44 protein-coding genes and 4 pseudogenes (2 of these 48 cut by a window edge) are annotated in these 57,671 nt (G+C 44.3%); 25 read left to right on the forward strand and 23 right to left on the reverse strand.

Annotation, left to right across the window (positions count from 1 at the left end):
- Nucleotides 1-1,792, reverse strand: the 5' portion of a protein-coding gene (rnr, locus tag EYS00_RS15575; protein WP_130638252.1) for a ribonuclease R. 536 nt of this gene lie to the left of the window's left edge; 1,792 of the gene's 2,328 nt are visible here — the first part of the coding sequence; the start codon lies at nt 1,790-1,792; its stop codon lies beyond the left edge, outside the window.
- Between the two features lie 185 nt (nt 1,793-1,977).
- On the opposite strand from rnr, the gene EYS00_RS15580 reads away from it, so the two are divergent.
- Nucleotides 1,978-3,654: an alkaline phosphatase gene (locus EYS00_RS15580; RefSeq protein ID WP_130638254.1), complete on the forward strand. Its 1,677-nt coding sequence runs from the start codon at nt 1,978-1,980 to the stop codon at nt 3,652-3,654.
- A 119-nt stretch (nt 3,655-3,773) separates the two neighbouring features.
- On the opposite strand, the gene EYS00_RS15585 is transcribed toward EYS00_RS15580, so the two are convergent.
- Nucleotides 3,774-6,101, reverse strand: coding sequence for a TonB-dependent receptor (locus EYS00_RS15585; protein WP_130638256.1), 2,328 nt, complete (start codon nt 6,099-6,101; stop codon nt 3,774-3,776).
- A 222-nt stretch (nt 6,102-6,323) separates the two neighbouring features.
- On the opposite strand from EYS00_RS15585, the gene EYS00_RS15590 reads away from it, so the two are divergent.
- Together EYS00_RS15590 and EYS00_RS15595 are read left to right on the forward strand one after the other, a co-directional pair.
- Nucleotides 6,324-6,602 (forward strand): PepSY domain-containing protein, encoded by a 279-nt coding sequence (locus tag EYS00_RS15590; RefSeq protein ID WP_130638258.1) that lies wholly within the window; start codon nt 6,324-6,326, stop codon nt 6,600-6,602.
- A 21-nt stretch (nt 6,603-6,623) separates the two neighbouring features.
- Entirely contained in the window at nt 6,624-7,157 is a 534-nt protein-coding gene (locus EYS00_RS15595; RefSeq protein ID WP_130638260.1) for a cytochrome b/b6 domain-containing protein, read from the forward strand.
- Nucleotides 7,158-7,173: 16 nt separating this feature from the next.
- Here the strand turns inward: EYS00_RS15595 and EYS00_RS15600 are convergent, their stop codons facing one another.
- Complete coding sequence (locus EYS00_RS15600) at nt 7,174-7,818, reverse strand: tetratricopeptide repeat protein (RefSeq protein ID WP_130638262.1); 645 nt, start codon at nt 7,816-7,818, stop codon at nt 7,174-7,176.
- Nucleotides 7,819-7,910: 92 nt separating this feature from the next.
- Nucleotides 7,911-8,162, reverse strand: a complete 252-nt coding sequence (locus EYS00_RS15605; protein ID WP_130638264.1) for a TIGR02647 family protein — start codon at nt 8,160-8,162, stop codon at nt 7,911-7,913.
- A 162-nt stretch (nt 8,163-8,324) separates the two neighbouring features.
- On the opposite strand from EYS00_RS15605, the gene ubiD reads away from it, so the two are divergent.
- From ubiD to EYS00_RS15625, 3 genes and pseudogenes are all read left to right on the forward strand, one after another.
- Nucleotides 8,325-9,812: a 4-hydroxy-3-polyprenylbenzoate decarboxylase gene (ubiD, locus tag EYS00_RS15610; protein ID WP_130638266.1), complete on the forward strand. Its 1,488-nt coding sequence runs from the start codon at nt 8,325-8,327 to the stop codon at nt 9,810-9,812.
- A gap of 21 nt (nt 9,813-9,833) precedes the next feature.
- Complete coding sequence (gene fre, locus EYS00_RS15615) at nt 9,834-10,529, forward strand: NAD(P)H-flavin reductase (protein WP_130638268.1); 696 nt, start codon at nt 9,834-9,836, stop codon at nt 10,527-10,529.
- A gap of 328 nt (nt 10,530-10,857) precedes the next feature.
- Nucleotides 10,858-12,196 (forward strand): annotated as a pseudogene (locus tag EYS00_RS15625) (M28 family metallopeptidase).
- A 71-nt stretch (nt 12,197-12,267) separates the two neighbouring features.
- Here EYS00_RS15625 and EYS00_RS15630 read toward each other — a convergent pair.
- The gene (locus tag EYS00_RS15630; RefSeq protein WP_130638270.1) at nt 12,268-12,603 is read right to left on the reverse strand and encodes a DUF3718 domain-containing protein; all 336 of its coding nucleotides are present in this window, start codon (nt 12,601-12,603) and stop codon (nt 12,268-12,270) included.
- Between the two features lie 299 nt (nt 12,604-12,902).
- Here EYS00_RS15630 and EYS00_RS15635 point away from each other — a divergent pair, with 299 nt between their 5' ends.
- Nucleotides 12,903-13,814 (forward strand): pepsin/retropepsin-like aspartic protease family protein, encoded by a 912-nt coding sequence (locus EYS00_RS15635; protein ID WP_130638272.1) that lies wholly within the window; start codon nt 12,903-12,905, stop codon nt 13,812-13,814.
- 4 nt (nt 13,815-13,818) lie between these two features.
- Nucleotides 13,819-14,027, forward strand: a pseudogene (locus EYS00_RS21035) (peptidase M28); the annotation flags it as partial.
- A gap of 74 nt (nt 14,028-14,101) precedes the next feature.
- On the opposite strand, the gene EYS00_RS15640 reads toward EYS00_RS21035, so the two are convergent.
- Complete coding sequence (locus EYS00_RS15640; RefSeq protein ID WP_130638274.1) at nt 14,102-14,437, reverse strand: DUF3718 domain-containing protein; 336 nt, start codon at nt 14,435-14,437, stop codon at nt 14,102-14,104.
- Nucleotides 14,438-14,712: 275 nt separating this feature from the next.
- Here EYS00_RS15640 and EYS00_RS15645 point away from each other — a divergent pair, with 275 nt between their 5' ends.
- From EYS00_RS15645 to EYS00_RS20585, 4 genes are all read left to right on the forward strand, one after another.
- Nucleotides 14,713-15,270 carry a GbsR/MarR family transcriptional regulator gene (locus EYS00_RS15645; RefSeq protein ID WP_130638276.1) on the forward strand — a complete coding sequence of 186 codons (558 nt, stop codon included), beginning with the start codon at nt 14,713-14,715 and terminating at the stop codon, nt 15,268-15,270.
- 9 nt (nt 15,271-15,279) lie between these two features.
- Nucleotides 15,280-16,632 carry a cytochrome ubiquinol oxidase subunit I gene (locus tag EYS00_RS15650; protein WP_130638278.1) on the forward strand — a complete coding sequence of 451 codons (1,353 nt, stop codon included), beginning with the start codon at nt 15,280-15,282 and terminating at the stop codon, nt 16,630-16,632.
- 2 nt (nt 16,633-16,634) lie between these two features.
- Nucleotides 16,635-17,645, forward strand: a complete 1,011-nt coding sequence (locus EYS00_RS15655; protein WP_130638280.1) for a cytochrome d ubiquinol oxidase subunit II — start codon at nt 16,635-16,637, stop codon at nt 17,643-17,645.
- A gap of 117 nt (nt 17,646-17,762) precedes the next feature.
- A complete protein-coding gene (locus EYS00_RS20585; protein ID WP_165399402.1) occupies nt 17,763-17,939 on the forward strand; it encodes a hypothetical protein in 177 nt (58 codons plus the stop codon).
- Between the two features lie 62 nt (nt 17,940-18,001).
- Here the strand turns inward: EYS00_RS20585 and EYS00_RS15660 are convergent, their stop codons facing one another.
- The 8 genes and pseudogenes from EYS00_RS15660 to prlC form a co-directional block, all read right to left on the reverse strand.
- On the reverse strand, nt 18,002-19,597 hold the full coding sequence (locus tag EYS00_RS15660) for a methyl-accepting chemotaxis protein (RefSeq protein WP_130638282.1): 1,596 nt from the start codon (nt 19,595-19,597) through the stop codon (nt 18,002-18,004).
- Nucleotides 19,598-19,751: 154 nt separating this feature from the next.
- Nucleotides 19,752-20,225, reverse strand: a complete 474-nt coding sequence (locus EYS00_RS15665) for a hypothetical protein (RefSeq protein WP_130638284.1) — start codon at nt 20,223-20,225, stop codon at nt 19,752-19,754.
- A gap of 301 nt (nt 20,226-20,526) precedes the next feature.
- Nucleotides 20,527-20,736 carry a cold-shock protein gene (locus EYS00_RS15670; protein ID WP_130638286.1) on the reverse strand — a complete coding sequence of 70 codons (210 nt, stop codon included), beginning with the start codon at nt 20,734-20,736 and terminating at the stop codon, nt 20,527-20,529.
- Between the two features lie 288 nt (nt 20,737-21,024).
- Entirely contained in the window at nt 21,025-22,653 is a 1,629-nt protein-coding gene (gene ubiB, locus EYS00_RS15675) for a ubiquinone biosynthesis regulatory protein kinase UbiB (protein WP_130638288.1), read from the reverse strand.
- Nucleotides 22,654-22,655: 2 nt separating this feature from the next.
- Nucleotides 22,656-23,297: an SCP2 domain-containing protein gene (locus EYS00_RS15680; protein ID WP_130638290.1), complete on the reverse strand. Its 642-nt coding sequence runs from the start codon at nt 23,295-23,297 to the stop codon at nt 22,656-22,658.
- A complete protein-coding gene (gene ubiE, locus EYS00_RS15685; protein WP_130638292.1) occupies nt 23,297-24,070 on the reverse strand; it encodes a bifunctional demethylmenaquinone methyltransferase/2-methoxy-6-polyprenyl-1,4-benzoquinol methylase UbiE in 774 nt (257 codons plus the stop codon). Before ubiE ends, EYS00_RS15680 begins: the two co-directional genes overlap by 1 nt.
- Nucleotides 24,071-24,145: 75 nt before the next feature.
- Nucleotides 24,146-24,829 carry a DNA-3-methyladenine glycosylase I gene (locus tag EYS00_RS15690; protein ID WP_130638294.1) on the reverse strand — a complete coding sequence of 228 codons (684 nt, stop codon included), beginning with the start codon at nt 24,827-24,829 and terminating at the stop codon, nt 24,146-24,148.
- Nucleotides 24,829-26,866, reverse strand: a pseudogene (prlC, locus tag EYS00_RS15695) (oligopeptidase A). Before prlC ends, EYS00_RS15690 begins: the two are co-directional and overlap by 1 nt.
- A gap of 273 nt (nt 26,867-27,139) precedes the next feature.
- Between prlC and gorA the strand changes: the two are divergent.
- Together gorA and EYS00_RS15705 are read left to right on the forward strand one after the other, a co-directional pair.
- Nucleotides 27,140-28,486 carry a glutathione-disulfide reductase gene (gene gorA, locus EYS00_RS15700; RefSeq protein WP_130638296.1) on the forward strand — a complete coding sequence of 449 codons (1,347 nt, stop codon included), beginning with the start codon at nt 27,140-27,142 and terminating at the stop codon, nt 28,484-28,486.
- Between the two features lie 143 nt (nt 28,487-28,629).
- A complete protein-coding gene (locus EYS00_RS15705) occupies nt 28,630-29,061 on the forward strand; it encodes a hypothetical protein (protein ID WP_130638298.1) in 432 nt (143 codons plus the stop codon).
- On the opposite strand, the gene EYS00_RS15710 is transcribed toward EYS00_RS15705, so the two are convergent.
- Nucleotides 29,058-31,082: an EAL domain-containing protein gene (locus EYS00_RS15710; protein ID WP_130638300.1), complete on the reverse strand. Its 2,025-nt coding sequence runs from the start codon at nt 31,080-31,082 to the stop codon at nt 29,058-29,060. The two genes, EYS00_RS15705 and EYS00_RS15710, sit on opposite strands and share 4 nt — an antisense overlap.
- Before the next feature lie 231 nt (nt 31,083-31,313).
- Here EYS00_RS15710 and EYS00_RS15715 point away from each other — a divergent pair, with 231 nt between their 5' ends.
- Nucleotides 31,314-32,558: an EAL and HDOD domain-containing protein gene (locus tag EYS00_RS15715; RefSeq protein WP_130638302.1), complete on the forward strand. Its 1,245-nt coding sequence runs from the start codon at nt 31,314-31,316 to the stop codon at nt 32,556-32,558.
- 17 nt (nt 32,559-32,575) lie between these two features.
- Here the strand turns inward: EYS00_RS15715 and EYS00_RS15720 are convergent, their stop codons facing one another.
- Both EYS00_RS15720 and EYS00_RS15725 read right to left on the reverse strand, forming a co-directional pair.
- Nucleotides 32,576-34,378: a PAS domain-containing sensor histidine kinase gene (locus EYS00_RS15720; protein ID WP_130638304.1), complete on the reverse strand. Its 1,803-nt coding sequence runs from the start codon at nt 34,376-34,378 to the stop codon at nt 32,576-32,578.
- A 45-nt stretch (nt 34,379-34,423) separates the two neighbouring features.
- On the reverse strand, nt 34,424-37,480 hold the full coding sequence (locus EYS00_RS15725) for a chemotaxis protein CheB (protein WP_130638306.1): 3,057 nt from the start codon (nt 37,478-37,480) through the stop codon (nt 34,424-34,426).
- Between the two features lie 330 nt (nt 37,481-37,810).
- On the opposite strand from EYS00_RS15725, the gene EYS00_RS15730 reads away from it, so the two are divergent.
- A complete protein-coding gene (locus EYS00_RS15730; protein ID WP_165399403.1) occupies nt 37,811-40,321 on the forward strand; it encodes a bifunctional diguanylate cyclase/phosphodiesterase in 2,511 nt (836 codons plus the stop codon).
- A gap of 25 nt (nt 40,322-40,346) precedes the next feature.
- On the opposite strand, the gene EYS00_RS15735 is transcribed toward EYS00_RS15730, so the two are convergent.
- Nucleotides 40,347-41,492, reverse strand: a complete 1,146-nt coding sequence (locus EYS00_RS15735; RefSeq protein WP_165399404.1) for a response regulator — start codon at nt 41,490-41,492, stop codon at nt 40,347-40,349.
- 269 nt (nt 41,493-41,761) lie between these two features.
- On the opposite strand from EYS00_RS15735, the pseudogene EYS00_RS15740 reads away from it, so the two are divergent.
- The 4 genes and pseudogenes from EYS00_RS15740 to EYS00_RS20590 all read left to right on the forward strand — a co-directional run bounded on the left by EYS00_RS15740 (nt 41,762) and on the right by EYS00_RS20590 (nt 47,902).
- Nucleotides 41,762-45,106, forward strand: a pseudogene (locus tag EYS00_RS15740) (amidohydrolase family protein).
- 270 nt (nt 45,107-45,376) lie between these two features.
- A complete protein-coding gene (locus EYS00_RS15745) occupies nt 45,377-46,444 on the forward strand; it encodes a hypothetical protein (RefSeq protein ID WP_130638312.1) in 1,068 nt (355 codons plus the stop codon).
- A gap of 164 nt (nt 46,445-46,608) precedes the next feature.
- Nucleotides 46,609-47,715, forward strand: coding sequence for a hypothetical protein (locus EYS00_RS15750; RefSeq protein ID WP_130638314.1), 1,107 nt, complete (start codon nt 46,609-46,611; stop codon nt 47,713-47,715).
- Nucleotides 47,716-47,737: 22 nt separating this feature from the next.
- Nucleotides 47,738-47,902, forward strand: coding sequence for a hypothetical protein (locus EYS00_RS20590; protein ID WP_165399405.1), 165 nt, complete (start codon nt 47,738-47,740; stop codon nt 47,900-47,902).
- A gap of 7 nt (nt 47,903-47,909) precedes the next feature.
- Here EYS00_RS20590 and EYS00_RS15755 read toward each other — a convergent pair whose 3' ends face one another.
- A complete protein-coding gene (locus EYS00_RS15755; protein WP_130638316.1) occupies nt 47,910-49,454 on the reverse strand; it encodes a hydroxymethylglutaryl-CoA reductase in 1,545 nt (514 codons plus the stop codon).
- Nucleotides 49,455-49,830: 376 nt separating this feature from the next.
- Between EYS00_RS15755 and EYS00_RS15760 the strand changes: the two genes are divergently transcribed.
- From EYS00_RS15760 to EYS00_RS15780, 5 genes are all read left to right on the forward strand, one after another.
- Entirely contained in the window at nt 49,831-51,084 is a 1,254-nt protein-coding gene (locus EYS00_RS15760) for an HlyD family secretion protein (RefSeq protein ID WP_130638318.1), read from the forward strand.
- 1 nt (nt 51,085) lies between these two features.
- Nucleotides 51,086-53,284 carry a peptidase domain-containing ABC transporter gene (locus EYS00_RS15765; RefSeq protein ID WP_130638320.1) on the forward strand — a complete coding sequence of 733 codons (2,199 nt, stop codon included), beginning with the start codon at nt 51,086-51,088 and terminating at the stop codon, nt 53,282-53,284.
- Entirely contained in the window at nt 53,266-53,571 is a 306-nt protein-coding gene (locus EYS00_RS15770) for a helix-turn-helix transcriptional regulator (protein ID WP_130638322.1), read from the forward strand. Before EYS00_RS15765 ends, EYS00_RS15770 begins: the two co-directional genes overlap by 19 nt.
- Before the next feature lie 34 nt (nt 53,572-53,605).
- Nucleotides 53,606-53,785: a hypothetical protein gene (locus tag EYS00_RS15775; protein WP_130638324.1), complete on the forward strand. Its 180-nt coding sequence runs from the start codon at nt 53,606-53,608 to the stop codon at nt 53,783-53,785.
- Between the two features lie 62 nt (nt 53,786-53,847).
- Nucleotides 53,848-54,774, forward strand: a complete 927-nt coding sequence (locus EYS00_RS15780; protein ID WP_130638326.1) for a RimK family alpha-L-glutamate ligase — start codon at nt 53,848-53,850, stop codon at nt 54,772-54,774.
- A 39-nt stretch (nt 54,775-54,813) separates the two neighbouring features.
- Here the strand turns inward: EYS00_RS15780 and hslU are convergent, their stop codons facing one another.
- The 4 genes from hslU to priA all read right to left on the reverse strand — a co-directional run.
- Entirely contained in the window at nt 54,814-56,142 is a 1,329-nt protein-coding gene (gene hslU, locus EYS00_RS15785; protein ID WP_130638328.1) for an HslU--HslV peptidase ATPase subunit, read from the reverse strand.
- 34 nt (nt 56,143-56,176) lie between these two features.
- On the reverse strand, nt 56,177-56,701 hold the full coding sequence (gene hslV, locus EYS00_RS15790) for an ATP-dependent protease subunit HslV (protein ID WP_130638330.1): 525 nt from the start codon (nt 56,699-56,701) through the stop codon (nt 56,177-56,179).
- Nucleotides 56,702-56,845: 144 nt separating this feature from the next.
- The gene (locus EYS00_RS15795) at nt 56,846-57,430 is read right to left on the reverse strand and encodes an SPOR domain-containing protein (RefSeq protein ID WP_242618791.1); all 585 of its coding nucleotides are present in this window, start codon (nt 57,428-57,430) and stop codon (nt 56,846-56,848) included.
- Nucleotides 57,431-57,538: 108 nt separating this feature from the next.
- Nucleotides 57,539-57,671: the 3' portion of a primosomal protein N' gene (gene priA / locus EYS00_RS15800; RefSeq protein WP_130638332.1), read on the reverse strand. Its footprint extends 2,057 nt past the window's final position; the window shows 133 of its 2,190 coding nt (coding positions 2,058-2,190); its start codon lies beyond the right edge, outside the window; it ends in the stop codon at nt 57,539-57,541.

The following is a 57,671-nucleotide window of genomic DNA, read 5'->3' on the forward strand; positions in this document are numbered from 1 at the left end:
ATCCAGATACCGACTTTTTACCTTGAGTTTTGGCAATGATGCCCTTTAACGCCCGATGCACCACCAAGTCAGGGTAACGACGGATGGGAGAAGTAAAGTGAGCATAGGCACTAAGTGCTAGCCCGAAATGGCCTACGTTATCCCCGTCATAAATTGCCTGCTTCATGGAGCGTAGTAACATGGTTTGAATCAATTCTTCATCGGGACGACCGCGAGTTTTAATCACAACATCAGTAAAATCAGCAGGTGTCGCGTCTTCAACAATACGGTGAGGTACGCCAATTTCACTGAGGTAACTTGTGAATGCAGTGAGCCTGTCTGCATCAGGCTTGTCATGCACACGATAGAGCGCAGGTGCCTCATGGGCCTCTAGTGTAAGTGCCGCACTTACATTAGCCAAAATCATACACTCTTCAATAAGCTTGTGAGCGTCGTTGCGCACTAACGGTACAATGTTCTCTATCTTACGCTGAGCGTTAAATACAAACTTACTTTCTTGCGTTTCAAACTCTATGGCACCACGCTGCTGACGCGCTTTCTTCAACGTCCGATACAAATCATGAAGGTGTCGAAGGTGAGGCACGTGAGCCTCATACCTTTGGTGCATGTCTTTATCGCCTTGCAAGATTTGCCACACTTTTGTGTAAGTCAGTCTTGCATGAGAATTCATCACCGCTTCATAAAACTGATATTGGTCTAACTTACCCTGAGCATCTATGGTCATTTCACAAACCATGCACAAACGATCAACCTCGGGATTTAACGAACATAAACCATTCGATAACACCTCGGGAAGCATGGGAATAACTTGTTCTGGGAAGTACACGGAATTACCGCGTTGCTGGGCTTCATCGTCGAGAGCAGTACCAGTTCTGACGTAGTGGCTCACATCAGCAATAGCCACCCAAAGCTGCCAACCACCTTCATCGAGGGGCTCACAAAATACCGCATCGTCAAAGTCACGTGCATCTTCACCATCAATGGTCACCAAAGGTAATTGTCGAAGGTCGATACGTCCTTCTTTGGCTTCATCGGGCACACTTTCCGTCAGACTTTCAATCTGCTTTGTTACCCCTTTTGGCCACTGATGCGGAATATCAAAAGTGCGCAGCGCCATCTCGATTTCCATGCCGGGAGCCATATGCTCACCTAGCACTTCAACAATCTTGCCCACTGGGTTCATCTTTCTTCGGGCACGTTGAGTGATTTCAATAACAACCACCTGCCCCATTCTGGCACCGTTAGTATGCTCAGGAGGAATGACTATTTCATGTTGCAAACGCGCGTCATCAGGGATAACTACGCCAAACCCTTGTTCTGTATAGTAACGTCCGACAATAGGCTCGCTTCTGGCTTGAAGCACTTGGGTAACATAACCTTCTTTGCGTCCACGACGATCGGTACCGCTTTCTCTAGCCTCTACATAATCATCGTGCATGAACAACGCCATTTGCCCAGCGCTGATAAACAAATCACCGCTTTTATCGTCAGGGCGTAAGAAACCATAGCCATCGCGATGCCCAATCAAGCGACCACGAATAAGCTCGTCTTGATTTTGTAAAATGTACTTTTTCTGTTTGGTAAACTGTACTTGGCCTTCGCGCTCCATAGCTCGCAAACGACGCTGAATACCAATACGGCTCTCTTCGTCATCGGCATTCACCACATGACAAACATCTAAGAACGACAACGGCGTTCCCGCTTCTTTTAGCACTTGCATTAAGTATTCTCGACTGGCCACCGGCTTGTCGTATTTTTCTTTTTCTCGCTGATAATGCGGGTCGTCGCTCATAGCGCTGTACAGTTTCCTTTTAAATGTCGACGGGAATGAGGTTGGTCGTCGACAACTGAGAGATAAATATTTTGCACAGTATAACAGCAATCATTAAAAAACATTGATTTATAAATTGTGCCATGTTGTTGTCATACACAGGCGGTATACCAATAACTCCGAATTACATTAAGAAGAACAGGCACATGGACAGACGGCGATTTTTATCTTTATCAACTTCGATGGCAGCAAGCGCAGCACTCACTACAGGTATTGCGGGCTGTGTAAATACAAGCTCTTCCGCTACAAAAGCGACTTTCACCCATGGCATCGCTAGTGGTGATCCACTCAGCGATGCAGTTATTTTGTGGACACGCGCACTTCCAGATGACAATTCAACACAAGCTTCAGTAATGTGGGAAGTGTCATTAACAAGTGACTTTGAAGTACTTATTGCCAGCGGAGAAGCGGTTGCGAAACAAAACCAAGACTTTACTATAAAAGTCGATGTCACCGGCTTAACACCGGCAACCCAATATTATTACCGCTTCAAAAGTGCGAATAACGTCTCACAAGTTGGGCAAACCCTTACTCTGCCTGAAGGCGATGTCGATAGCGTTACTTTTGGCGTATTCTCTTGCTCTAATTATCCGGCGGGTTACTTCACACCGTATAAGCTTGCTTCGGAAGATACGGCCATCGATTATGTATTGCACTTAGGCGACTACATCTATGAGTACAGCAATACTGGTTATGCTACCGAACGCGCTGAAGAATTAGGGCGTACCTTCCCTGAAAACAACAAAGACGAAATCATTTCTCTTGACGATTACCGTCGACGTTACGCCTTGTACCGCACCGACAAAGGTTTGTTAGCTCTACATCAAAACAAACCTTTCATCGTTGTGTGGGATGATCATGAAATCACTAACGACACTTACATGCACGGCGCTGAAAACCACTCAGCTGATGAAGGTGATTTCTATGAGCGTCGTGCAGCTGCAGTGCAAGCCTATTATGAGTGGCTCCCCATTAGACCACCCAAGGGAGATACCGACCTCACCATTTATCGCCAATTTACCTTTGGTAACTTGGTGAACTTATACATGTTAGACACCCGAGTAATAGGCCGAGATAAGCAGCTTTCGTATGGTGATTACCGCAATGCTGAGTCAGGGGAGTTTGACCAACAGCGTTTTATGAAAGACATTAGCGCGACTGACCGTTCGCTACTGGGTAACGATCAGCGTACTTGGTTAGATCAAGCGCTACAAAATGGTGAAGCCAAGTGGCAAGTACTAGGTCAACAATTGTTGATGGGACGCATGTTCTTCCCAGCCTCCGTATTTAATGGCGTACCTAGAGACAAAATTGCTGCACACACCCACCAGCTTGCCAATATCAAACGCAAACAAATGGCAGGGGAATCTCTTTCAGACACCGAGTCACAAATGCTCGCCGTGTACATGCCCTACAACCTCGACGCATGGGATGGTTACCCTGTAGAACGAGAACGTCTACTGATGCAGTTAAAAACCCTCGGCAAGCCAGTCATCGCCTTAGCGGGTGATACCCACAATGCCTGGCACAACACATTAACCACGCAGACAGGTGAAGCGGTAGCCACTGAGTTGGCAACATCTAGCGTGTCATCTCCGGGTATGGAGAGCTATTTAAGCTTAGACGAACAAAGCGCGAGCTTGATGTCTGAAGATCTTCCCATACTCATCAATGATCTCAAATACTGTAACTTACACCAGCGTGGATTCTTAACGGTAAGCTTCACTCAAGATGAAGCAAAAGCAGTGTGGTCTTTCGTTGATTCCATTGACTCTCTCGACACACCTATAACGGCAACCCATGAGATTACTATTGCTGGATAGTTCCGGTCGTTAAGGAGTATGCATTTAGGCAAGGATGCCGAAGCCGAGCCCCCAGCGAGGGGGTCACGGCGTGCGGTAAAAAGTGTCTTGCTTTCCCTTAGTAATATCAAAACGCCGAGTTAAAAGTTCGCGTACATTCTCACACCGGCAATGCGCGGCATACCTCGAACAAAGGTAGGAATACCAATGCCACCGCCAGTGTTACCCGCGTCAATCAGGTATTCTTTATCAAAGGCATTTTCTACATAAACTTCCCAAGCAAATCGACTTCCGTCCTGTGAAGCTTTAAGAGAAATATCCGTCAGTGAATAAGCGTCTTGCGAAGAACCTGGATAGTTACTGCTTTCAAAGAAGACTTCAGACTGGTAACTCGTTAGCCAGTTTACATCGAGCGCCCAGTTACCCACATTGAACACCTTATTGATGTTTAGCGCACCGCTTACCTCTGGTGCCAAACGGAATTTATTACCACCATATTGGAACGGTGAACCATCGGCAGTATTATCGGCAAACTCAGCATCTAATAGACCTAAGCTACCCGTAATAGTGAGTGATTCGTCGTAGTTGTAGGTAGCCATCGCCTCAATACCCGACATAGTTGAGTCACCTACCGTGACAGTAATAGACTGAAGGGTATCTTGATCGGTGTATGACTGCTGATAATCAGTGTAATCGTAGGTAAAGATAGCGCCAGTGAATACAAAGTTAGCACTCTGATACTTTACACCGAAGTCATAACTATCAACAATTTCTGCCTCGGTGATAGATACACCACCAGCATTGGCGTCGACTACAGGCGAACGACGACCTTTTGCGTAGTTAGCGTAGAAGTTCCAATTGTTGTTCATGTCATAGCTAATCGCCACACGGGGTAAAGTGTCGTCAAACTCCCCTTCACCTTCAAAACTAAATACCCCTTCAGGCAGAGTAAACGTGTTACGGGTGTAGCGCTTCTCGTCGATATAACGTACGCCAGCAGTAACGTTGATATCGTCAGTCACAAAATAAGACGCCTCGGCCACATAAGACACAATGTCCAGTTCAGCTTCGAAGGTGTATGGCCCCATAATGATAGTTGATGGGAAGTTTGGATTAGAAATGGGCGTACCATCATCGTTGAATAACGATCCCACCAAAATATTACGTACAGCCTCTATTTCTTCAAGTCTGGCATCAGTAGCAATATTTTGATTTAGCGGGATCCCTGTAGTTGTTTCAAGCATATCTCGTACAGCATCAAAAGTGCCGCGAACGAATGGGTCAACCATGACATAGTAAGGCAAAATAGAGTCATCTTGCGCAACAGATGCACCAATAAATCCTGCCCAACGATCACCGTTATCAAACACTAAACGCACAGAACCGCCTTGAAGCGTGGCGTCATTGTCAAAGTAGGCGTCTTGTATACGCAGTGCCGAGCCGTCGGCATCAAATCCTTCGCTAACCTCTACGTCTTTGTAGTAGGCGTCAGCGCGAAGTGTAAGCGTATTGTTCAAATCGTAGTTTGCAGTGATATCAAAAGTTTCTAGCGTGCGCTCAATACCTAATTCATCACCCATACTAAATTCGGCAGCAGTGTAAGGGCTAGTGTCACCACCGTTAGGGGCAATCGAGCCAGACTTAAATGCAATTCCCGGTTGGTCGTTGTATTCGTACCCTGCTCGAGCGATGATCTCTAGCGCATCATAGTTTGCCTTCCAAGTTGCTCTGAATGCCTGTACTGAAATACCTTGCAAGTCTTCACCAGAACAAGGAACACTTGCTCCCGTGTGGCCAATCACATCAGCAGTGCCATAGTAAGCTTTGTCAGAACACGCTTGGTTTTCAACAATACCATCCATTTCACGGTAAATGCCGGCGATACGGAAACTATTGTTGTCATTAATCGGCGTATTAAACATGAATTCCGCTTCTTGACCCGCCTCAGTGTCGTAACCTAATTGAATTTTTGCTTCGAACTCATCAGTCGGTAGTGCTGAGTAAATACTTACAGCACCGTTTGCAGCCGCAACACCAAATAAGGTTGGCTGAGGGCCCTTCAATACCTCTACTCGAGCAATATCGTACAGTGCTACACTCGATACGGTTTTCTTACTGATATCAAAACCGTCTTGATATACAGAAATACGCGGTGTTGCCGCCACCGAAGATACGTCATCGGTGACACCACGAATATTGAACGACGGTAAACTCACCGCTTGCTCTTGAATTTGAACATTGGGAAGTACGCGAGAAAGTTCATCTAATTCCATGATGTTTGTGCGTTCTAAAAACTCACTTGAGATAACATCCATGGTCACAGGAACATCCATAATTGACTGCTCACGCATTTGCGCGGTTACAGTAATTTCCTCAATGTAAGCATCTTCGTCAGGTGTGTCGTTAGCGAGAGCGTAACCATTCATAGCAACAAGAATAGCGCTCGCGAGTAATGTGCGAGAAAACATAATTAATCCCTTGTGTTTATAATAATGAGTCGAACGAAAACTGGTCTGAGGTGCACGAAGGTAAAGTGAATATGCGTCAAATTAATGAAGTGTGAGTGACATTAAAAAGTCAGTTTTGTGACCTCAAAATTAAACAAAACCAACTTATTATCAATTACGTATGTAGAAGGTTTTGCAATCGTGTTACGCTCTTTTAAACCCTTAACCACAAAGGACTAAACCATGAAACTACTTCCATTAGCAGTACTTGTTTTGGCAGGCGCAACCCTTAGCGGCTGTAGCAAACATTCAGTGACTCAATGCACCACGGCACCAGAGGCAGAATGGCAAGATCAAAGTGCTTTCCAAGCTCAACTGCTGGCTCAGGGCTACAAAATTAACGAGTTTAAAGTGACTGAAGGTAGCTGTTATGAAATTTATGGATTTGATAAAGACGACAACAAGGTAGAAATCTATTTCAACCCTGTTGACGGTGACATTGTTAAAATTGAAGCGCACTAAACACTGACGCAATTCATCATCATGCAAAGCTCAGTATCTAACAAACCAGTTATTTGGGACTTAGTCGTCAGGCTCTGTCATTGGCTGTTGGTGCTGTGCTTTGTAATTAACTACTTTATTGTCGAGCCCGGTAGATTGGTGCATGAAATCGCGGGTTACACCGCCGTAGGCGCATTAGTGATAAGGTTACTCTGGGGCCTAAGGCAACCAGGCTCTAGTTTAGCCAGCTATCGGCATATACATTTACGCCCAACAGACTTCAAAACACACTGGGCTCATCTCAAGGCAAGGCAACTACCTCACAATGCTGGCCATAATCCCTTGGGCTGGTTGATGATATTCCTAGTGTGGGCACTCATGCTTGGGCTTGGTATCACAGGCTTTATCATGGAAGAAATAGACGCCTTTTTTGGCGATCCTACCATCGAGTGGGTCCACAGCATTATGGCTGATACGCTTTATATTGCGGCGTTAGTCCATGTAGCTGGGATACTTGTTACCCAATGGTGGGGGCGAATTCCACTGATTAAAGCGATGATTCGCGGAACTCGCTGAGACGGTTTTGCCCAAGCTAACTATCGATGGGTCTTTTGGCCGCTCTTACCGCTTTGGGGTGCATAAGCGCTTCTAGTTGTGTCAAATAACTCGCAATTTTTGCGTGCTGCGCACTATCGTCAGTAACTGAATTGTGTAACCAGTGATATGCATCTTCGTAGTCATAGGGACTACCGTGACCGTCCAAGAACAACTCAACAAGTTGAATTTGAGCGTTTAGATTCTGTAAGGCTGCGGCTTCACGCAAATAAACTACCGCTCTTTCTTTATCCATCTGAACTAGCGTACCACTAGCGTAGTAGCGACCAAGCTGCTCCAGCGCTGCGGGTAACCCTTGATTGGCCGCATCTTCCATATAACCAATACCGCGAGATGCACTGGCATCCACGCATACACCCCAGGCTAACATGTCACCCCACAAAAATTGGTACGCTGGGATTTTCAACACATCTGCGCGGGCCTCTATGTCTTGTACAAGCTGGCAGCGATCTTCAACTACTCTGTCAAGGTGTGCATTTCGGTTGATCAATTCAATGAGTGCATCTTGACTGTAGAGCTGCACCGCTCGTACTTGCTCAATGGTCTCGCCCTCTAAAGCGAAACTGGTAGAGCTTAACGCGCAACTTACTGCGGCTAACCCGCCAACGATAGTCTTATGCATCCTCATACTTATTACTCTCATTACTTAACCATGCTATTCACATACAAGGGTTATCGGCCAACAAACAAGAAGCTTAACACTAACTGTGTGAGCTAGTGTGTGCCCATTCCACTTTTTAGCGCAATATGAATATGTCGCGCATGATTGGCTAAATCAATGCCTAAATCAGTAAGGTATCCACCGTCAGGCTGAGTAATCATACCCTTGGCAAAAAGGCGTTCGGCTGCATTAACAACTGATTGGTGTGCATCGTGATGAATTTTCAGCCCTTGCATTAGGCTCTCTTGGGGAAAGGTTAAAAGTAAATCTAGTTCGTCAATCATGAACTGGTTGAATTTATTCATTTGTTTACCTCAGGCAATGGGTATTCTTCTTACCCTGTTTCTTCTTATATGACTACCAATTACCACAAGTGTCCACATCTTTTGTTCAGTGAACTGATCGGACTTTGGTCGTAAATAGTATATCCTTGCCATAACTCTAGTAAGTGGAACACGCCCCTTCAAATGAAGTATAAAGATTTACGCGATTTTATTAATAAACTCGAACAAAGAGGCGAATTAAAGCGCATTTCCCAAAGTATAGACACAGATCTGGAAATGACTGAGATTGCCGACAGAACACTGCGCGCTGGCGGGCCCGCCTTATTGTTCGAAAATCCTAAAAATCACGACATGCCGGTACTAGCCAACCTGTTTGGCACTCCTCAAAGGGTCGCTATGGGTATGGGCCAAGACTCAGTTGAAGCACTTCGTGAAGTCGGCAAACTGCTCGCTTATCTAAAAGAACCTGAGCCACCAAAAGGCTTAAAGGACTTGTGGGAAAAGCTTCCCGTATTTAAGCAGGTACTGAATATGCCTGCCAAGGTACTTAAACGTGCACCCTGCCAAGAGAATGTCATTTCAGGCGATGACGTAGATCTATCAAAAATCCCAGTGCAGCGCTGTTGGCCGGGAGATGCAGCACCGTTGATTACTTGGGGGCTTACGGTAACCAAGGGACCACATAAAAAGCGTCAGAACCTTGGAATATATCGACAGCAAGTTATCGGCAAAAACAAAATTATAATGCGTTGGTTGTCACATCGCGGTGGTGCACTCGATTTTCGCGAATGGTGTCAAACCCATCCTGGCGAGCCTTACCCAGTATCAGTCGCACTGGGTGCTGATCCCGCAACTATTCTGGGTGCAGTAACGCCCGTACCAGATACCCTTTCTGAATATGCATTTGCAGGGTTATTGCGAGGCGATAAAACTGAGGTAGTAAAGTCTGTTAGTAACGACCTACAAGTACCAGCCAGCGCCGAAATTGTCTTAGAGGGTTATATTGAACAGGGTGAAATGGCACCTGAAGGCCCTTACGGCGATCATACTGGATATTACAATGAGGTGGATGACTTCCCAGTAATGACGGTCACGCACATTACGCATCGAACAAACCCCATTTATCATTCTACCTATACGGGCCGTCCACCCGATGAGCCAGCGATTCTGGGCGTGGCGTTAAACGAAGTGTTTGTACCTATTTTGCAAAAGCAGTTTCCTGAGATTGTTGATTTTTACTTACCGCCTGAAGGCTGTTCGTATCGTATGGCGATTGTCACGATGAAAAAGCAATATCCGGGGCACGCCAAGCGCGTAATGATGGGAGTATGGTCGTTCCTACGTCAGTTTATGTACACTAAATTCGTTATCGTGTGCGATGACGATGTGAACGCTCGAGACTGGAACGATGTCATTTGGGCAATCACCACACGTATGGATCCCGCCCGAGATACTACTATGATCGAAAATACCCCCATCGATTATCTCGATTTTGCGTCTCCCGTATCAGGACTTGGCTCAAAGATGGGGATGGATGCCACCAATAAAATGCCGGGTGAAACCGACAGAGAATGGGGTGTTCCCATTGTTATGGATGAAGAAATAAAGCAACGAGTTGATGATATCTGGAATGAACTTGGTATCATGTCGAAAGATTCCTCAAACCAATAACCGCAAGGAAAACACAACTACATGTCTGAAATTTTATGTCAGGTTGCTAGCATTTCTCCACTGACCGATGTGGTTTATAAGGTTGAGCTTAGTGCACCCTCGCCCCTCGATTTTAAAGCGGGGCAATATGCACTCGTGCACATGGGTGAAAATGACAAGCGCCCGTTTTCTATTGCCAACGGTGCTTATGATAATTCTCGTATCGAACTGCATATAGGCGCAGAGCCCGGTAACGACTACGCGGGTCAAGTACTTACGCGTATGAAAGAAGACGGCGAAGTCACTGTTAGCGTGGGTCATGGAGAAGCATACCTTCAACCCAACCAGCTACCTATCGTGCTCATTGCTGGCGGTACCGGATTCTCGTATGCATATTCCATACTGCAGCAGCATATACACAGCGGTGATACAACACCTCTAACTCTGTACTGGGGTGGCCGAGAAAAGTCAGCACTTTACTTAGCCTCTGAATTAGAAGCGTTAGCGTCAAACAACGATAACTTTACCTTCGTTCCAGTAGTAGAAGTATCTGACGACTCATGGCAAGGAAGAACAGGTTGGGTACACCATGCTGTGATGGAAGATTACACGAGCTTTGCCGACACCCAAGTCTACGTAGCTGGACGTTTCGAAATGGCAAAAACCGTCAGAGAAGACTTTACACAAAAAGGCCTAAAACCCGAAAACCTATTTGGAGATGCATTCGCTTTTATCTAGGCTAATCACCTAGGCAACCTGACAGGGTGCTATAAGATTGTGAGGGGAAGTAATGCGCTTTTTACAGCCGTCTGAGGCATGGATGCCGAAGCCGAGCCCCCAGGGAGGGGTTCTCGGCGTGCAGTAAAAACGCGCATTACTTTCCCTTACATCCATCTGTGACCAACCTCCTATAACCAACCACGCCTGTCGCAAGAATTCCACTTGTAAACCCAATAGCACTTTTTAACGGTTTTCCACGTACTTAGAATCTGTTAATGATAGATCTAGCGACCAGGAGAATACGTTGAAAACAAAAATCATAACAACACTTTGCACGTCTTTAGCCATGTCAGTAAGTGCATTGGCATCTGCTCAAGAGCTAGGAACCTTACAACAACACAGTTTGTACGTGATTGCCGACCAAGTATCGGCTGACCGCATCGAAAAAGATATCAACACCTTAGTTGGCTTTGGCACACGTCATACGCTATCTGAGACTGGTTCTGACACACGAGGGATTGGAGCAGCTAGACGCTGGATCAAAGCTGAATTTGAGGCCATTTCAGAAAAATGCGGCGGATGCCTAGAAGTATACTATCAATCGGCGACCATCAGTGGCGAATCTCGTATCCCAGACCCCGTTGACGTAGTCAGTGTTATTGCTGTGCAGAGAGGCAGTACAGATCCTGGCCGCTATGTAATCATGTCAGGTGACATTGACTCTAGGGTTTCCGATGTTATGGACTCTACGTCTGATTCTCCGGGTGCTAACGACAATGCATCTGGCCTTGCGGGCACCATCGAAGCTGCGCGAGTACTCAGCCAATACACCTTTAACGGCACCATTGTATACGCCGCCTTGGCTGGAGAAGAACAAGGGTTGTTTGGTGGCAAAATAATGGCTGAGCAAGCACAAGAAGATGGCTGGCGAATCAAAGCAGTACTCAATAACGACATGATAGGCAATATTCAAGGTGTAAACGGCATCATCAATAACACCACTGCACGGATATTTGCAGAAGGTACACGAGTTACAGAAACCCCGGATGAAGCTCGCTATCGTCGATTTACCGGTGGTGAAGTCGACTCTCCAAGCCGTAATTTAGCACGATATATTGATAAATTAGCCGACCAATATATTGAGAACCTCGACACCATGGTGATTTACCGTTTAGATAGGTTCCGTCGTGGTGGCCATCATCGTCCGTTTAACGACTTAGGTTATCCAGGTATTCGTATCATGGAAACCAACGAAAACTACAACAGACAACACCAAGACTTACGCGTCGAAAACGGTATTACTTACGGCGACACCATCGATGGTGTTAACTTTGAATACGCCGCTAAACTGACGTCATTAAACGCAGTGTCACTTGCTTCGATGGCATGGGCTCCCAACCCTCCGGTCGATGTCAAAATAGAAGGTGCGGTTCAACCATCCACAACACTTAAATGGCAAGCCCTTGATGAAACTCAAAATCCTCAGTTGTTAGGGTATAAAATCTACTGGAGACATACCGACGCTCCGCAATGGGAATTCAGTCGATTTGTTGGCAATGTTACCCAAGCGACACTAGAGAACGTTGTGATTGATAACTACGTTTTTTGGTGTAGCCAGTGTGAACAAAGATGGTCTGGAGAGTCCGGTGGTATTTCCGGGGCCAGCGGGAAGTTTCGGAGAGTAAAGAGCGTTAGCCCATACTGAGTTGTTTATTCATCAAACAAGTACTGCCAGTATGGGCGTAACAACCATTCATTAGTTTGCTGTATTTACGCTAGCAATGAACGAAGAGCTATTGTATTTACCATTAGTGATGTAGTCATTGATAGCTTCAGGGTTTTCACTGAACTGTGCTACAAACTCAACAACTGGCATGTCGTTGCAGGTCATTTTAGTGGCAACATAACGCTTAGTAACGCCTGCATCTTCAATAGCATCACGAAGATTGCTTTTACTACCTTGCACCGCACTCACACAAATATTTGTGCTTGCAGTGTCGTCAGATGGAACAAATTCTACATTAGCGCTTGCTACGCCAGCCAAGCCAAAAGTCATACCTACAACAGCTAAAGTTTTAGTGAAAGTTTTCATAGTTGCTTCCTTTTTCAATTACCAGGGAGTGTCGTGTTTAAGTTACTTTAACTAGAGCAACACTGGTGCCAAAATTAATAAACCATAATAATCAATAACTTAAAAAACTATCGCGTGATGAAAATCTACTGATGGCAAATTTCACAAATTGAATGTGGTCAAAAAAACCAAAAAGTAGCAACTTTATAACTCCCACTTTGATGCAGCTATTAGTGGGAGTTTAATTTGACAATCAAAGGGGAAAAATTAGAATAAACTGACCAATGACGGTACTAACAAAAAGCAATGGATGCCACCTAATGACCAAAGTTAAACACTTCGTTTTTGTTGTTTGTACGCTATTTTTCAGTACAAACACCGCAGTCGCCGCAGTTACAGACTGGGTGCCCTTTACACTTCACAACGGCCACATCAAGATCCCAATTACTATTTCAGGAATTGAGACACACGCACTCATGGACACCGGCGCACAATTGAATGCTATCAATGAGGCATTTATTGCCAAGCATGAGTTAGATTATACAAGGGGTGGACAAATCAGAGTAAGGGGCGTATTTGGCGAAGAAACTAAATCGATGTTTAATAACGTACCTGTCAACATTTTCGGTTTTGACACTGACTTAGATAGCCTTACACCTGTGTCACTGGGCCACCATTCTACAGGATTACTCATAGGCGCCGGTTTTTTCTCTAGCTTCATTGTTCAACTCGATTACCCAAATAGCCGCATGCGACTCCTCTCAAAAGATACCGTCAACCTCCGTGAATTTGAAAATATCAGAATGGAAAGCCAACAAGGTAGTGGAGAACCGCTCGTTCAAGTAAGCTTTGGAGCAGACTCTTCGCCTTTTTGGGTCTTGCTCGATACAGGAAACAATGGTGGCTTGTTAATCGACCGCAGTTTAGCCAATAGGTTGTCTTTAGTTGACGAAAACACGGCGTCGAGTATTTCTAGTGGCGTGAATGCCACAGCCTCTGTTGCATCTCTTCGAGTTGACGAGTTCGTTTTTGGCCCTTACACCCTAGAAAATGTTTTGGTCTCTTTCCCAGAGGAAGGCGTGAATGCCAACCTTTCCGATCAGTATTCGTTTACCGGTACCCGCATAAAGTCCAGACGACAGCGGGGTATTTTAGGTTACGATATTCTCAAGCATTTCGTCGTTACACTCGACTATGCTTCTGGTCACGCCCACATTGGATTACCTGAGTAACAACCTGCGAGGGTATAAAATTTACTGGAGAAATACCGAAGCGCCGTCATGGCAGTTTAGTGGACTTTTAGCAATGTTAACCAAACAACCCTAGAAAACGTAGCTATTGATAACTACTTTTTTGCTGTAGCGAGTGTAAATAATGATGGTCTGGAAAGTGCGGTGTTCTTTGCAAGGACAGCGGGAAGCTTCGGAGAACGAAGAGAGCGTTAGCCCATACTGAATTGTTTGTACATCAAACAATTACTGCCAGTATGGGCGTTTTACGCAGCATCTAAGATAACACTCTAGTTTGCAGCGTTTACACTAGCGATGAATGACGAGCTATTGTATTTACCATTGGTGATGTAGCTATTGATTGCATCAGGGTTTTCACTGTACTGTGCCACAAATTCAATAACCGGCATATCGTTACAAGTCATTTTTGTAGCAACGTAACGCTTAGATACACCAGCATTTTCAATGGCATCACGAAGGTTGTTTTTATTCCCCTCGGCTGCACTTACACAGATATTTGTGCTTGCAGTATCGTCAGATGGAACAAATTCAACGTTTGCGCTTGCAACGCCAGCTATACCAAAAGTCATACCTACAACAGCTAAAGTTTTAGTGAAAGTTTTCATAGTTGCTTCCTTTTTCAATTACCAGGGAGTGTCGTATTTAAGTTACTTTTACTAGAGCAACCGCAATGCCAATATTTTTACCCGTTAAAAATCAGCAACTTAATAACACTCCACCCCAGACACGCTATTTGGGAAAGTTTATCTCACACCAAAAATGACGAATAAGACTAAAATTTAGCAGTTTTCACATCCCTTAAATCAACGAATAAATCTTGATCTATATCAAATTCAAGAATAAACTTTCAGTAATTTCTGAAACTTCAGCAGGTATCAACATGAAAATGACACCACTTATTACATCAGCAGTCATGCACTTTGGCGAAATGGGCAGCAGATGGGGATTTAATAGAACGGTAGGTCAAATACTGGCGCTTATTGTTTTACACGACAAACCACTGAGTGCACAAGAGATCGCCGATGGCCTCTCCATTTCACGTGGTAATACAAGTATGGGTCTTAAAGAGCTTCAAGCATGGCGACTTATCAAGCAACATATCGTACCGGGGGAGCGAAAAGAATTCTTCGTACCTGCTGGAGATATTTGGACACTCGCCACTCGTGTATTTGAAGAGCGCCGCAAACGAGAAATAGATCCCACCCTTAGTTTATTGCGTGACCTTTTACTTGATGAACCCGCAAACTCAACCGAATCAAATGCCCAGAAAACCCTCAATGAGATTCACGACTTACTTGAATCAGTCACAGCATGGTCGCAAGAACTCCAAAGCTTAGGACCTGAAAAACTAGATACTTTAATGAAACTAGGTTCAGGTGTAGGACGAGTACTAGAGCTTAAAGACAAGCTTTTACCGGGAAAAAATACTGTGAACTAGGAGGTAATTATGGATGTTTTCTTGCTGTCTCGATTACAGTTTGCGCTGAACATCAGTTTTCATATTTTGTTTCCAACCATCACCATGGCGCTAGGATGGTTTCTTTTTTACTTTAAATTACGTTCAAACTTATCGGCACACCCTGTGTGGATGCGTATTTACCGATTTTGGGTCAAAGTCTTTGCACTGAGCTTTGCTCTGGGCGTTGTCAGTGGCGTGACCATGTCATTTCAATTTGGCACCAATTGGCCCGGATTTATGGAGCGTGTGGGCAATATTGCTGGCCCTCTGTTAGGTTATGAAGTGCTCACTGCATTCTTCTTAGAAGCCACCTTTCTAGGCATTATGTTGTTTGGCATACACAGAGTACCTAATTGGTTGCATACACTTTCTACGCTAGTCGTAGCCCTGGGTACCACCGCCTCTGCATTTTGGATACTTGCCTTAAATAGCTGGATGCAAACCCCTCAAGGTCATGAAATTATTGATGGCGTAGCATATGCTGTGTCGTGGAAGGAAATCATTTTTAACCCGTCTTTCCCTTATCGATTTTTCCACATGATGCTGGCATCGGGACTTACCGCCAGTTTTCTCATTGCTGGATTGTCCGCCTATCGCCTACTGTTGGGTGATAACAAGCGGGCACCAACACTGGCATTTAAAACGGCAACCTATACCGCCGCCGTACTGATACCCCTTCAGATATTTGTAGGCGACCTTCACGGATTAAATACCCTTGAGCATCAACCGCAGAAAGTGGCTGCCATGGAGGGAATTTGGGAAACCACAGAGGGGGCCCCTTTACTATTGTTTGCTATTCCAGATGAAGAAGAACGAACTAACAAGCTTGAGATTGCAATACCTCACGGGGCTAGCTTTATTCTTACCCACGATATCAATGGTAGGTTACAAGGGCTTAATGATTTTGAAGGGGAGCACCCACCAGTAGCCCCGGTGTTCTATAGCTTTAGAATCATGGTTGGAATGGGCATGTTAATGCTCTTGGTATCGTGGATAGGCAGTACCTACTGGTTACGACAAAAGCAGTTGCCCAGTTGGTTGAACAAAGTATTTATAAGCATGACTTTTAGTGGTTGGGTTGCAACGCTAGCCGGTTGGTATGTAACCGAAATTGGACGACAGCCCTATCTGGTCTCTGGCGTTCTCAAAACATCAGAAGCAGTGACACAGATCCCTGCTGATAATGTGCTGATTTCTTTCGTACTTTATTCAGCTATCTATGTCTTTTTGCTATTGGCCTACTTGCGCACCTTAATGGTGATGTGCAGAAAAGCCAGTGACGTAGAGGAATATTCGCGTCCAGAGTTCACCCAATTAAATCTTCAACAAGCGGAGAGCTAGGTATGTTCATTGATAATCTAACCACTGAATCTTTGGGTAATATTTACATCGGCTTACTCGGTCTAGCCATACTCGTTTATGCCATTCTCGATGGTTATGACTTGGGCATAGGCGTACTACTCCCAATACAAGATGAAGGTCACAACGACAAAATGATCGCCTCTATTGGCCCCTATTGGGACGCTAATGAAACATGGTTAGTGTTAGCCGTTGGTATTTTACTGATTGCCTTTCCCGCGGCTCACAGCGAACTACTGCAAAGTCTGTACTTACCAGCCACCGTGATGCTGTTGGGGCTTATACTCCGAGGTGTGTCCTTCGATTTTCGAGCAAAAGTCATCGAGCACCAAAAACAACAGTGGGATCTTACCTTTAAACTTGGCTCGCTAATTACGACCTTAGCTCAGGGTTACATGCTGGGTATCTACGTCACTGGGCTACGTTCAGATATATGGGCACAGGGATTTGCCACCCTATCTGCTGTAGGAGTAACAGCGGCTTACGTTTTTATCGGTGCATGTTGGCTTGTTGCAAAAACCACAGGTGACCTTCGAACAAAAGCTATTGTATGGGCGAAGTACGGTGTATTGGCCTTAGTAATTGGTATTGCGGCGGTGAGCTTAGCCAATTTAACGCTTCACGAAAATGTCAGGCAACTATGGCTTAGCGCTCCAACTGGGCTCGTTCTTAGCGCCATTCCAGTATTGGCATTCACACTACTAGGAATTGGTTATTTAGTGCTTCAACGATTGCCGGAAGTTGAAGGTGCGGGCGACAAATTGCCATTCTTTATTGCAGCCTTAGTGTTTACGCTGTGTTTTAGCGCGTTTGCACTTAGCTATTACCCCTATGTTATTCCGGGTCAGATGACCATTAGCGAGACCCTTAGTAACAGCGATTCGCTGAAGTTTCTGCTAATTGGTGCCGTCTTCGTCGTCCCTTGTATATTGCTTTACACAGTGATGGTTTACCGTATTTTTTCGGGGAAGTTAGAGTCGTTAAGATATCATTAGTATTGTGCATAGATGCAATGAATAAAGAGAATTACAACTAATTGGCCGTTAAAAATTGACATAAAACTGTAACATTACTATCTTCTTTAAGGGGTATATTAATTTTTGGAGCAGTTTATGGACGGTGTATTTAATTCGTTCTCTCGTTTCTTCAATCGTGCTCATCCCTATACCGTTGCGCATTATATCGGCAGAAAGAATGCGCAACGCATACTCGGTTGCAAAATCAAAAAGAAATCAAAGCTTTTTGCTCAACAGCACACTGAAGAATCAGGTGACGAGCACATTTTATAGAGAGAAAAGGGCCTTGTAGCTAAGGCCCTGCCACTAGCGCGTGTTGACCATTTCTGTGCGCGCTAATCTAACTTAAATTTTCCAACGTTATCAGACAAACCGTCTGCTAAGTGGGAAAGGTTTTCTGCGGCATTTTGAATATTGCCATTTCCAGCGACGAGCGAGTCACCCAACAAAGTGAAATCATTGACACTTCGTTTGGCTTCTTCAGTGGTCACCTGGGCATGATTGGCAAGCTGTGCAGCTTGCTGACTGACTGTCACCAGCGACAGCATACTTTCTCGGCTGCTTTCTAGTGTTTCAACTAGTGTATTGGCCTGTGATACAGAATCGTGTGCCTTTTCCTGATTAGAGCTCATCGTGGTTACCGCGGAGTTTATCGAGGTCACTATCTTCTCGAGCATACTATTAATTTCAACAGTAGATTGATGAGTTCTGACCGCAAGTGTTCTCACTTCATCTGCAACAACTGCAAACCCTCTACCAGACTCCCCTGCCCTCGCAGCCTCAATGGCTGCATTTAATGCCAGCAAGTTCGTTTGATCAGCAATCTGCGCTATGGTTTCAACCACATTTGATACGTTGTTCCCCTCGCTTTTAAGCGTTGCCAGCATTCCCGCAGTTCGTTCGATTTCGTCTGCCAAACCAGATATTGAGCTCGCGGTTTGCTCTACTTGCTTTCGCCCTTTACCAATTTGCTCAGCGGTATCCTGCGCCGCACTCTCAGCAGATTCAGAGCACTGTAGACTTTGCGCCATATCAGATACCAATACATCCATCGTTGCGACAAGCTTAGCAATATCTTGCTGTAACTGTTCCACCGTTTGTCCAGAATCAGCCGTGGTGCTCCCTAATTGAGAAACAGAGTCTCCAATTCCACCTATGGCAACACGTACATCTGACATACCAGCGCGAAACATTCCCATAAGCCCTTGAACACTCTCTGTCATTCTGCAAAGTTCACTTGCTGATTGGGAAGGTAACTGTGTCACCAAGTCCCGCTGAGAAGACAGTTTGTCTAATCGATTCGCCATATCTTCAATAGGCTGCGCTATTTGTTTGTGCGCCATGGTAAAACCCAATACGGAAACCAATACCAGAACAACAATTAAGAAAAAGACTATCCCTTGATTCGTGCTCAATTGGTCAGTGATAGCTTCTGAGCGACCCGCTGCAGAACGAGCCACCGACGACCTGACTTTAATCAACTCGTCGTTAAATGACATGGCAGCTTCATTAATCGCTTGGAGATTTTGACGCGCCCGGTCCCAATTCACTCTCGACGCCCCCATAGTAGCTTTAAGGCCGTTCATCGCATCATCGAGGGGCGAAAATGCGCTTCGTACTTCGCGTACCGAAACACCTTTAATAGAGGAAAGGTCTTTCTCAATAGCTGAAACCAAAAACGACTGTTGCGCATCAAATTCATCAGCAGAGAGCGTAATACCGTAGAGGGAATAGCCAATAAGTGTTAATTGCTTACCATTACTTTGCAGAGCATCCAATGTAGCCAGGGTGGGTAAAGTTTCGCTGACAAAACCGTCGACCTGCGTAGATACGCGACTATTATTCAGTGTTAAAACAATCGCTGCAATACAGGTAAATATCAAAACAGCTGCGTATCCGGTGAGTATTTTAAACTTAATAGTGCGCAGCATGTCTGATCCTCATATCTGAAATTAACAAAACAGAACTGTCTAGAGTGTGTTGGGTATTTGCTACTCAAGCACTAATTAGACCCAACTTAAGTATAAATACTTTCGTGAGTATAGATAAACTTCGGCGTTATTCAGCCTTACTTTAATAATTTACTTATCTTTTTGCCCACCAAGGCGACGAATAATCTATCGCTTCAGCCTCAAGAGTAAGCTGATACGGCGGGCTAAACAGTGACCAAAACGCTTGCGAGAAGTCTTCATCGGTAAATACCAAGTCACCCTGAGCTTCATACTGTTTGAGTAATTTAAGATAACCCTCAATAGGCATCTGTGGATTCGTTGGGCGATATACCACAGCTCCGCCAAACTCAGTGTAGAGTGCCTTTTCTACGAGCCACTGCTTAACAAACTTTTCGGCTAACGCATGTTGCTTTTGAACCGGTAAGCTAGAACTTTCTCCAAACGCAACCAAAAACGACTGCTTAAGTTCGGGACTAACAGATATACGATTTTTAGTGGCATAGTCGTTAATGATTGCAGTAAGCAAGCTATCAATAAGTTCACTTACGCGCTGATTGGCTGACACGGTCACCGACGCTTCTTGCGTTTGGTTGTCGTTTTTAAGCATGCCGAAAGCTACACCATTAAAAACCGCTAAGCTATCTTGCGTTTGGGCACCACTAGAACAGGAAAAAAGGAATAGAAAAATAAAAAAGTGTTTTTGGTCGAGTTTAAACGCGTCATAACATTCTCAATGAAAGGAAATAAAACGTATTGTGTTAAAACAAGACTACCATGTCACACTAATAAATGTGGACGAGAAGATTAAATAATGGAGCTAAAATAATGAGAAGGAAGAGGAAATGCAGAGTCTTCAGAATAAGAAAAGAAAAAACGGCGAATAAAATATTCGCCGTTTTTTGAATTTCTTAAAGCGCTGTTACATTTGCAGCTTGAAGACCTTTTTGACCTTCTTCAACTTCAAATTCTACGCGCTGGCCTTCTGGAAGGGTTTTGTAACCTTCGCTTTGGATTGCACGGAAATGTACGAATACATCTTTACCACCGTTATCCTGAGTTAGAAAACCATAACCTTTATCAGCGTTAAACCACTTAACGGTGCCTGTTACTTTAGACATGTCGTATAGACCTCAAATATCATTTCAAATAGCGCATGTGCGCCGGGTATTAATTGTCTTTAATAGGCGGAGTTATTGGGTCTTACTTACGACTGGGCAAACAACTTACAGTAAATCTAGGAGTAACTTGAGTGGTTGTACGTATAGCAAATGTTTCATAATCACGTCTATTTAAAGACTTGTGGCTAAAAAAGCCAAGGGCACTATAACACTGTTCGTGGCTATTAATACACCATTTAATTGATAAATAGTGGATTTCATAAAAAATTCACCGGACCGTAACTCAAATCAATCGGCTTTTTTCCAACCAACATACCAACAAATCAATGCCAGCAAAAAGCTACTAGCAGGAAATTGCCAAGGTAAGTCATACATAGGCAAAATTGCAGAAGAAATAGCCAGCCCGCTACCGACAATGCTGAGATGACTGCTTTGTGCTATTCGTTTTTGCTGCGCAATAATTGCTTGATTATCACGTTGTTGTTGAAGGGGTAAACGCTTTAATTGTTGCAAGCTGTCATACAGCAAATCAGGCATTTCAGGTAACTTCTCCGACCAGAAGGGTAAGTTGTCCTTTACTTTGCTGAACATAGCCGAAACACCAATTTGTTCCTTCATCCAGTTTTCAAGAAACGGCTTTGCCGTTTTCCACAAATCTAGCTGAGGATAAAGCTGGCGGCCAAGCCCTTCGATATAGAGCAGTGTTTTTTGTAACAGCACCAACTGAGGCTGCACTACCATATTGAATCTACGAGCCGTATTAAAAAGTTGAAGCAACACATTGCCAAAGGAAATTTCAGCCAAAGGCTTTTGGAAAATAGGCTCACACACGGTGCGAATAGCCATCTCAAACTCATCAATATTCGTATCGCCTGGTACCCAACCAGAATCAGCATGTAGTTGTGCTACTTTTCTGTAGTCCCGATTGAAGAACGCGATGAAATTCTCAGCTAAATAGCGCTTATCTTCACGATTTAGCGTACCGACAATCCCGAAGTCAATCGCGATATACTTCGGATTATCTGGATTTTCGGTAGATACGAAGATGTTTCCGGGATGCATGTCAGCGTGAAAAAAACTGTCTCGGAATACTTGAGTGAAGAAGACTTCAACGCCCCGTTCAGCCAGCACTTTCATATTGGTGTTTTGTGCCAATAGACCATCGATGTTAGAGATAGGTAGCCCGTAAATACGCTCCATCACCAACACATTGGAACGACAGTAGTCACTGTATATCAAGGGAACGTAGAGTGAGTCTGAATCTTCGAAATTACGTCGCAGTTGAATACCGTTCGCCGACTCACGCATTAGGTCCAATTCATCAACAATAGTTTTACGATACTCGTTAACCACCTCTACCGGGCGCAATCGTTTTCCATCAGGCAACCACTTTTGCACTACACTCGCTACACTTTCAAGTAAAGCCATATCCGCATTAATGGTGTCGCGAATATCTGGGCGTAGTACTTTAACCACCACATCCTCGTTGTTCGCTTTCAATGTGGCTGCATGCACTTGTGCTATAGATGCTGACGCGAGAGGTTGAGTGTCAAACTGAGAGAATAGTTCACCCAGATCGTTAATTCCGAGTGCAATTTTGACGGTTTCTGTTGCTAACTCAGATGAAAAAGGTGGAACTTTATCTTGTAGCCTTGCAAGCTCGTTCGCAATCTCTGGGGGAAGTAGATCTCGGCGGGTAGACAACATCTGGCCAAACTTGATAAATACTGGCCCGAGAGATTGTAGAGCGAGAGTGATCCTCTCGCCTTGTGATTTCCCTTTATGCTTATTGCGCAACCAGAAAATACTCATTCGTAATAACTTGGCATACCAAGGTAGCCATTTTTCGGGCACTAAATCATCTAGGCCATGCTCAAGCAGTACCTTGTTAATGCGATACAACCTCAAAATCCGCATAGTTAACTCTTCGATCTGGTTGATTCTAGATGATTTAAACGCGCTTCTAATCTTGCCGTATCATCTCTTAACGCATTGACGTTATCACTGAAGTGCATCACAGCAAGCCTATGGGCAGCCAATTGCTTTTCCTCAACAAGGGCATTGCCGAGTACTCGACTTACCATCTCTGATCCTGTGCGCGCTTTTTCCGATAATGTTTTGGCAGCAGACACCAAAGAATGCGCAAAAACATCAGTCGTGTTTGTTGCGATGATTTCTTCGATATCAATATCTAGATGTTGAAACAAGCCACTCACCTGCTGAGCAACACTCAGGGCACCGTCTACTGTAAGCTCGCCTTGCTGAATCAAGCGTGTAAGTTGGTTGGTATCTTTAAGTGATGGCAGAGTTGATACCCGAGTTTGAATGCAACAAGACTTATCATCGAGTTTTGCCACAACGTCGCTATGGTCGTCATATTCAGTGAGCACATCAACTTGGGTTGAAAATACCAAACATATTGCATTGGGCAGTGGGTCGATGAACAAATAGAGGCGCATGCCATTGAGTCTAGACAGCCGCGCTTTACTGTCAGAGTCTAGAGACAGGAGGCGATTAATCGCCTGCTCAATAGCCGCGCTGAATAACGCTGAACTCGGCATTAAAATTTAAAGCCTCGGTGAAGCGCGACAATTCCACCCGTTAAGTTTTGATAATCACATTGGTCAAAGCCTGCTTTTTCAAACATGCCCTTTAATGTGTCTTGATCTGGGTGCATACGAATACTTTCTGCAAGATACTGATAGCTTTCAGCATCGTTTGCTACTAGCTGTCCCATTTTAGGTAGGATATGAAAGGAGTACATATCGTAAAGTTTACTGAGCTGTTCTGATGTTGGCTTTGAGAACTCTAATACCAGCAATCTGCCACCGGGCTTAAGCACACGGTAAACAGAGTCGAGAGCGTTTTGTTTCTCGGTCACATTACGCAACCCGAACGCCATAGTTACAACGTCAAAAGTATTATCTGGAAAAGGTAACGCTTCCGCATCAGCCTGAACATAGTCGATATTGCCCACCAAACCTCTATCACGAAGTTTGTCGCGACCTACCTTCAGCATAGATAGATTAATATCGGCCAACGTCACTTTACCCGTTGACCCCACTAGGCGAGAAAACTTAGCCGTTAAATCGCCTGTACCACCAGCAATATCTAACACCTGATTTCCTGGACGAACACCGGCACAGTCAATGGTGTAGCGTTTCCACAAACGATGCACACCCATCGACATGAGGTCGTTCATTACGTCGTACTTTGCTGCAACGGAATCAAAGACTTCTGCTACAAGCGATGCTTTTTGATTTTTCTCTACTTGCTTAAAACCAAAATGCGTAGTGCTTGTATCGTTTGAATGTGTTGACTGTGGGTCGCTCATAACATTCCTGTTTGCTGAATTTTTCGTATTGCTCAAGTGTATCGAATTGTGAGCCCAATCAACAGCGATTTAGCACTACAGGCGCTGATTTGGCCCCCAACTTAACGCAACAATCACGCTGATCTCACTCAGGCTTCGACCACTTTCAAGGTGCCATTGATAAAACGCTGCGTTGGCACTCTCTAATGACTTTTTACTCGTCAGCCCACCCGAAATAATGTCGTTTTTTCGCAAGTAGTCTTCGATATCACGAGAGAACAGAAAGGTGTCGATACCTAAAGCGCGCAACATGTAAGGCCCCGTATTTCCACCGAGGCGAGCGCCGTGTTTTTTCAAATACAGCCAAAGCTCAGTGATGTTTTGCGGAGAATACTGTGCTACGAATTCACCGAAACTACCGTGTCTGCGCGCTACATCACTCACCATGAGGGCATTATCGCGAACTGTCATGACTTTTTTGAAGTTGCGCACTATGCGCTTATCAGTGGCTTTTTGCTCAAACATCTCGTCGGGCATCAACAACACTTTTTCGATGTTGAACTCGAAAAACACGGTTTCAAAATCTGGCCACTTTTGTTCAATGACGCGCCACACAAAGCCTGACTGAAATACCTTTTTGGTCATTTCAGCCAAGAATCTATGGTCAGGGATTTTTGCAACCTGGGCCTTGGTGAGTGATGAAGGTAGCATCGCCTCAAGGTTATATGCGCCGCCTTTGCGCTCACAAGCCCGTTGATAAATTGCGTCAAATGACTCCATTAGGCACGAATTCCGCTATGACGCAATAAAGCATCTACCTGAGGTTCGCGGCCCCGGAAAGCGACAAACAAGTCCATGGGCTCTCGACTCCCACCCATTTCCAGTACATTGTTTAAGAAGGAGCGACCTGTCTCATTGTTGAAAATACCGTCTTCTTCAAACTTGCTGTATGCGTCTGCTGAAAGTACTTCAGCCCACTTGTAACTGTAGTAACCTGCGGCATATCCACCCGCAAAAATATGGCCAAAGCTGTTTTGGAATCGATTAAACTCTGGCGGGATAACCACTGCGACTTCTTTTCTCACATCGTCCAACGTCTGCTGCACATCAGCAGAAGCGCCATCTTGCATATGAAGTAAGAAATCAAACAAGCTAAATTCGAGTTGTCGAACCATTTGCATGGCTGATTGATAATCTCGAGCTGCCAACATGCGCTCTAACAAGTCGGCAGGAAGCGGCTCGCCAGTTTCAAAGTGTCCAGACAAGAAAGACAGCGCCTCTTTTTCCCAACACCAGTTTTCGAGGAACTGACTAGGTAGTTCTACGGCATCCCACGGAACACCATTAATACCAGACACTCCTGCTACTGACATTTGCGTAAGCATGTGATGAATACCATGACCAAATTCATGGAACAAGGTCACTACTTCATCATGGGTAAATAAGGCAGGCTTGTCTCCCACCGGCGCATTAAAATTGCACGTTAAATAAGCTACCGGAAGTTGTAGCTCACCATTCAAGCGATACCGTCGCACTCGACACTCGTCCATCCACGCACCGCCTCGCTTCTTAGCGCGAGCATATAAATCTAGATAGAAGCTACCGCGGTGGTTGTCTGCACTGTCGAATATTTCAAAAAAAGCGCACATCGTCATGCCATATATCTACATTTTTGCGTTCGGTAATAGTAAGCCCAAATAAGCGTTGTACTACTTCAAACAAACCAGTCAGCACTTTATTTTCAGGGAAATAAGGTCGCAGCATCTCGTCAGAAATAGTGTACTTATCCTGTTTAAGCTTTTCGCTGTAGTAAGGCATATCCCACGCCTTTAGTGTTTCAACGCCGTGCTTTTCTTTTGCGTACTGGGTAACTTCTTTTAGCTCTTTTTCTGCTTGAGGTTTGGATTTGGCTGCCAAATCACGTAAAAAGCCAATGACCTTATCTGGTGTATCGGCCATTTTGGTTGCTAATGAACGCTCTGCATAGCTCTTAAAATCAAGCATAGAGGCCAATTCGGTACGCAACTTCAGCGTTTCTTGAATAATCGCGGTGTTGTCCCATTGTCCAGCATTGGGGCCTTGCTCAGACGCTTTGGTCACATATGCCCGGTACATTTCCTCGCGCAAATCACGATTATTGGCATACAACATCACTGGTAAATACGACGGAATATCTAAGGTAAATAACCACCCTTCTTGGTCTTTCTGCTTCGCTGCGTGGGCAGCAGCCTCTAAGGCAGATTCTGGCATACCAGATAGCTCGGACTCGTCAGTCACTAACTTAGTCCAACCCATGGTGGCGTCCATAACATTGTTCGAAAACGTGGATGACAACTCACTGAGCTTGGCTTTAATTTCTGCATAACGCTGCTTTTCTTCAGCAGGCAACGCAATACCTGATAGGGTGAAATCTCGAATAGCATCATTAACCAGCTTTTGTTGCTCTTCAGACAAGGTAGCAAATTCATCAGATGCTTTTAGTGCTTGGTATGCATTGAACAATCCCTCATGTTGTCCCATCCAAGTGCCGAACTCGGATAACAGGGGCAAACAAGCGTCATGAGCCTCTCGTAATTCGTCTGAGCTTACCACTGAATTCATATGGGATACAGGCGACCACATTTTACTCAGTGCATCATCTGATTCCTCTAGTCTATGCACCAAGTTTTGGTAAGAATAATCCTCTGACGCAACAACAGCTTCCACATCGGCTTTGCACGCCGCAATAGCTTTTTCTATGGCAGGTTTTATGGAATCAGGTGTAATAGCAGAAAAAAGCGGCAAACCGTCTACATGTTCAATCGCGTTTGTTGTCATAGCGTCATTCTCGTGATGTTCTGATAGGGTTAATCTTGGGTCAAGAATCCAAAAAGCAACAGTGCGCTGACGGCTATTTTGCAGTTAACCCAATAAAACTTAAAACATAAATTTACGTAAGGATTTGTGTAAAGGCATTGTATTTTGGTGTGAGAGTTTATACTTACACTCCAATGAAATAATTTTCTGCGACAACAGGTCTATTGCGACACTGGTCTGTTAACGTAACAAAATCTACTTAGCAGTAAGTTTGAAGGAAACAAGGCGTATAGTATGAAAACCTTTGATTATATTTGTGTAGGCGGTGGTAGCGGCGGTATCGCTTCGGCAAACCGCGCGGCAAAACACGGTAAAAAAGTAGCGATTATTGAAGCAAAAGCTATTGGCGGTACCTGCGTAAATGTAGGTTGTGTGCCTAAAAAAACCATGTGGTACGGTGCACAAGTAGCCGAAGCTATTCATCGCTATGCACCTGATTATGGCTTTGATGTTACCGTGAATAACTTTAGTTGGGACACGTTAGTTGCCAGCAGACAAGCCTACATAGATCGCATTCATGCTTCGTACGACCGTGTATTAGGTGGTAACAATGTTACTGTTATCAATGGGTTTGCTACCTTCGTTAATAACACAACTATCGAAGTCAACGGTGAAACCTACACAGCGCCTCACATCACCATAGCCACAGGTGGGCGACCAATATTCCCCAATGTACCAGGTTCAGAATATGGTATTGATTCAGACGGATTCTTCGCACTTAACCAGCAACCCAAGCGCGCCGTAGTTGTGGGCGCAGGTTACATTGGTGTAGAGCTTGCTGGAGTGCTTGAAAGCCTTGGCACTGAAACCCATTTAGTGGTACGTAAACACGCACCACTGCGCAACTTCGACCCGATTATTTACGAAACGCTTACTGAGATCATCAACGCCGAAGGGCCTACGCTACATACTCATGCGTCGGTGGAAAATGTCACTAAAGCAGACGATGGCGAGCTTACTGTTACTCTGACCAATGGTGAGACTATCGTGACTGATTGCTTGGTATGGGCAATAGGCCGCAAACCCGCCACTGACACTATTGGCTTAGAAAATACTGACGTGTCTGTGGCTGAAAACGGCACTATAGTGGTCGATAAATTCCAAAACACTACAGCAGAAGGCATTTACGCTGTTGGTGATATTACCGGTGAAGCAGAGCTAACTCCCGTTGCCGTAAAAGCGGGGCGTTTGTTAAGTGAGCGCTTATTTAACAACCAACACGATGTGTACATGGATTATTCTCTGATCCCAACGGTAGTTTTCAGCCACCCCACCATTGGAACCATCGGTTTAACTGAAGAGCAAGCAAAAGCTGAGTACGGTGACGATGTGAAGGTATATACCTCGTCGTTTGCGTCAATGTATACCGCAGTCACCAAACACAGACAGCTTACAAAAATGAAGCTTGTATGTGCCGGCATAGAAGAAAAAGTGGTTGGTCTTCATGGTATTGGTTATGGCATGGACGAAATACTCCAAGGCTTTGCCGTTGCTATTAAAATGGGCGCTACCAAAGCTGACTTTGACGCATGCGTGGCTATTCATCCCACCAGTGCGGAAGAGTTTGTTACTATGACCTAGTATTAACGGCTTGTTTGCCCCAATAGGGGTGAACAAGCCATTTAGCTTAGAAGATTCAGCAAAAGTCTAATAATCCCTTCACTTGCCTCCGCGTATAATCAGTTCTAGCATTAACAATAGGCAGTAGATAGTAGCGACATCTTATGAAATCAGAACAAACTGGCAGAGTGTTACGACTTAATAAACTCGGTTCTTACGAATTAGAGTTGAGTGGCAACGTTATCCGGTTTGATGGCAGGGGTGTGGTATCAGACGACGATGTAAAGAAGTACCACGAAGATATTCATTCGTTGATGTCTGAAATTCGCGGAGAGTGGGGTTTACTGGGTTTAGTCGGCGGTGTTGGTATTCTCACCCCAACTGCAGAGGAAGAACTCGTCGCCTCAATAAAACAGCGAAAGCTGTACGGCATGAAAGGATGCGCCTTAGTTGTCTCGCAAGCCGTTGTACCGCCTCTAGTACAAAGCCAATTTGAACGTATTTACTATGCCTCTGATCTAGCCTTCTCTTTCTGTAACTCTGAACAAGACGGACTTACGTGGTTGGAATCCATCGGGTGTTTTCGCGAACTCTAATCATTGTGCTGCTGTGGCTGATAAGAGATGATCTCTTCGGCCGGTAACGCAGGGCTAAAATACCACCCTTGGATAAGTTCAACGCCTAAGGCTTGTACGAAATCAATCTGATTTTTTGTTTCAACGCCCTCAGCCACAAGTTCAAAGTTTAGGTTTTGACACATCCTACAAATTTCTTTGTAAAGTATCGCTCCTTTTTCGTCTTGTGCTTCATCTAGCATCGACTTATCAATTTTGATGGTTTGGGCACTGATCTTCGTGAGCATCGAAAGGCAAGAAAACCCTGTACCAAAATCGTCAATAGACACGCCAATTCCATATTCCTGCAACTCAATAAGAACTTTCTCGATTTCGGTGGAATACTCCATATAACTCGACTCTATGAGTTCAAGTTCGACCTGTTCGCCAACATTTTGTAAATGCTGAATTAAGTGCTTCACAAAACCAGGATGTAGTAGGTTATTTGGGTCAAGGTTAATACTCACCTTGGGAGAAAACCCCTGCTGATTCCACTCAGTTAACGTACTTCCCACTTCTTGAACAACCCAGTTGTCGATTGGTAAGGAAAAGCCTTCCTTTTGCAGTGCATCCAAAAAGTAGGGGCCAACGACTTTACCATCAGCACGTTTTAACCTTAGTAACGCTTCGAGGCCGTGAAGTTGTCCCGATACCAAACTCACTTTGGGCTGGTAATACAGTAATAACTGACCTTTGTTAACATCGTCTATTGCATTAAAGGTAGCTTTAATAGAGCGACGCTGTTCTTGGTGTTTCTTAACCAAGTGACGCTCTGATAACAAATCCATATCATCTCTCAAGGACAGCTTTTTACGCAAAACCTGTTCAGCTTCTTGTAACTGTTCTTCAACACTACCCGCGATTACAAAAGGCCAATACAAAGCTACCCCAACAAGAATCAACAGCAGTTGCGTAAGCACAGCTAGCATATTGCCGTTGGTCGCGAAATATATATTGACGAGGTCTGGCACCACCCAAGAATGTTGGTAACTAACGAATTCAAACCACTGCTGCTCAACAATAAACAAGCCTACCCAACAGTTAATAAGAGGTACAAATAGGAAAGGGACAAGCAATCGAATATTAAAGGCGATTGGCAAGGCGAAGATCAAAATTTCGTTAATATTGAATAGTGCAAACGGCGCAGCAATCATTGCAATGCGCCTAGAGTGGGCATCTTTTGAAAACAAGAGAACAGCTATTATTAAACACCAAGTTGCTCCGCCACCGCCAAAATTAACAAATAAGTCAGAGAACTGAGACATGGGTAAATTGGCTGCGAGTGGAAAGGTATAATAGTTCACTACACCATCAATTGATTGCTCTACCAGAATATGAAACGTATTTGCCCCATGAAGCCCAATCCCCCAAAACAGGTTACTCAAAAACACGCGTAAACTGATGAGTGATTCAGGCCCAACTTCAGACAAGATATTGATGAGTGGTTTCAACACAAATGATGCGAAATAGGTCACCGCCACCAAAGTCATTGGGATGACGATCACCGACAATAAAGAGGGAATTAAAAGGTGAAAGTGGCGCTTAAGGTGCTGACTTACAGAAGATGAGTGTATGAATCTAAGGTTAGCTTTTGTCTCAAAAAACTTAAGCACATACGCTGACGCGAGCATTGCCAATATTAACCTTGGATCTTTTACAATGGTTTCTACATCAAGTTTACTTGGGTCTTCCATACCGAGTAGCACGACCACTACAAGTGAAGACAATCCTAACGCCAGTACCGCCATCACTGACACGTTGATGTTTTTTGAAAACTGAAATCCGATGGCCACTGCCGCAAGTGGCGCAAAACATACGTTAAGCGAATAGGCTATCTCATATAGAATACGCTGAGTATCAGGAAGTAATTGGAAAATAGAGAGTAGTGACGACGAAAGGGTAAACAACGAGAGAATGATCAAGAAAGGCAATAAAGAAATGAACGCTTCACGAATAGAAATCATGAAGGTTGACCCTGCGGTTCTCTCGAAATACAATTTCACCAATTACTCCCCTCTATTGGTACGCACATACTTCCTACGGTAGGATTAAGCTTCACAAAAACGTACATTGCGTTGCCATACTGCAAAGATAACGTGTCTGTCATCATGGTGACAAGGAGCCATTCCATGTTATTTCAAAGCATTGACATACTTTTTTGCTAACACAGCTTAATGAACTAGTCTTATTTCAAGAGGTATTAATCGCAATAGGTTTAAAGGGTGTACTGAAGTATGCAGTCAAAAAAAGAAATACCACCTGATATCGCAAGCTTAGACATCCTTTATGCAAGGCAACCAATCTTAGACATAGAACATAAGTTATACGGCTTCGAGTTATTGTATCGAGGGAAAACCTTCGATGTTACCAAAGACCAAGATGGCATAGGTGCAACTGGAGAACTATTAAGTAACCTATGCTCGATCGCACTAGACAGTACTAAGGCAAATACAAAGCCCAGTCTTTTCATCAATATCGATAGACATTTTATTGAGTCTCCAAGCTTCTACCCCAATCAGTCTGACAATATAGTATTGGAGATTCTTGAGACTGTGCCCGCTACACCCGATATTCTTGCTACTATCAGAAAGTTAAGAACGCTCGGTTTTTCTTTTGCGTTAGACGACTTTGCATTTGAGGACCATAGACTGGCGTTTCTGCCTTACGTGACAATTATCAAAGTAGATGTGTTGGCTTGTCCACCCAGTCAAGTGCGTGACCTACTTCCAAAAATCACAGGGCATAAAGTGACTCTGCTCGCAGAAAAAGTAGAGTCTATGGAAATGTACAACCAATGCGTTGATGCAGGTTTTACCCTATTTCAAGGCTACTATCTGGAACGCCCCAGTTCAGTACAAGGGGTAAAAATAGCAGCAAATAAGGAAGTCACTCTAAAACTGCTTTCTGAAATCACCAGACCTGATATCACAGTAAAAGAACTAGCCGACCTAATAGCATGTGACCCACGACTAGCAGTAAAACTCATGTTATTGGTCAACAGCTCTTTGTATTCGTTCGTAAAAGAAGTGGTTGATTTTAAAGAAGCGGTTGTCATGCTTGGTATCGAGGCCGTAAAGCGCTGGGCAATGATTTTACTGCTCGTTGCTGAATCAACGTCACCAAAAGAACTACTCCGGATTCTCTTAGCTAGAGCAAAAACATTAGAGCTATATGCCTCTGAAAACAACAACGACACTGAAGGTGAATTGTTTACGTTAGGCTTATATTCTGGAATAGAGGCATTGTTGGGCATACACATAAAAAATATTGTTAACTACCTACCAATGAGTGCTCAGATGGCCCAAGCACTGACTGATGAATCCGGTGAGTATGGTGATATTCTGAGAATCGCCAAAAAAGTAGAGGCGTTTGATACAGACGTATCAACTGTCGAGTCCAATTCATTCATAAAAATCAATAGTAACTACTGGCAAGGGCTTCAGTGGGCAGATGAGTTAATGGAAACACTTGAGGCTTAATATCTACAATATTGCTGCTAGGAATGTAGATCAGGATTACCGTGAATTGGTAGTTCTAGGGTAAATTTAGTCCCTAAGTCACTCTTGGTGTAATACAAGTCTCCCCCCAACTTAATGGCATTATTTTTGGCCATGTAAAGCCCCAACCCCGTTCCTTGTCCTTTACCAGGGTGTAGCCTCGAGAACATAGAGAACAATCGCTCAACTTTGTCACTAGCGATGCCTAAACCATTGTCATTAACTTCAATCACGACGTTTTGTTGACTACTGTAACCTGTTATTTCAATGAAGGATCTATCTTTGTCAGGATCAGCATATTTAACTGCATTGGAAATCAAGTTGTCTAGGATAGACATCACCAGAGTTTCGTCTGTCCTGATCACTGTTTGAACACACCAGTCAACAGTAATCTCTATTTCCGAGTACTCCTCTAAGTCAATAAACTGAACTAAGCACCTTTCTACAATCTCCTTTAAGTTACAATGGGTGATCAAAGGTAGCTGATGTCTATTTTGCGTTATTTTTAAGATACTCCCGACGAGTTGCTCCATCTTTGTCAACGACTGTTCGATCGCATCTATGTGTCTGGCCACCACGTCTAGTTTGTTTTTTGCAATACTTTCCCTAGTAAACTTGAGCACATTTTTGCACGAAATTAGAGGCGAACGTAAATCATGAGATGTTCTGTAAGCAAACTCTTCAAACTCTTGATTCGTTTTTTCAAGTCTGGCTTCTGTAGCGCGTAAAGCACTGACATCTCTGGCGATACCCAAAATAAAAGTTTTGCCTGACTTGTCTTCAAATCGAATCTTCTTTGTAAGGTAAATTCGATCACCAAGTGTTTCATAGATTTCTGATTCCCCCTGCTCCAAGGCAATTCTATCAGCCTCTAAAAACCGCTCGGCTTCTTCTGGAGTAAAAGATTCAATGGTAGTGTGACCAATAATCTTGTCTCGTTGTGACTCGGGGTAGAGTTTCATAAAAGAAGGGTTTGCAAGGCGAACGACAAATCTATCATCTTTGACAAATATCATGTCGGTGTTTACGTCAATGAGCAACTTCTGAAAATCTAGCGCTTCCTGCAGAGCTAACTGTTTTTGTTTTAACGCTGTTATATCGCTATGTACTCCCACCATTCTGATGGGATTTCCGTCTTTATCCCATTCAACGACTCTTCCGCGACAAAACACAACAACAGTACTCCCATTTTTGTGCTTGTATCGCACTTCTTGTTCGTATGGGTGCTGCCCTTTTGTAGCTACATGCTTTTCAAAATTTGCTAAAGCGACGTTGAGATCACTCTCAAAAATAAGATCTTGCCAAGCACTTGGTTTGTGCTCTTTCTCACTAGGGTCGAAACCAAATATTTCCCAAAAGCGGGGTGACATGTATTCGTAGTCTTCTTGAATATACCAATCCCAGTAACCATCGTTACTCGAGAGCATGTAATTATCATAGAGAGATTGAATTTTACCGTATTCTTCACTCACCCAGCGACTCACATCTTGCACTATTCCTACAAGTACAAGACGACCACTCTCATCTCTCATTGATTCGGCTTTTACACTCAGTACTCTGTGCGTATGCCGCTCCATGAACGTCTCTTCAAAGCTCTGATGACTCTGTAAAGCACGCTCAACGCAGTGAACCAACCGAGCACTGTCGGTAGTTGTAAATCGCTCTGCAAACTCATTGAGAGAAGGAGGGAAGTCTCCGAGGTCACACCCATGTTCACCCCAGGAAATAGTGTTTCCCTCAGCTTCTTTGAGGACCCACGTACTCAATCCAATGAGTGATTGCGCTAGTTTTTGGTAATCCATGTAGTATCTCAAGCTACCTTAATTTGATACACGTTAAGCATAGCACTACAAATCACTCTGTAAGTCTTGACTCACTTTTAAATCAATTTCGTTTCTTCGCACCGCAAACCTGAGGCTTCGCCCCAAAGAATCGATATCAATTTCGTCTTTTTGCAACAAGTCCAAAAGCCCATGAGAAAACAATAGTGGGTTCAGCTTTTTGTCAGCTCGGCCTGTTACCACAAGTATCGGAGGTCTATTTTCTCTTTCATCAAAACACTCTGCGAAGTCAATAGCAGTCTCTCCATCCAAATGAAAATCCACAATACAAGCACCAATAGATTCCCGCTGATAGATGTTCATAGCTTCAGATATGGTTGATGCCACGTATACCTTATCCACCAAATCAGTCAACAGCATTAAATGATTTTCGATAACAATTTGACTTGCACTTTCATCGTCCAAAACCAGTACCGACACTTTTTTGCTAAGCTCTACATTTCCCAGTGCGGCGAGGGCATTATTCACACTCCGGCGCAATTCATTGTAGGCTACAGCTAAACCTTTTTCCGTATACTTCGCTTTTGACACATCGGAGAATGTAAGTGCGACTCCTTTGCTCTCTGCAACATCACTATAAGCATATGAATTAATAGAAATTTGCAGTACTCGCTTATCTCGGGTAACTATCTCTTTGACGACCGTACGCCCGGTACTAACTACTTTTGAGACGTCTGCGAGCATTTCATCATATTCGATATTTTGAGAAATATGATGTAAAGGTCGATTAACGTCGGTTTCGAGAAGGTTGATGTATTTAGAGGCGGCATGCGTGTATCGGCGAATCAATAGATTCTCATCTAAGAAAACAATGCCAATATTTGAGAGACTCAAGACCTCATCTAAATCGCTGTTAGTTTGTGAAATCTCTGCAATCTTCTCCTGATACTCAGAATTCACTGTGTAGAGCTCTTCATTAACCGACTGTAATTCCTCGTTTGTGCTTTGCAATTCTTCATTTGCAGACATTAACTCTTCATTGGCGGATTGTAGCTCTTCGTTAGTTGTTTCTAATTCCTCTACAGTAACCTGTAAGTGTTCTTTACTTTGCTTTAGCTCTGTTTCTAAATCCTCTATGCGCTGACGTGCTTGCTCCGCCGCGTCAAAGCTAATCTGAGTTACTGAGGATGCATTTTCATTTGTGTCTTGCTGTTCAAAAACAAGCCAGTAAAAACCGGGGGAAGACTCAATATCATGCTCTTTCATGTAAAAAGCTCTAATATTAAGAGCAACCTGTTCTTTACCCACTTGTGTGTAAACACCAGTGTAATAAACCTCTTCTGAAGACTGCCTCGCTCTATGCAGCGCTGAAGATACAGCAATTGCAATGTCATCATTAACCATATCTTTGATGTCATTGCTAATGCGGCCCGGAGGCACCCTCTTGATAAAGTTCTCTACATTGCCGTATACGTGAATTGCCTCTTGTTCATCATTCAGTAATACACAAGGTGGCGCGTACTTCGAAATTAACTTTTCACTGGCAAATGAGGCAGGTGCACCCGAGGTGCTGTTTCCCCGATACCCCCTCAACAAACGTGACACTGACGGCATTGTCTGGCTGGAGGTTTGAGACATGGAATTCATCGAAGGCGACGCCCCCATAGGTATGCGCACACTACTCCTTTTTCTGAACAATCGAGTCCGGTCGCTAATTGTTTCGAAATGAGGAGCCAGCTCTGACAGGTTTTCTGAGGAACCTAAAAATAGGAAACCATCTTTACACAGCGAAAAGTGTAATGAAGCTAGTACGCGCTTTTGCACGCTGTGTTGAAAATAAATCAGAATATTTCGACAAGACACAAAGTCCATGTTTGAAAATGGTGGGTCAGAGATCATATTGTGGGTGGCAAATATAACCATCTGACGAATGTTTTTATTTACTTGAAAAGTATGTGTGGTTTGCTTTGAGAAATGACGAGCTAATATGTCAGAACCAACGTCGTGTTGAATGTCATCACCATACAAACCAACACTCGCTTCATTGATAGCGTCGGGATTAACGTCAGTGGCAAACACTTTTACCGTGCGTTTCAGGTTTTGTCGTTCAATTTCATCAGCAAACAAGATGGCGTATGAGTATGCCTCTTCTCCTGTGGAGCATCCTGCACTCCATACTCGAATAGGGTCTTTTTCTGTCGAGTTTCTCACAATTTCCGGAATAATCTTTTCACGTAATATAGTAAACGCCTCGTCATCCCTAAAAAAACGAGTTACGCCGATCAATAGCTCTTTACTCAACACCTGAACCTCGTATGGCTCTTTGAACAACAAGGTTAAATACTCTTGGAGCGTACCGATTTGCTTTATTGTCATTCTTCGCTCGATTCGTCGAGCCACTGTGGAAGGCTTGTACTTTGAGAAGTCTATTTCACTTTTAGCTTTGAGAACGGTAAAAATCTCATTCATCAAATCTTGATTATCGACCATTCTCTCTTTAATAACTTCGGTTTTACCCTGTGCGAGAGGATGGGAAATATAGGCTGATAATTTCTCTCCAATATCTTCTGGTTTCAAAACCATATCCACCATGCCAGTACTAATAGCACTGTTGGGCATACCATCAAACTTCGCACTTTCTGGCGACTGGGCAATAATGAGAGCCCCAGCTTCTTTGAGTGATTTAACCCCTCGGCTTCCATCAGATCCTGTTCCAGAAAGGACAATGCCAACGGCTTTGTGCTGTTGGTCTTCAGAAAGCGATCTGAAAAAAATATCTATCGGTAAGTTGAGACCTGATTCGGGAATTTTATCGGTAAGCAGCAATCGCCCTCGAGCCATTTGCATATTTTTCTTCGGAGGGATCAAATAAATAGTATTCGCCAGAACTTGAATACCGTCTTCCACATCTTGAACGTTCTGAATTTCCATATTTGTGTGTTTACTCAGAAGCTCAAGCATCATGCTTTTAAAGTCAGGAGATAAATGCTGAACTATCACGAAGGCAGCGCCGGTGTTTTCTGGTAGTTGTGAAAGTAGTGTTTGTAGAGCTTCTAGTCCGCCAGCTGAGGCACCGACTCCCACATAGTGACTGGGTAAATTGTTGTTCGTCGCTTTTTCCATTGCTGAAATATCCTTCGTCGTTACAGTTGTGATCTATCACAGGCGAGTACCACTATAACAAAACACGTGCTGTTCCTGAGAATTAGACTATAGTTTAGTTGGTCTTTAGTGGCATACCAAGACACGCATCCAGATGTTAGATTAATGTAACGGAAAATTCGAGCACTATCATGGCAGTGGTATCCCAGACCGAAAATCGCAGGAAAGATGACGACATAAGGCAGGCAATCGAACAAATTCAGTCAACTATGTTCGACAGAGATGCTGCTGATAAACCTTTTCCCCCTCCTGTCCAGAATTAGTAGCGCTATCTCTCATGCCGAATACTGTGTGGTAGTTAATGGTCACAATGGTATGCCTATTGAATCTATCGATGAAAATTCCGACATCAATAAACACTATACAGGTAACAGCGAAGATGTATTTGACGAGACAGTGTTGAAACATTGGCTCACTAATCATTACATTCCGAATAAACCAGTGTTATTCAACGACTCGATACCTGATAGCTATCAAAGGCTAGTTAAACACAACAAAGCTATAACTAGCATTTCAATGATACCCATCACAGTCTCGAGCCACATTTACGGTGTTATTGTTCTAGCCAGCGTCGAATCAAAGATTGAAGCCTCTGCTGTTTCACGGCTATCTCCCGTATTAGGTTCATCGGTAATGGCGCTAAAAGCAGCACAATCAGTCAAGGGGCATAACGAGTGTATAAGCGAAAAAATAGCGAGCAATCATTTTTTAGATAGCTTATTGGCAACCAGCCCCGTTTGTGTAGTAGTCGTAGACGCGAAAAATACAATCGTATTTGCTAATGACGCCGCGAACAAAACCTTCGTAGGGTTATCCCTTGACGCCGAGCAAGAAATGACTGGTAGCCAAATTGACTTATTCCTACCTAACTACAACTCACTATTTAACTGGCGTAGAACAAATCGCCGAGCCCCTCGTGACAATGACGAAAGCACCCTAGGTTTTTTGGAAGAGCAGTCTGCAATTAAACAATCAGGTGTTGAATTCATCGTGAATATTCATGTATTCCGACATTCATTTGGTGAAAATCTTTATACCACCTTGCAGATCAGTGATATTACCGAGCAACGGGCTGGGTTAGAGCAATTTCGAGAAACTTCCCAACAGTTGAATGCGCTGACACATTTGGTGCCTGTTGGAATTATCAGAGTCGACGACCAGTGGAAATGTCAGTTTGCCAATGACAAATGGCTTGAACTTTCCGGACAATCGGCGGAAGAAGCAAGTATGACAGGCTGGCTAGATGCCTTTCATTCTGACGATATACAGCATGTATTGGAAAAACTTCGAGCTTCGCTCATCGTTGGTGAGAATTTCTGCTCAGAGGTTCGGCTCGTTAACCCCTACGGCAACGTTCGTTGGGCAGAAATGAATACTCAAGTTTTATATTCTGACAATGGGAACTTACAGGGTTTTATCGGTACTTTTGCAGATATTACAGAGCGATTAGTCTATCAAGAAAAGCTGAAGCACACTGCAGAGTATGACTCTTTGACTGGATTAGCTAACCGAGAGCTTTTTACTAAGAGACTAGATCAAGCCTTACTTGCTTCGAATAGAGGCGATTTTAGCGTATATGTGATGTACCTAGATTTAGACGGATTTAAGGATATCAACGACACCTATGGACACAGTACAGGTGATGTATTATTGCAGAAAGTGTCCGATAGACTAATTAATACGCTAAGACAAACAGATACTATTGCTCGCTTCGGTGGTGATGAATTTGTGGTTTTACTCGGGCGAAATACACGAGACGACGCTCACATTATAGTGGCAGAAAATCTAGTTAGGGAACTCGCACGCCCGTTTCGAATAGAAGAGAATCAATTAAACGTCACTTGTAGTGTTGGTATTTCAATGGGTATTGGAGGAGTTGCTACTGCTGAGGTTTTACTCAAACAAGCAGACGCCGCTTTATATCTCGCAAAAGGCGAAGGCAAAAACAAGTATCGTATGTTTTCTGAGGAGCTCAACGAGCAAGCAAAGCACCGAATGTACGCTTCTGCAAAGATCAGAAGCGCGATACAACACGATGGTTTTTTTCTCGTGTTTCAACCTCAAGCCTCGATTGCAAACAACACATTGGTAGGATTTGAGGTACTTTTGAGACTAAACGACAAAGAAACGTCAATTAGCCCTCAAGAATGTATCAATATTCTGGAAGATACAGGCCAAATGATCTCGGTTGGTCAATGGATCGTCAAAGAATCTATCAAGCAAATGAGTGTTTGGTTAAAGTCTAAATTGATGCCTGAAAATGGTTTTATTTCAATCAACATTTCGGCAAAACAGTTACTCGACTCTCATTTGACATCGTTGATTTTCGACTGTTGTAAAGACAACAACATCTCTCCAGAACGGGTCGTCTTAGAGCTTACTGAAACAACTTTAATTGATAAGCCAAAATCCGCGCTTCGCACCATGAAACAACTTAAATCTATGGGTGTGCGCTTTGCTCTTGACGATTTTGGTACAGGTTACTCTTCGCTGACCTACCTACAGCGCTATCCAATTGACCATATTAAAATTGACAAATCATTTATTTCCGACCTGCTTACCGACGACAATAACGCAAAAATCACTCAATCTATCGTCACTCTTGCACAGTCACTCGCGTTAAAAATTACGGCAGAAGGCGTTGAGGATGCAGCGACACTCAGCGTGTTGGATAAAATGAAAGTGGACTATTTTCAAGGTTACTACTTGAGCAAACCTATAACTGCTGACGAAGTTAACAACGTATACCCAGCCAAGCAAACCTCTAATGTTTTGCCAATAAGACGAAGACTTAAAAAGTAGAGTTATCAACGTAAACGACAGTCAATCAAAACAACTCCACATCAAGAAAGTCATTTACCGGTGCTTCCTCTTTTATTTTAGTCGCTTCCAAACGCTGTGCCAGACGGGATGACAGTGCCTTTAACAAAACGTCGATATCTTCGATACCGTCGTTTTCCGAATCTAGTGTGAGTTCTTGTTCAATAAGTTTCAGAAAGAAAGCTTCTTGCTCCTCTGTCATTGCGAGTTGATGAAAGCTTTCCTCTATTTTTTGTGTGACTGATTCAACAATGCGCTTTTTCTCGTTCGCCATAACACCAATCGTATCGCGCAGCTTTTCCAACACATCATCGATCTGACCATGGGTTTGCTCTAGCGCCTGCTGTTGTAACAAGCTAATAAACCTGGCGTTCATTGCAGGTATTAACTTGGCCCCCATATCAAGAATAGCATCGTGAAGCACAGGGTCGTCACCCGCGACATGTTTAACCAGCAGGGAAACATGCTCGTCATTAAGCATTAAACGGCGACCAAAGCGATAAATTCGCCCCTGGTCATGAAGCACTTCGAACACTTTTTCCATGGTTGGGTCACAAGGTGAAAGGTCGGTATCAAAACTCGTGACTACCTCGTCCCTATACTGTACAGCACAATGAATGCCGTGTGACTGCAAAGTAGATAATGTTGCTTTCGCCATACTTTCCAAATCACTACAGTTATTGAGTGCAGCGATGATTTCCATACCGTTGCCATAAATAGCTGCCTGACTTAAGGCCGTTTTAGCTACTTCTCTAGAATCAGCAGTGTCCTGAGCCATCTTCGACACACGTTCTAACTGGCTTTTAATACCCGTGATAGTTTCAGTAAAGGAAATGATGTTGTAGGGCTTAGTAATGTAATGCGATACACCAGCGTTAAAGGCATCTCGAATAGTCTCGTCATCTTGTTCGTCCGAGACCACCACAACAACAGGTGTTGCATAGGCGTTATTTACGTCCATTTGATCACAAAAAATACTGGCTTTGTGCTCACCTATTTGCCAATCCGACACCACAATTTTGATGTCGTTAAATTCCAGTATCTCCAATGCACCTCGCATATTATCAACAACAAAAATTTTAAAGTCGTCGCCAAAGGCCAAGTCATATATTTCGGCCTGTGTAGCATCCTGTTCGATAATGAGCAATTCCACTTTCACTTCCTTTGTTTGCTGAATCTTTGAAGAAGATAGCCACACAATCCGCGGCGATTCAGTCGATGTCGTTTCAATGGTAAGCATAACGGGCAGTGGTAAATTTGCCACTTTCCACTGAAAAATATTGAAATTACGATGATTTAACGATCCATTCAGCACGTATAAATTGTATGCTCAAGGTAAGTCTAGTTTTGCAGTAATTAGACCGCCATTGCGGAAGTTACTAGAACACGCCAAAACCACATAATAACGACAGTGAAAGTACAATGATAAAGACAACAAAATCGCTATTAGCCCTTGCGCTACTTACAGCGTGTGGCACCTCAAATGCCGAGACTCAATCGTCAACGGATACCACAGAAACTCAGGATAGCTACGACGTAGAGCAGTGGGATGTACTCAACCCACCCTTTGACCTCAATAGCATTACTATTAAAACCGATGAAACCACGTGGTCTAGCCTAGACATATCAGCCGATGGCAAGAACATGGTCTTTGATATGTTGGGCGATATATATCTAGTCAGCACCGACGGTGGCGATGCCAAACCACTTACACAAGATTTTGCGTGGAACATTCACCCTACTTTCTCCCCAGACGGTACTCAAATCGCTTTTATCTCCGACCGTGGAGGAATCAGTAATGTTTGGGTAATGGATACCAACGGCGAAAACCTACGTCAGATCACCACCGAAAAGAAGAACCTGATTCACTCGCCAAAGTGGAGCCCAGATGGCGAGTACCTCGTGGTAACTAAAGGCATAATGTCGAGCCGCAGTATTCCAGCGGGTGAAATTTGGATGTATCACCAATCTGGTGGTGCTGGCCTCAAAATAAAAGCAAGGAATCACGGTGCAAGTGACCAACAGAATATTGCCGACCCAGTATTCTCTCACGATGGAAAGTACATCTATTTCACCGAAAATACGGTGCCCGGTAGTCGCTTCTCATACAATCGTGATCCGATGGAAGGGATTTTCGCAATCACCCGCTACGACAGAGAGACAGGCGAAGAATCTCGTTACATCAGTGGTACAGGTGGTGCGGTAGTTCCAACACCTTCACCCGATGGTAAGTACATTGCGTTTATCCGTCGCGTAAAAGACCGCACCGCACTTTTCTTAAAAGACACGCAAACTGGCGTTGAAACACCACTCACACTAGAGCTTGAAAGAGACATGCAAGAGGGTTTTGGCTCTGAGGGCTAGTTTTGCGTATTTTGATTGGATGCCAGATGCTTCTGCTATTGTGTTTTGGACAGGTGGTAAATTTCACTCAATCGACATAGATACCAAAGCAATCAGTACGATTGATGTGAGCATAGAAGCGGAAGTTCACTATGCCGATGCATTGCGATTTAACGTAGATGTAGCACCCGATGAATTTGATGTAAAAATGATTCGCTGGTCGCAAGTATCTCCTGATGGCAAGTCAGTACTATTCCAAGCCCTCGGCAAGCTTTACGTTAGAGATATGAAATCAGGCACTGTAAAACGCTTAACCACTCAAAATGACCATGATGAGTACTATCCTCGCTATTCAAACGACGGTAAATCCATTGTGTACACCACGTGGAATGATCAAACCCTCGGTGCCGTGAGAGTGATTTCTGCGAGCGGTGGCGAAGGTGAGGTTATTACGTCGACACCTGGCCATTATATTGAGCCGGCGTTCTCTCCCAATGGCAGCAAAGTGGTTTATCGTAAATTTACCGGAGGATACTTACTTGATCCTAAGTACTCAGTTGATCCTGGTTTATACGTTGCTGATTTAGCGTCGAATACTCAAGAGCGTGTATCTCGCAGAGGATACAATGCGCATTTCGCTGGAGACGACAATCGCGTTTATTTCACTGAATCTGTGGGTGGTACGCCCTACCCCGAAACCCAACTATCGAGCGTTGATCTGCAAGGTAAAGACAAACGCACACACCTATACGGTGCCGACCAAGTCAGCGAATACCGCTTGTCACATGACAAAAAATGGGTAGCGTTTGTTTATCAGTTTAAGACGTACGTTGCGCCTTACGTGGAAAATGGTCAAAAAGTCACTATTGGTCCCAACATGACATCTCTTCCAGTAACTCAATTGTCTGCACAAGCCGGAGAATATCTCAACTGGTCGGCAGATAATTCTGCGGTGAGTTGGTTCCACGGTCCTGTGGTATACCAACGTTCGCTTAATGAAGCGTTCGCGTTTGTTGAAGGCGCACCAGAAACACTGCCAGAGCCACTAGCGCAGGGGATTAACCTGTCGTTTAGCGTAGACGCTGACAAACCCTCGGGCTACAAAGCACTTATTGGTGGCACAGTCGTCACGATGCGCGATGCCGACAACACACAAGAAGTCATTGAAAACGGTGTCGTACTCATTAAAGACAATCGCATTGAAGCGGTAGGCAAGCGGGGTGATGTTGTTATTCCAGATAACACGCTGCAAATTGACACCAGTGGCAAAACCATTATCCCTGGATTAATAGATACACATGCACATGGTTCTCAAGGCCGCTACGAGATAATTCCTCAGCAAAACTGGAGCCAATACTCCAACGTTGCATTTGGTGTCACCACGATTCACGATCCATCTAATGACACTTCAGAAATATTCTCTGCCGCTGAATTGCAACGTACGGGCGATATTGTTGCCCCTCGTATTTATTCTACAGGCAAGATCTTATACGGCGCTGAAGCATTGGGATACAAAGCCATTATTGATAGCTATGACGACGCTTACTTTCACGTAGAACGCCTAAAAGAAAGCGGAGCGATATCGGTAAAAAGTTACAACCAGCCAAGACGTGACCAACGCCAACAAGTGCTATGGGCTGCTGAAAACCAGCAAATGATGGTAGTGCCAGAGGGCGGTGGTAAGTTCCAGCAGAACCTGTCTATGCTAGTCGATGGCCACACAGGATTAGAACACAGTATCCCCATAGAGCGTGGATACGACGATTTAACCCAGCTTTGGGCGGCAACTGACTTTGGTTACACCCCGACCTTTGTCGTATCTTACGGTGGCATGATGGGTGAAGAATATTGGTACGATCGTACCGAGGTATGGAAAAACCCGCGTCTATTGCGTTATACGCCGTCGACTATTTTAGATGCTCGCGCAATACGTCGTCCAACGGCGCCTGATAATCAGTACAATCACCAAAATGTGGCTAGCTATGCGAAGATCCTCCGCGACAACGGCGTGGGTGTGCATATTGGTGCGCACGGCCAACGTGAAGGGTTAGCAGCGCATTGGGAGTTGTGGATCATGGAGCAAGGGGGCTTCACGCCATGGGAAGCGCTTCGCGGTGGAACCATCGACGGTGCTGAGCATCTGGGTATGGGTAACGATATTGGCAGTATCGAAAAGGGTAAACTCGCCGACCTCGTGGTTATCGACGGCGATGTACTCAATGACTTAAGTCGTAGCGAATATGTTGAATATACCGTGTTAAATGGCCGTATTTACGAGGCTGCCACCATGAACGAAGTCGGTAGCAGAGAGCAACGTGCTCCTTTCTTCTTTGAGGGAGATAACGCGACCTTTATGCCTTTATGCCAAGACAAACCGCACTAGAGATTCACGCTAAAGCACATAAGTACCATTGGAAACATTAGTGTTTCAATTGCTAACAAAAACTCGAGGGTTTTATTGAACACTGTTCAGTAAGAACCGGTGTGGACGGCTAAGTTTGTTTTTACTCTGTATCACGGTAATGAGAACCGCCGTCCAAACCGGACAACAATAAATTAAAAACAGCTAACTTTCTCCTCAATTAGCACGCAGATAAGCTGATAATTCTTTGAAATAAAGAACACGCAGTAAATGGATAAAAAAGCCGGAGCGCTTAATTTAACGAGATACAATGGAAAATATACGGAAATAGCATGAAAACTAGACTTTTTAAACTTATTCTTTTTAGCTTTTTAGCAATCGGGGCGGCTGTCAGTGTGAGCGCAGAAACCGCTATAGTGTGTGAAGATTGCGATAATGTGGATAGCGCTGTAGCTTTTGCAAAATCGAAAGCAAACCAACTCGAGTGCTCACCAATGTTTGGTTTCGACGTCTCCTGTCAGTCACGTAATAAGGTCATTACATTCGTAGACGCAAACTCAGGACAAGCCTACAAATATAATGTGTATCATGACAGATTTCCTCCTTGGGATGTTCAAGCCGATAGGATTTCGTTATCGTCGGACAGAGAAGAATCATTTAGAAAGTTAATGGGTTTTATCAATGATACAAACGAAGCAATAAGAGAGGCTTCTAGCGAGTTTGAATACTCCGCCGGGTACGCTAATCAAAACTACGTTTCCGCTAGTACGTTCTCAGCTTATAGTTCAACCGATAGTTGTCCTTCCGACACAGCATTGAGTGCATTAGTTGACCCAAACGCTTTAGACTTTATCAAAGAAAAAGCCTCAATTGAAATAGGTACAAGAATCATAAGCAGAAACAATGATATAAACCTAAATCCTATCAAGTTAAACAATAGCTGGAGTATTAATTTTAGAGGTTTAAGCAGCACGATTGTAGCCGATAGTCCAATAAGGAAGGCTTCATTTATCGTTACATTCGACGAATCAGAACGACCCAGCTCTCGAAAAGACTTCTTTGCGTACAGTGTAGATATTCTGGGCTTTGACGAGCAAAACCTACCTATAATCAACTTTACATTAACCGACGCGTCAAGAGTGGCTGGATACTCTCTCGGAGCTCTAAGAGGGAACGATGGTCCTCTCAAAATAACTAACGAGTGTATTCAAGAAAAGTTTGAACAAGCAGTTGAAAACGGCATTTTGGGCGCAAAAGTCACAACCATTGGAGGTTCCGGTGGTGGTGGCTTGCCCGAGAACCCTTCATCGGGAGGCGGCGGAAGCTATCAACCCTCTTGCCAAATAATTGAATTCTCTCAAGGCGGTCGACTACTTTATGTATTTAGAACTTGTAGCTAAAGAGTAACGAGTCACCAGTCAAAAAAATTGCTCATGGTTAGATTATCAAATTATAAAGAGCCGCATTCTTGCGGCTCTTTATTTATATTTTTTAGCAACATGAGCACTTTAACTTAATGATTTAAATCGGTAAGCTCAAGGTATTTGCTTGTTAGGCTTCCACAATGCTGACGCCGTCAAACCTTCCAAAACTGAGCAACAGTATAGTTTTATTGACTGTATTGAGTGTAAGTGCCCTTGCAAATCAAGCGGACTTCGACAACGCAGAAATGGCAATGGATGCTATTCAATGGCTCCCACAGAACACACAAACGCTGAATCTTTCGTGTAGTAACGCTCAACAATCAACAACTGGCGCATACTCAAGCGCTCAAGACATCAACTACAATACGCCGCTGTGGGAAACTCGAGTGTCTTCAGACTGGTCATTTTTTTCCAATGAGTCACAGGGGAAAATACTGGTTATCGATTCTGATAACACTCTAGCAGAGCCGCGTTATCGCTACTTGTCTAACGGCACACAAAACCATTTGATTGAACCTTGGAGTGCATCAAAAGTGTTTGCCTTCACAGGGGCCATGGCGAAGCTGAGGGAAATGCATGGTATTGGTGCCGATGGAGCAATTGGTGAATATGCAATTGCAGATCTTATTACCAGTATTCATAGCTACGCTCCTGACGACGCCGCACAGGGAAATTCAAATGCCATCGCGAGTTTTTTTGCCAATATAGCAGGACGAGACTTTCTGACGGACCTTTTCCATAAATCATGGCTTAATCTGAGCAACGGACACGTGATGTTTCGGGGCGCCTATGGCACGGAAATACTCACACCAGCGCTCATGACGTGGACTGGTAGCATTGATGCCCAATCATTTCCATTAACCCCTTACACATCAAGCACCCTAGATCCGGGTTATCGAAATTATCGGTGCGATTACTGCGGCTTAACCGGTAACAAAGCCATGACCACACTCGCCATGGCAGAGTTTCTCAAGCGTTTAGCCGTATACGAACTCGATGACGCTACCCGCCCGCCATTTATCGAGTCGTCGGATATTGAAGTGTTGTTTTTTGGCAAAGCAGCAGATAACGGCGATGCACCGATAGGCGGAATGATGAAAGGGATCAGCCAACAGTTAGGTACAGCTATCGCTAGAGCAATTTCCGACAATAAGCAACTCACCGCAGATCAAGCAAAGTTAGTATTAGACAACGCCACTCGAGGCATGTGGCGCATCTATCAAAAAACTCGGCTGGGGGCCTTCTGAAACCCGTGGAACGGGAGAGAATGTGTTACTTGCGCATGTGTGCTTACCCATGACAGACCGTACGGCGTCGTTCACCATCGCGGCGCAGGCGAGCCATGATGGAGCGTCAGAAGCATCTGTCACCTATTCTGGTATCAAGATGCAACAGATGCTCGATAGCGCTATGCATAAGCTGTTAAGTCGGTAACTGTCTGTTATCGATTTCTTCCGTATTGCTCGTGAGACGACACCCAATCTGACGAGCTAATCGCCGATGCCAGAGAAATTTCACCAGCCAACACCACAGCAGCGACAATTTCGGCAAACTTGTGTACCTTGCCTCGGCCATAGCACCCGAGTAGCTCCAAACACTCTTTTTGCGTGCCTATGCCAGTACCGCCACCATAAGTTGCTACGATTAATGACGGAATGGTAATAGACACATGCAGATCGCCCTCTTCGGTGAGCTCCGAATACATCATTGCCGCGGATGACTCAGACACGTTCGCAACATCCTGCCCTGTGGCAATAAACATAGCGGTTATACCGTTTGGCGAATGCAGCCCGGTATTATTTACTCCCGATAAGAATGAGCCCACTCCGGCAACCCGTGCGTGGTAGTCTATCTGCTTTGGATCAACGCGCATGACTTGCAATAAGTGCTCACGTTTAATGGTGGCTTCCGCAGTCACCCGCTTACCGCGAGTACGCATAATGTTAATTTGCGATGCTTTTTTGTCGGTTGCAAAGTTCGATTCAAGGTAAAAGTCTTTAATACCTTCATAGTGGTCGAGTATCCACCCGCACGCAGCAAAGGTTGCCCTTCCTACCATGTTTTGACCAGCAGCATCACCGGTTTTAAAGTTGAAGCGTAAAAACGCAAACTTGTTTGATAAAAAGTGGTCGATGTAAGTAAGCTTGGCCACACTCGATGTTGCTTCGCCTTCTTCTTTTATTTTGTCGAAGTTTTGTTTTACCCATGCTACAAAATCTCGCGCCCCGCGTGCATCTTCAAATATAAAGACGGGTGCTCGCTGCATGGCATCATCGACCACCGTAGCCTTAACACCACCGCTCATATTTAAAAGCTTCATACCGCGATTGTATGAGGCTACAAGGGTACCTTCTGTAGTAGCCAGAGGGACAACAAATTCACCTTTGGCGTGTTCGCCGTCAATCTTAATAGGGCCAGCAATACCGACTGGGACCTGAGCAACACCAATGAAGTGCTCAATGTTCCCTTGTAACGACTGAGGGTCGATAGAGTAGTGATTCACATGATTTACTTTTCCGTCAGCTTGAGATTCAAAGAATCGCTGGCGCTCGGCAATAACATCCTTTCCGTAATCGTCCATATCTGAACGGGGAATACTGCCGCCGCGCTGACTGGGAGAAGTAATGTTGTCCTCAACTTCAAATTTCAACTTGCCAAAGGGCGACGCGGAAAAACAAATACCAATTTTACGTTTTTCAGGACTTACCGACTCATGCATATCAAGGTGCACGGTAATGGTTTGTCGCAAGCCAAACGCCATGCCGCCTTTTTCATTAATTTGGTCAACTGTCCAATATTCATCAGCTCCAGTTTGCACCCGAATCTTTTCAGGGGGGACGTTTTCGCCGTCAATGGAAATCCATTTTAGTTCTTTTAATGTGGCATCTTTCAAACGGTTTTTTAACGCGAAAGAAAGACCCTGTTCCGTTTTGGTAAAACTACCGTGGGTGTATAGCTGCTTCAATAAAATACTAGGTACAAACATGTGACATCCTATCTGCGATTTTTTGAAATGGACACTATGCAAGTGTTGCACATTATTTTTATAGCACACTATTTACCCAACTGGCCCGACCTTTTGGCATCACTTTGCGTTATGTCAAACATCACAAACGGGACATATTCTTTAAAAGTTGAGCCACTGCCAACGTAAGCTATTGATTGGTATGCCTTGGCACGAAGTAACAGGCTTGGTCAAAAATAATTTTCTAGTATCGATATCGTCAATTGAATGCGATTGGCAAACCAAATGTATTCGGTAAATCACCAAAGGAAGCGTTAAGGAATAATGCTAAGGATGGTAAAGCTCGCATGGAAGGAGCAACCGAATACTTCACCCCGTTACTTGATAAGGTCTATTGATGCGAAAGGGATTGTTCAGACAACAAGTCAGTGAAAACCAACGACCTCGGCTTCATGGTGAATTGCTAATGGCACCTAGCCCCATGTTTAGTCTAGTCACCTGTTTTCTTGTTGTCTGGGCACTAGCGGCTGTAGTCTTTTTAGCTACTTCCAACTACTCAAGAAAAGCCACCATCAGTGGATGGCTCGAACCAGATAGAGGCATTGTTCGCTTATACAGTCCTCTACCCCAAGGAAGGATCAGTAACATATTTGTCTCTGAAGGTAGCCTAGTAGACAAGGGACAACCTTTAATTGAGATTGATTTCTCCACACAGCTACATAGTGATAGCAGCGTTGAATCCGAGTTGAGCCAAGCTTTGATTGCAACAAAGACGCGACTACAGCAAAGTCTCAAAAGAGCGCAACTTATTCATAAAAGTGACTATGAACAACGAGTGAATGAACGGCTTGTAGCTGAAGCAGATCTCGTTTCATTAATCGATATACAGCATCTTGCCCGTCAACAGTGGGAGCTAGCTTCCAAGGCACATATAGCTCAACGCCTACTCTATGTGCAGGGCAATATTAGTCAAAAAGATCTCGATGCCGCTGCACTGTATGACCTTTCTGTTAAACAACAGTTTAAGGAAGCACGACGAAACGTTGAGCAAAAGCGAGCGTATATTCTCGAGCTTACACAAACCATTGCCACACTCCCGGACGCACAAGCTAATGAGCAAGTAGCGCTAGAAAATCAAATCAGTGATATCGAGAAACAATTACTTCAGATTAATAAGTCAGGCACTCGTGTGATTTACGCGACATCACCGTCAATCGTATCGACAATTCAGGGAGTCGTGGGACACACTGTGGATGCGTCAAAGCCCCTGATCAATCTTCTGCCTCAAGAAGCCAATATTCAAGCTCGTCTCCTACTGCCTGTGCGGGCTGCAGGTTTTGTTTCATCCGGGCAACAGATCGCTATTCGTTACGACGCATTCCCCTATCAAAAATTTGGTTTACATCAAGGAAGTATTCAAAGCGTTTCACAAACCTTAATTCTTCCCGGTGAAATAGCAAGCGCCCCTATCCGGGTGACTGAACCAACCTATCTTGTTAAGGCAACATTGAACGAAAAAGTTATCCGAGCCTACGGAAACACTGTAGAACTAAAAACAGGGATGACCTTTACAGCAGATATCTCATTAGGAGATAGGACGCTCTTTGAATGGTTACTTGAGCCCATTTTAAGCACTACGGGGAGACTGTGATATGCATTACGTTTCCTCTGGCCAAAATCATATTTCGCTGCGCTCCAATCAACGGGTACCTGTCATATTGCAAGCTGAAGCCGCAGAATGTGGCCTAGTCTGCCTGAACATGATTGGTCACTATTATGGCGATACCAGAGATATGGTGAATATGCGCCACCAATATAGCCTGTCATTAAGAGGCGCTTCGCTTAAAGATATCATCAGTATTGGCAGTCATATGAATTTTCAGTGCAGAGCACTGAAATTAGAAATGGACGACCTAACGTCGCTACAAACGCCTTCAATGCTTCATTGGGATATGAATCATTTTGTTGTACTCGTTAAAGTGACCAAAAAGGCCCTTACTATTCACGACCCAGCACTCGGCAAGCAAACTCTCACTTTTGAGCAAGCGGCTCAGCATTTCACAGGGGTAGCGCTAGAAATACAACCGAACAAAGACTTTACTCCTGTAAAAGCTCCAGAAAAGCTCAGACTAAGAGACTTTTTTAAACAGACCAAGGGCTTCGGTAAAAGCATAGTCGTCTTATTTTTGTTATCCGCCCTTTTACAATTATTTATTATTGCTTCGCCGTACTACATGCAAACCGTCGTTGATGACGTTCTGGTGCAAAACAATGCTCCGTTGTTAACTGCGCTAGCGGTAGGTTTCTGTCTGTTGTTGCTCATAGAAACCTTCACCTCCTGCACCAGACAATTACTTATTTTGTCACTGTCGTCTCGCTTACAGTTACAAATGTCTTCTGCGGTTTTTAAACACTTGCTATCACTGCCCGTAGACTACTTTGAAAAACGTCATATCGGCGATGTCGTCTCTCGATTCGGCTCATTGACGCATATTCGGGACTTTCTAACAACGGGCGTAGTCACAGCCATTCTCGATGGAATCATGGCTACGCTCACACTTTCAGTCATGTTTATCTATTCACCCATACTGTCGCTAGTTGTAGTCGCAATCATGTTGATCTATTTGGTGTTCAGAATCTCATTACTGCCTACCACGAAACGCTTAACCACAGAAAAAATAAACCTGTCTGCGAGTGAACAAAGCCACTTTATGGAATCCATTCGCGCCATTATTCCGGTGCGTATTTACCAGCAGGAAATACAGCGCCATGGAGAGTGGCAAAACAAGCTGGTTAACACGCTCAATAAAGATATCTCATTAGGGAAGCTAGAAATCACAAGCCAAACGGTTAACCACCTACTGTTCGGATTAGAGAACATTATTATCATCTATGTTGCTGCACAGCTCGTGTTAGAAAATACGTTTAGCGTCGGAATGCTATTCGCGTTTATCGCTTATAAAACTCGGTTCTCTTCGGCATTTGATAGCGTGGTAAATAAAGTCATTGCCCTGCGCATGCTAGGTCTGCATTTTGACCGACTGAGCGATATCATATTCACATCACCAGAACAGCAATTGGGGTCGAGAGGCAATTCACCTGCAAAGCTTCTAAACAATAATAGCGCCTCAACAACGCCCGCATCGTACCACCTTACGGCTAGCGATCTGAGCTATCGATACAGTTCATCAGAGCCTTACGTGTTTCATCAACTAAACCTAAAAGTCACACCTGGTGAATGCGTTGCAATTGTAGGCCCCAGCGGTACAGGCAAAACCACATTATTGAAATGCTTAATGGGCTTATTAACGCCAACACATGGAGAATTGACCACTCATTCAATTCACCATGATAAAGAGCTCGCTATTGCTGCTGTATTGCAAGAGGACATGTGCCTAAGCGGAACGATTGCAGATAACATCGCTTGTTTTGACGAAGCGCCTGATCTCAGCCGTATTGCTAATGCAGCGATGTTAGCTTGTTTACATCAAGAGATAGTCAATATGCCCATGCAATACAACACCCTGGTAGGTGATATGGGTACCAGCCTCAGTGGCGGCCAACGGCAGCGCCTTTTTCTTGCTCGAGCACTCTATCGACACCCTGAAATTCTGTTTCTTGACGAGGCGAGTAGTCATCTAGACCTAGACAATGAAGCGATGATCAATCACCACCTAAAGCAGTTAAAGATAACTCGAATCATCGTGGCCCATCGCCCTCAGACGATAGCCATGGCAGATACAGTTTATCAACTATCCGAAGGTCAGTTGCATAAGTTGCCCGCTCAACTTGCAGATGAACTTTCACCATCAAAAAACCAAGGAGAAACACCATGTCATACGGAGAAGTAAGAGAAGCTGGTACACAACTTACCGTTGCGGAACGCTCACTTATACACAATGCACTTGCAACCTCACTACCCATGGATGCGTTATCGAAGCGAGAGCTTCAGGTAGCGGGAAAGATCATGGAAGGACTTTCTAACAAGGCTATTGCCAACAAGCTGTTTATCAGTGAGCGCACGGTAAAGTTTCACTGCGCCAATATTTACAAAAAGCTCAATATACGAAGCCGTTCAGCGCTCATTGCCAGTTGCTTTCGCTCGATTTACCAACCTGCTCAACAGCCTAGTAGCTAAGAGCAATTACCACTACTCAAACAAGGAGTGTTTTATGTCAAATAATAAACCGCAACAACCAAAGTGCCTACGAGACAATGATATTAGCAAAGTTGAAGGTGGTGCACTGCCACACCCGCTGCACGAAGGTATTATCAAACCTATAGACCCGCCAGTCTACATCACCCTAGCGATTGGTGAAGGCGGAGGGGATCTACCCGTTCAGCTGTCCTAAGAAGCCATGGGGAGGTTAAGTTGTCCTCCTTTTTCTTTCATGCTTCAGCAAAAGGAAGCAGTATGTATGTCGCATTAATGGGCGGTGAATCGGACGCCCAAATTATCCATTTGGCTTCTGCGATTAAAAATGCAGGCCACACTCCGCTAATCACAAATACCCAATACTTCGGTGCGCATTGGCACATATGCTATGACCCTGACTACCACGATGGCTTTCTCACCTTTGCCGAACATTACGGTATCCCTAAAAACCGCATAGCACTGTCCTCAATAGATGCCGCCTATTGGCACCAGTACCTCCCCCCCATGAAAACGAGTAACGATGACCCCAGCTTTGAAGGATGGAGGGAACAAGAGTTAGCGAGTTCGCTTATGCCTTGGTTCACTTACGAAAGTATTCAGTGGGTAAATAATATAGAGGCTGTTCGAGCCCATCAGAGTAAACCGGTACAGCTAAAACAAGCGTGTGCTCTGGGTGCAAAAATCCCTTTCACTTATGTAGGTAATTCAACCGAAATGGCCTATCAGTTTTGTGACAACATTCCCGAAGTCATATACAAGCCGGTTAAGGGTGGGAAAACCGCCAAGTTTGTGAAAAAGAGTTTTAATTTACGAAAAGACGTTCATGCGCTTCTGCAGAACTATCCAGTCACCTTTCAAGCATACATAGAGGGTACCAACGTCAGGAGTTATGTTCTGGGTACAGAGGTAATTAGTGTACAGATTGATACCGACGCTCTGGATTTTCGCGATGACACCTCTGCAAGCCCGGTATTAACGATTGTCCCGCAACATATAAAAACACTCGCAGTAAAGCTTTGCAGCTCTCTCGGTATGAAATGGTGCGCTATTGATTGGCGTAGGGAACACACAGGGGAATACTACTTTCTCGAAGCAAACCCGTGCCCGTACTTTTTATACGTAGAGCAACTCACCGGTGCGGATATAACAGGTCGACTATTGAATTTAATGGGTATCAAAAACTAAAAAGCCGCGATACACGCGGCTTTTCAATTCAATGCTAATCTACAGAATGAATCGCGATAAGTCTTCGTTTTCAACCAAGGTATCGAGATGGCTGTTAACATAATCGGCGTCTATCAGTAGCGTTTCGCCGCTCTTTTCTGAAGCGTCGAATGAAATGTCTTCCATCAAACGTTCAAGTACTGTGTGTAAACGGCGTGCACCAATGTTTTCAGTGCGCTCGTTTACCTGCCATGCAGCTTCAGCAATACGTTGAATACCAGAATCGTCGAAACTAACACTAACGCCTTCTGTGGCTAGGAGTGCTTTGTACTGTTCGGTCAGTGATGCATTTGGCTCGGTCAAAATACGCTTAAAGTCACCCACTTCTAGTGCAGAAAGCTCTACGCGAATCGGTAAACGACCTTGCAGCTCTGGAATAAGATCAGACGGTTTTGCCATTTGGAAAGCACCTGAGGCAATAAACAAAATGTGGTCTGTTTTTACCATACCGTGCTTGGTTGAAACGGTGGAGCCTTCAACCAAAGGTAGCAAGTCACGCTGAACACCTTCACGAGAAACATCTCCCGAAGTATTGCCTTCGCGCTTACAAATTTTGTCGATTTCATCCACAAACACAATGCCATTTTGCTCTACCGACTCAATGGCTTTTTCTTTCAAGTCTTCTTGGTTTACTAAGCGGGCCGCTTCTTCTTCAACCAACAACTTAAATGCATCTTTGATTTTCAGCTTCTTCTTTTTCTTTTGTGAACCTGATAGGTTCTGGAACATACCCTGAAGCTGATTGGTCATTTCTTCCATGCCCGGTGGTGCCATTATTTCTACACCGACTTGGGGCTGAGCTACGTCAATTTCGATCTCTTTGTCGTCTAGGTCACCTTGACGAAGCTTTTTGCGAAACGCTTGGCGGGTACCGCGATCTTCAACGTCTTCTTTTTGACCCCAAACGTCCTCTGGTGGAGGAATCAATACGTCTAGAATGCGATCTTCTGCAGCTTCTTCAGCACGAAACTTCACTTTCTTCATTTCGTGCTCTTTAGTCATCTTCACTGCAATATCAGCAAGGTCACGGATAATTTGCTCGACTTCCTTACCTACATAACCAACTTCAGTGAACTTAGTGGCCTCAACTTTGATAAAAGGCGCATTTGCTAGCTTGGCCAAACGACGAGCTATTTCTGTTTTACCTACCCCTGTGGGGCCAATCATCAGAATATTTTTTGGTGTAACTTCTTGGCGTAGTTCTGGTTCTAACTGCATACGACGCCAGCGGTTACGCAAGGCGATAGATACGGCGCGCTTAGCACCCTGCTGACCAATAATGTGACGGTCAAGTTCGTGAACTATTTCTCTTGGTGTCATTTCAGACATGAATAAACCCTTTTCTTAAACCAGTGTAACCGTACTAGTAATCTAGTACATCGATGGTTTGACTGTGGTTTGTAAACACACAGATGTCACCAGCAATTGTCAGACTTTTTTCTGCAATCTCTTTGGCGGATAACTCTGTGTTGTTGAGTAGTGCGGTTGCCGACGCTTGCGCATAGTTACCGCCTGAGCCAATAGCAATAAGATCCTGCTCAGGCTGCACCACGTCGCCGTTTCCGGTAATGATAAGTGAAGCAGTTTTGTCTGCCACTGCGAGCAAAGCTTCTAGTTTTCTCAGCATGCGGTCGGTACGCCAGTCTTTGGCGAGTTCAACCGCAGCCTTGGTCAAATGGCCTTGGTGTGCTTCTAACTTGGCTTCAAAACGCTCGAATAAAGTGAAGGCATCGGCAGTTCCACCGGCGAAGCCTGCTAAAATTTTGTCGTGATACAAACGGCGCACTTTGCGTGCATTGCCTTTCATTACGGTGTTTCCCAGCGAGACTTGTCCGTCTCCAGCCATTACCACCTGATTTCCACGTCTGACAGATACTATCGTTGTCACGTTATTTTCCCCGTAATAATTGGGGGTTGTCACACCTGTTTTGTGACAACCATCATTGCTATAGGTAGAAAATGGGGAACTTCAGCACATTTTCAAGTAAAGAAATTGCTGGTGGAGGCACTGGGCCCCCGAATTGGAGTAAAACTATTGGTTCCAGAACCAGATTTGGCAGGTCGCAATATTCACTTTTCTCAAGCTATGCTTGGCTTTTTCAGCATCACGTTTGGTTTCAAAAGGCCCTAAGATGACTTTGAACCAATCACCATTGTCACCGCTCGTCGGGCGGATCTGCGCTTCTAGCCCCTGAAATGCGATAGTCGCACGCATTGATTCTGCTTGTGCTCGGGTTTGGAACGACGCACACTGCATTAAATATCGTTTGTCAGACTTTTCTTGTTCAGCCACATTCACTTGCACTTCATATCCTGGAAGTGTGCGAATGTATTCCCACTCCTCTTGAGGCAGTTCTGGTAACTCTTCTTCGTCGGTAACCACCTCTCTAGTGATTAAGTTGTCATGAGACTCATCAACGTTGTCTTTAATTGACCAAAGAAAGGCGGCAAAACCGCACAAAAGAGTCACCACAATAACTAGTCTCACCATGGGAAATGGTGCTAGTTGTGCTTCTTTTTTATTGCGTTTAGCAGCGGCCGTTTTTTTTCTGTGGCGCTCGTCCACGGGAAACATAATCTTGTTGCGCCATAAATGGCTAAAACCCTTTGAATTCATTAAGTAAAAGCGCTTGACTACTTTCAAGCGGCTGAAAAATACACACCAACATTACAGTGGTATTTTGAGTAGCTATGATCGCAGTGTACCGTAAAGATAAATTAGGTGCTAACTGAAATCTGTGGGATCAATATCCACCGACCAACGCACCTTACTGGCCTGTAAAAGGGTATTCATATGAGGTAATGCATGGCGTAACTGTGTGTGGAGTGGTGCGCGTTTTTCATGACCACACACCAGC

This window comes from Alteromonas sp. KUL49, assembly GCF_006538345.1.
Classification (GTDB): Bacteria; Pseudomonadota; Gammaproteobacteria; order Enterobacterales; family Alteromonadaceae; genus Alteromonas.

Excerpts from the sequence above, each read along its gene's own strand:
- EYS00_RS15580 (WP_130638254.1), top strand. The coding sequence starts at position 1,978 with ATGGACAGACGGCGATTTTTATCTTTATCAACTTCGATGGCAGCAAGC.
- EYS00_RS15585 (WP_130638256.1), bottom strand. The coding sequence starts at position 6,101 with ATGTTTTCTCGCACATTACTCGCGAGCGCTATTCTTGTTGCTATGAAT.
- EYS00_RS15590 (WP_130638258.1), top strand. The coding sequence starts at position 6,324 with ATGAAACTACTTCCATTAGCAGTACTTGTTTTGGCAGGCGCAACCCTT.
- EYS00_RS15595 (WP_130638260.1), top strand. The coding sequence starts at position 6,624 with ATGCAAAGCTCAGTATCTAACAAACCAGTTATTTGGGACTTAGTCGTC.
- EYS00_RS15600 (WP_130638262.1), bottom strand. The coding sequence starts at position 7,818 with ATGCATAAGACTATCGTTGGCGGGTTAGCCGCAGTAAGTTGCGCGTTA.
- EYS00_RS15605 (WP_130638264.1), bottom strand. The coding sequence starts at position 8,162 with ATGAATAAATTCAACCAGTTCATGATTGACGAACTAGATTTACTTTTA.
- ubiD (WP_130638266.1), top strand. The coding sequence starts at position 8,325 with ATGAAGTATAAAGATTTACGCGATTTTATTAATAAACTCGAACAAAGA.
- fre (WP_130638268.1), top strand. The coding sequence starts at position 9,834 with ATGTCTGAAATTTTATGTCAGGTTGCTAGCATTTCTCCACTGACCGAT.
- EYS00_RS15630 (WP_130638270.1), bottom strand. The coding sequence starts at position 12,603 with ATGAAAACTTTCACTAAAACTTTAGCTGTTGTAGGTATGACTTTTGGC.
- EYS00_RS15635 (WP_130638272.1), top strand. The coding sequence starts at position 12,903 with ATGACCAAAGTTAAACACTTCGTTTTTGTTGTTTGTACGCTATTTTTC.
- EYS00_RS15640 (WP_130638274.1), bottom strand. The coding sequence starts at position 14,437 with ATGAAAACTTTCACTAAAACTTTAGCTGTTGTAGGTATGACTTTTGGT.
- EYS00_RS15645 (WP_130638276.1), top strand. The coding sequence starts at position 14,713 with ATGAAAATGACACCACTTATTACATCAGCAGTCATGCACTTTGGCGAA.
- EYS00_RS15650 (WP_130638278.1), top strand. The coding sequence starts at position 15,280 with ATGGATGTTTTCTTGCTGTCTCGATTACAGTTTGCGCTGAACATCAGT.
- EYS00_RS15655 (WP_130638280.1), top strand. The coding sequence starts at position 16,635 with ATGTTCATTGATAATCTAACCACTGAATCTTTGGGTAATATTTACATC.
- EYS00_RS20585 (WP_165399402.1), top strand. The coding sequence starts at position 17,763 with ATGGACGGTGTATTTAATTCGTTCTCTCGTTTCTTCAATCGTGCTCAT.
- EYS00_RS15660 (WP_130638282.1), bottom strand. The coding sequence starts at position 19,597 with ATGCTGCGCACTATTAAGTTTAAAATACTCACCGGATACGCAGCTGTT.
- EYS00_RS15665 (WP_130638284.1), bottom strand. The coding sequence starts at position 20,225 with ATGCTTAAAAACGACAACCAAACGCAAGAAGCGTCGGTGACCGTGTCA.
- EYS00_RS15670 (WP_130638286.1), bottom strand. The coding sequence starts at position 20,736 with ATGTCTAAAGTAACAGGCACCGTTAAGTGGTTTAACGCTGATAAAGGT.
- ubiB (WP_130638288.1), bottom strand. The coding sequence starts at position 22,653 with ATGCGGATTTTGAGGTTGTATCGCATTAACAAGGTACTGCTTGAGCAT.
- EYS00_RS15680 (WP_130638290.1), bottom strand. The coding sequence starts at position 23,297 with ATGCCGAGTTCAGCGTTATTCAGCGCGGCTATTGAGCAGGCGATTAAT.
- ubiE (WP_130638292.1), bottom strand. The coding sequence starts at position 24,070 with ATGAGCGACCCACAGTCAACACATTCAAACGATACAAGCACTACGCAT.
- EYS00_RS15690 (WP_130638294.1), bottom strand. The coding sequence starts at position 24,829 with ATGGAGTCATTTGACGCAATTTATCAACGGGCTTGTGAGCGCAAAGGC.
- gorA (WP_130638296.1), top strand. The coding sequence starts at position 27,140 with ATGAAAACCTTTGATTATATTTGTGTAGGCGGTGGTAGCGGCGGTATC.
- EYS00_RS15705 (WP_130638298.1), top strand. The coding sequence starts at position 28,630 with ATGAAATCAGAACAAACTGGCAGAGTGTTACGACTTAATAAACTCGGT.
- EYS00_RS15715 (WP_130638302.1), top strand. The coding sequence starts at position 31,314 with ATGCAGTCAAAAAAAGAAATACCACCTGATATCGCAAGCTTAGACATC.
- EYS00_RS15720 (WP_130638304.1), bottom strand. The coding sequence starts at position 34,378 with ATGGATTACCAAAAACTAGCGCAATCACTCATTGGATTGAGTACGTGG.
- EYS00_RS15725 (WP_130638306.1), bottom strand. The coding sequence starts at position 37,480 with ATGGAAAAAGCGACGAACAACAATTTACCCAGTCACTATGTGGGAGTC.
- EYS00_RS15745 (WP_130638312.1), top strand. The coding sequence starts at position 45,377 with ATGAAAACTAGACTTTTTAAACTTATTCTTTTTAGCTTTTTAGCAATC.
- EYS00_RS15750 (WP_130638314.1), top strand. The coding sequence starts at position 46,609 with ATGCTGACGCCGTCAAACCTTCCAAAACTGAGCAACAGTATAGTTTTA.
- EYS00_RS15755 (WP_130638316.1), bottom strand. The coding sequence starts at position 49,454 with ATGTTTGTACCTAGTATTTTATTGAAGCAGCTATACACCCACGGTAGT.
- EYS00_RS15760 (WP_130638318.1), top strand. The coding sequence starts at position 49,831 with ATGCGAAAGGGATTGTTCAGACAACAAGTCAGTGAAAACCAACGACCT.
- EYS00_RS15765 (WP_130638320.1), top strand. The coding sequence starts at position 51,086 with ATGCATTACGTTTCCTCTGGCCAAAATCATATTTCGCTGCGCTCCAAT.
- EYS00_RS15770 (WP_130638322.1), top strand. The coding sequence starts at position 53,266 with ATGTCATACGGAGAAGTAAGAGAAGCTGGTACACAACTTACCGTTGCG.
- EYS00_RS15775 (WP_130638324.1), top strand. The coding sequence starts at position 53,606 with ATGTCAAATAATAAACCGCAACAACCAAAGTGCCTACGAGACAATGAT.
- EYS00_RS15780 (WP_130638326.1), top strand. The coding sequence starts at position 53,848 with ATGTATGTCGCATTAATGGGCGGTGAATCGGACGCCCAAATTATCCAT.
- hslU (WP_130638328.1), bottom strand. The coding sequence starts at position 56,142 with ATGTCTGAAATGACACCAAGAGAAATAGTTCACGAACTTGACCGTCAC.
- EYS00_RS15795 (WP_242618791.1), bottom strand. The coding sequence starts at position 57,430 with ATGAATTCAAAGGGTTTTAGCCATTTATGGCGCAACAAGATTATGTTT.